The sequence below is a fragment of the Aeromicrobium ginsengisoli genome, from assembly GCF_004134905.2.
In the GTDB taxonomy this organism is placed as follows: Bacteria; Actinomycetota; Actinomycetes; order Propionibacteriales; family Nocardioidaceae; genus Aeromicrobium; species Aeromicrobium ginsengisoli.
The window spans coordinates 902058-957626 of the sequence record NZ_SDPQ02000003.1 but is presented as its reverse complement, the minus strand read 5'-3'; the positions used below and the strand labels follow the sequence as shown (position 1 = coordinate 957626).

Below are 55569 nucleotides of genomic sequence, written 5' to 3'. Positions count from 1 at the left end.
CTCGACGCGGGCATCACGACGTTCGACACCGCCAACATGTACTCCGACGGCAGCAGCGAGGAGATCGTCGGCCGTGCGCTCGCGGACTTCGCCCGGCGCGAGGACGTCGTCATCGCGACCAAGCTGTTCTACCCGATGGGCGGCGACCCCTCGACCGGCGGGCTGTCACGGACCGCAGTGCTGACCCAGATCGACGAGAGCCTGCGGCGGCTCGGCACCGACTACGTCGACCTCTACCAGATCCATCGCTGGGACCCCGAGGTCCCGATCGAGGAGACCATGGAGGCCCTCGACGAGGTCGTCACGGCCGGCAAGGCGCGCTTCATCGGAGCGTCCTCGATGTATGCCTGGCAGCTCGCCCAGGCCCAGCACGCCGCCGACCTCAACGGCTGGACCCCGTTCATCTCGATGCAGGACCAGTACAACCTCGTGCAGCGCGAGGAGGAGCGTGAGATGCACCCGTTCTGCCTCGACGAAGGCATCGGCGTGATCCCGTGGAGCCCGCTCGCGCGCGGCCGGCTCACCCGTGACTGGGACGACCTCAGCACGACTCGCAGCGCGGGTGACGCCGTCGCCAAGGGCTACTACCGGCAGGCCGACGACTCGGACCGGGCGATCGCGGCGGCAGTCGGCGAGATCGCGGCCGAGCGCGGCGTGTCCCGCGCCCAGGTCGCGCTGGCCTGGGTACGGCAGCACGAGGTCGTCACGGCGCCGATCGTCGGCGCCACCAAGCCGCTGCACCTGGCCGACGCGGTCGCCTCGCTCGAGCTCACACTCAGCGACGACGAGATCGGCAGGCTCGAGCAGCCGTACGTCCCGCGACAGCCCGAGTTCTGACGATCAGGCCTCAGATGTGATTCTCGTCAAGTCTTGGACAGACTGACTCCATATCGGCCCGGTATGCGCCAGAATCGACTCAACGGGTTGAGGGAGTCAGTCATGCTTGCGATCGTGACCACACATTTTGGGGCAGCAGCATGCGCTACTACGTCCTGAGCACACCCGCCGGAGACGAGGTCGTCCGGCTGAGTGGCGGCGCCGCAGCCTACTTCGAGACCGACTCCGGGCGCTGGATCCCCGATCCGCTGCTGGCCGCCGAGGTGCTGTTCGGCGGCGACTGGCGCCAGCTCGAGGACCACGAGCTCCCGCCAGGCGTCCCAGGATCGACGACGCAAAGCCCCCGGCCGCGGAAGTCGCGCTTCCTGCGCCGCGGCCGGCACACCCGCAAGTGATGCGCGCGTCGTAGCACTCAGGACGACCAGATGATCGAGGCGTCGAGCGCTTCGATCGTCGAACCACTGGCCCGCAACGGGTTGACCTCGATGGATTCGAGCGAGTCGCCGAGCCGTTCTGCGAGCTGGGCCAGCTGGAGGATCGCCTCGACCAGTGCGTCACGATCGACGGGCTTCGATCCCCGGACGCCGTCCAGCAGAACGCTGCCCCGGAGCTCGGCTAACATGTCGTGCACGTCGGCTTGAGTCACCGGAAGCACGCGCACCACGCTGTCCTCGATGACATGGACCAACACGCCACCGAAGCCGACGGCCAGTGCCAGTCCCCACAGGTCATCACGGACGACTCCGACGATCAGCTCCACGCCGCCGGCGCGCATCGGCGAGATCAAGGCACCCTCAGACGTCGCACCCTGGACACAGTCGACCGCCGCCTGCACGTCGGTGAACGCGCGCCGCACGTCGGCGGCGGACTCCCGCCCGAGAACGACCCCACCGACATCGCTCTTGTGCACGATGTCGCGCGAGACCACCTTCACGGCGACCGGGAACCCCAGGCGCGAGGCGGCATCGGCTGCCTCGTCCGCGGTGCTGACGTGAGCATGCGGCACCACCGGAACACCGTGCTCGGCGAGAAGGGCGAGCGACTCGGCCTCGTTCCAGATCCGGTCGGCGCCGGCCAGATCGAGCGCAGTCACGACGCGATCCGGCGGCAGTCGAGCCTCACCGAGCCACGCGGACCAGCGCATGGCATGACCCACTGCGTCGACCACGTGATCCAGACCGGTCATGGCGAGCGGTATGCCGAGCTCGTCCAGATGGCGCACCGTCGCCGGATCCATCGTGGCGATCGTCTGGTCCAGCAGGATCACCGGGACATCGGGATGCGTGAAGGCGGGCGCATGAATGCGCAGACGTTCCTTCATCACCGCACCGCGTTCCTCGGTTGGATGGACGTGGATCGCCGCCACGACGCCGATGGCCGGATCGTCGGCCAGAGCCGTCACGGCATCCCGGAACAGCTCCGGCCTCGCGGATGCCGCACCCGTGACGTCCGGGGGGTTGCGCGAGGTGCCGAATGCCGCCAGGAACCCGGCCAGCCGGTCCGTCGTGGCCTCGGCCAGGACCGGAAGGCTGACACCACAGGCCTCAGCACGATCGGCGACCAGGTCGCAGGCACCGCCGGACATCGACACGACGCCGAGGCCTCCGGCGTTCAGCCGACCAGTGCGCGACAGCAAGCCGGCCGTGATCACGAGCTGCTCCAGGGAGCTGACGCGGATGACGCCGAGCTGGCGGAACGCGGCGTCCGCGAGGTTGTCGTCGCCGACCATCGCTCCGGTGTGGCTCTGGGCGATCTCGGCGGCGAGCGCGCTCGAGCCGATCTTCAGCACCACGATCGGCTTCTCGAGCTCGGCCGCGCGATGCGCCAGCGCCCGGAAGGCTGCGGCATCGCGAATGGACTCCATGAACATCGCGATGGACCGAACCCGCTCGTCCTCGACCAGGATCGCGGCCATCGCCGTGGTGTCCACCATCGACTCATTGCCGGTGGACACCACGTGACTGACGCCGATGTCCTGTTGGCTCGCGAACGCCGCGATCGTGTGCGCCGTCGCGCCGCTCTGGGACACGACAGCCATGCCGCCGACGGTGAGCTCCGCCATCCGACCGGACCAGGCCGGAACCTTGTCGACGAGATTGAGGAAGCCCAGGCAGTTCGGTCCCACACACGTCACACCAAGCTCACGCGCCAGCTGGACGATCTCCTCCTGTCGCGCCTGTCCGGTCTCCCCGCTCTCGCCGAGGCCCGCGGCGAGCACCACGGCGGACCGGATGCCTGCTGCCGCGATGTCACGCAGCGCATCAGGCACCGCCTCCGCACCGACGAGCAGCAGGGCCAGGTCGACCGGCTCGCCAATGTCGGCGCACGATTGATGAGCCGCCTGTCCGTGGACGACGCCGCCGTTCCGGTTGACGAGGTGGACCTTGCCCTCGAACCCCAGGCGCTCGAAGTTGGCAAAGGACCCTGCGGACCAGGCCGAGCGCTCCGACGCTCCCACGATCACGACGTTGCGGGGCGCCAGAAGGGAGCGCTCCGGACCGTCGGCGGTGCTCAACGTCCCGTCCACTGCGGCGCCCTCTTCTCGACGAACGCGCGCGGGCCCTCGACGAAGTCGTGCGACGACAGGAGCCGGTCGCGCCGATCGTTGTCCTTGCGGAAGGCCTCGTCGATGCTGACGAACTGGGCGTCGAACACCGCCTCCTTCGTCAGCTGCACCGAGAGCGGTGAGCACCGGACGATCTTGTCGGCCCATGCCTCAGCGGTGGCCATCAGGTCGCCGCTCCCGACCACCTCGTTGACGAGCCCGATCCGGTACGCCTCGTCCATGCCGATCAGGTCACCCGTCAGGAGCATGCCCATCGCCAGCTTCAGGGGGATCTGCCGGGCGAGCCGGTGAGCACCGCCCGCACCTGCGAAGAGACCGACCTTCGGCTCCGGCAAACCCATGCGTGCGTGGTCCGCCGCGATGACGATGTCGCACGCGAGGATGAGCTCGAGGCCGCCGCCGGCAGCGACGCCGTTCACCGCCGCGATGATGGGCTTGGGGCAGTCGAAGTCGCGCGTGATCCGGCCGAACGGGGGTCGCGCCTCGCCCTGCACGTCACCGCCGGTTGCCGTGCGATCCGCGGTGACCTTCAAGTCGTTGCCGGCGCAGAACGCGCGATCGCCGGCGCCCGTGAGGATCGCCACCCACAGGTCGGGGTCGTCGCGAAAGTCCTCCCACGCCTCCTTCAGCTCGAGATGCGCCTCGAGGTGCAGGGCGTTCATGGCCTCGGGGCGGTTGAGGGTCACGACCGCGACCCGGTCGCGCTTCTCGTACGTGATGGACTCGAACGTCATGGGATCCTCCGGAATCTGGGCAGCGTGAAGGGTTGTTCGTCCGCATCGAACTCCGCCATCAGGGCCGATCCGATGGCCATGTTCTCGACGTCATCACCCACGAGGGTCGTGTTGAACCTGACCCCCTCGTCGGTCTCGACGGTCGCGATCACGTACGGATGAGGGAAGCCCGGGTACTGCTGATGGACGACCGAGAGGCTGTAGAGCGTGGCCCGCCCACTGGCCGGTCGCCACTCGACGTCAGCGGCGAAGCAGTGCACGCAGCGATACTTGACCGGCCACATCCACGTCTCGCACGCTCCGCAGCGCTGCAGCACGAGACGACCTTGGGCCGCCCCTTCGAAGAACGGCGCACTGGACGCGTCGTACGCCAGGTCGAGGCCGCTCGACTCAGTCGGCATGCTTGCTCCAGATCGTCGTCGAGTGGAAGTTGAGCACGCCGCCGTTCCCGCTGGACAGCACGATGTCGTTCTTGGCGACCTGGCGCTCCCCGGCCTGACCCCTGACCTGCATGACGGTCTCCGAGAGCGGCGTGAAGCCCCACATGTAGTAGCCGGACAGCTGGCCGCCGCCGGTGTTCGTCGGCAGCGACCCGCCCGGCCCGAGCTTGCCGTCCTCGACGAAGGCGCCGCCCTCACCCTTGGCGCAGAAGCCGTAGTCCTCGAGCGTGACCAGGACCGTGTACGTGTAGCAGTCGTACAGCTGGAGGATGTCGACGTCGTCGCGGGTGATCCCAGCGAGGGCGAAGGCCTGCTCACCGGCCTGCTTGGCGCCGGTGACGATGCCCGGTTCACGGCCGGCCCTCTGGTTGTCGCCCGGCGCAGCCTGGGTGGCGGCCTTGAGGTGGACCGGCGGCTGACGCAGGTCCTTGGCGCGTTCGGCCGTGGTCATGATCACCGCGACCGCACCGTTGGACACGAGGCAGCAGTCGAACAGGTGGAACGGCTCGGCGACCAGGCGAGACGCCTGATGGTCCGCCAAGGTCATCGGCTTGTTCATCTGTGCCAGGGGGTTCATCAGCGCCCACTCCCGCTGCGCGACGGCGATGGCGCCGAGCTGCTCGCTCGTCGTCCCGAAGAGGTCCATGTGCCGTCGGGCGGCCAGGGCGTACGGGACATTGCCACCGAACTCGCCGTACGCCGCCTTGAGGACGTTCATGCCGTCCCACACCCCGCGCGCGGCATACGCTGCGCCGGCGCCGACGGCCGGCTTCAGAGGGGTGTCGCCATAGACGAGCACGACATAGTTGGCCAGGCCCGCCTCGAGAGCGAGGCTCGCGTACTGCACCATCGTGCCGACGCTCGAGCCGTACGCGCGCATCGAGCTCATGAGCGACAGGTCCTCGAATCCCAGCGCCCACTGCAGGCGCGGGTCCATGTCGAGGTTGCCGTTGCCGTTGAGCAGCAGCCCGTCGATGTCGGACTTCTCCAGCCCGGCGTCCTCCAGGGCAAGCGCGATCGCCTCGGCCGCGAAGTCTGCGGTCGTACGCCCATAGATCTTGCCCATCGGCGTCATGCCCAGACCTACGATCGCGGTGTTCGTCGACCATGTGCGATGTCCCGTCACAACGCTGGACGGTACCGAGAATCAATGGTTAAGTAAAGTGAGTTCAGTTTGTTTCAATGACCCTCCGCCTGCTTTCCTGACCTCCGAAGGAGCCCTTGCGATGACCGCCGCCCCGGCCGCCTCCGCCACGATCGACGAGCTCCAGGCGGTCCTCGAGTCCCAGAGGGCGGCGTTCCGCAGCGAAGGCGCACCCGCCGCAGAGGTGAGACGGCATCGGCTCGACCGGCTGCTCGCCGCCGTGCTGAGCGTCTCCAAAGAGCTCGCGGCTGCCCACGACGAGGACTACGGGCACCGACCCGAGCTGTTCAACCTGACCAACATTGCGGGCGTCGTCGGCCCGATCACCCATGCTCGCGATCACCTCGAGCAGTGGATGCAACCCGTCGTCGCCGACGCCCAGCTGCCGACGGTCGTCGACAGCCAGCCGCTCGGCACGGTCGGCGTGATCGGACCGTGGAACTTCCCGCTGTCGCTGGTCGTGCAGCCGACTGCTGAAGCCCTGGCGGCCGGCAACCGGGTCATGATCAAGTACTCCGACTACGCGCCGCGCTCCGGCGCCGTGTTCACGCGCGCGATCGCCAGATACTTCTCGCCTGACGAAGTGGCCGTGGTCGAGGGTGGGCCCGACGTCGCCGCCGCCTTCGCGAGCCTGCCATTCGACCACCTGCTGTTCACGGGTTCACCCGCGGTCGGCCGGCTCGTCCAGGCCGCGGCGGCGGCGAACCTCACGCCGGTGACCCTCGAGCTCGGCGGCAAGAATCCGGTGGTCGTCGCACACGACGCCGACCTCACGGAAGCTGCGCACGCGGTGGCCGCGGCGCGACTCAGCAATGGCGGGCAGATCTGCCTCTGCCCGGACTACGTCTTCGTGCCGTCGGCCAAGCTCGAGGCCTTCGTGCAGCTGGCCCGGCAGTTCTGGCTCGACGCGCTGCCCGACTATCTCCATCACGAAGCCGTGACGACGATCATCAACGACGCGAACTTCGATCGCATCATCGGCCTGATCGACGATGCGGTCGACAAGGGCGCGAGAGCCGTGGTCGGCGTGACCGATGCCGAGGCCGTGCACTTGCCGGATCGCACGAGCCGGCGTATCGCGCCGCACCTCCTGACCGGCGTCACGGACGACATGCTCATCGCCTCCGAAGAGGTCTTCGGCCCCGTCCTCACCGTGCTCCCCTACGACGACATCAGCCAGGTCCTCAACCATGTCGCCCGGCGACCCGCGCCCTTGGCGGCCTATTGGCTCGGCGGCGAGACCGACGACTTCAGGGCGTTCCGGACCTACACCAACAGCGGCGGCATCACCCGCAACTCGGCCTCGCCGCTGCACTACTCCGCTTCGCGTGACCTGCCCTTCGGCGGAGTCGGCATGAGCGGGATGGGCGCTTATCACGGCAAGGCAGGCTTCGACACGTTCAGCCATCAGCGGGTCATCACCTCGTCGCTGTCCGCGCCGACTGCGACCAGCCGCATCGTCGCCTCGACACCGGAGGCCGTCGCGGCGACACGAGCCGACCTGGCCGCCGCTGCTCAAGACGTCGGGGCACGACTTGCCGCGCTGGGATTCGAGCCCCGCGAAGCATGAGGATCCGGGCGGCGCTGGTGCGCGACTCCGACGGTGACTTCACGGTCGAGGAGGTCGACCTCCGCGAGCCGCGCGCGGGTGAGGTGCTGGTCAAGCTGGCTGCCGTCGGGATCTGCCACACCGATCTCGCCATCAAGTCGTCGGCCGGCAACGGCGCGACGCCCGTCATCCTCGGCCACGAGGGCTCGGGAGTCGTCGAACGGATCGGCGCTGGTGTCACCGGGATGTCCGTCGGCGACCACGTCATCCTGACCTTCGCCTCGTGCGGAGCCTGCGACCTGTGCACGCGAAGCAAGCCGACGTACTGCGCGCATTTTGCTGCGCTCAACTCCGGCGGTCTCACGACGACCCACGACACCGCGCACACGCAGGAGGGGCGACCCGTGCGGGGCGGATTCTTCGGACAGTCCAGCTTCGCCACTCACGTGATCGCGTCACCCGCCAACGCGATCGTCGTTCCCCGTGACCTCGACCTGGCCACGATCGCGCCGCTGGGCTGCGCGATCCAGACGGGAGCGGGCTCGATGCTCAACCTCCTCCGTCCGGGTGCGGGGTCAAGCGTCCTGATCACGGGGTTGGGTGGCGTCGGCATGGCGGCGCTGATGGCGGCCGTGGCCTCCGGAGCCACCACCGTCGTCGCGGTGGACCCGCTGGCCGCGCGTCGAGACGTCGCCGAGTCACTCGGCGCGACGCTGACGCGTGCCCCTTCTGCCGATCTGGTGGCCGAGGTGCTGGACCACACGGGCGGCGGCGCCACGCATGCCCTCGACACGACCGGTCGCGCCGACGCCATCGGCCAGGCATTCGGATCCCTGGCCAGGACCGGCCATCTGGTCCTGGTCGGCCTCGGGATGCCCGACCTCGTGCTGCCCGGATCGGCGCTGATGTCCGGCGGCCGCTCGGTCACCGGTTCGATCGAGGGAGATGCGGTCCCGCACGACCTCATTCCCGTGCTGGCCAGGATGTATCGGGAGGGCTCCCTCCCGCTGGACCGGATCGTCAGGAACTACGCGTTCGACGACATCAACCAAGCTGTCGCGGACATGCGCGCGGGCGATGTCATCAAGCCCGTGCTCGTGTTCGACTGACATGTCCTGGGCGTCCCACCGCACCCTCCCGCCAGCGGGCAGACTGTCGTTCGTGAATCCCGAGATGCCCGCAGACCTGCTCGCCCACGCTGTCGCCGCCAAGGGCTTCATGCCGGAGGACGAGGGCGCGTTCCTGCACCGGGTTGCCCGTGAGCGACTTCCTCACGGCCCGGCGCTGGAGATCGGTACGTACTGCGGCAAGTCGGCGATCTATCTCGGTGCCGCGGCACGTGAGGTCGGCGGCGTCGTGCTCACGATCGACCACCACCGCGGCTCCGAGGAGAACCAGTCGGGGTGGGAGCACCACGACGCGTCGCTCGTCGATGACGAGTTCGGCCTCATGGACACCCTCCCGGTGTTCCGCCGGACCATCGCGCGCGCAGGTCTCGAGGACCAGGTCACTGCGGTCATCGGCCGCTCGACCAGCGTCGCGACCTGGTGGCGTACGCCCGTCAGCCTGCTGTTCATCGACGGCGGCCACGCCGAGGAGCACGCCCAGAACGACTACTCCGGCTTCGCCCACTGGCTCATGCCGGACGGCGCGCTGGTGATCCACGACGTCTTCGAGCGGCCCGAGGACGGCGGCCAGGCACCGTTCCATGTCTGGCAGCGCGCCGTCGCGTCGGGGTCGTTCGAGCCGCGCGAGGCGGTCGGCTCGATGCGGGTGCTAGCGCGTACCCGGGGAGACGCCGGCGAACCGGTCGGATGACGGGCAGTCGCACTCGAACGCGATGCCCTCGAAGTCGACCCCGATGTGGTGTCCGGTCATCACGCCGGCGCCCGGCGTCGTGCCGGTCAGCACGTCCCACGCGAGGATCATCGCGGCCGCGGTGTAGGTCGTCTGCTCGGCCGGCCAGTTGACGTTCTCGGGGAAGACGAAGCCGGTCCAGTAGTCGCCGTTGTCGGTGCGCAGGTGCTGCATGTCCGCGAACAGCTGCTCGGCCCGGGCGTCGCCGACGGCCTTGAGCGCCATCGCCAGCTCGCACGTCTCGGCGCCGGTGACCCAGGGATTGGTGCTGACGCAACGGATCCCGAGCCCGTCGACGACGAACGTGTCCCACTCCGAGGCCAGCATGGCGTCGGCAGCCGGGCCACGCACGGCGCCACCCAGCACCGGGTAGTACCAGTCCATCGAAAATGTCGACTTGTCGAGAAACCTGTCGCGATGCTCGCGGAGCGCATGTCCGAGGCGGCCGCCCGCGAGCTCCCACTCGGGCTGCGGCTCCCCCATCAGCTCCGCGAGAGCGACGCCGCAACGCAGCGACTGATAGATGCTCGAGCTGCCCGCGAGCAGGGCCTCGCGGTTGATCGTGGCAGGGCCTTCGGCGTCCCACTCCCGCGACCATGCGATGCCGCCGAACGGGAGCTGCATGTCGACCACCAGGTCCAGCGCCCGGCGCACGACCGGCCACATGCGCTCGACGAAGGCCCGATCCTGCTGGATCGTCCAGTGGTGCAGGACGCCGACGGCGATGTAGGCCGCCATGTTGGACTCGCTGCTGGCGTCCTCGACGCGGCCACCGACGATCTTCATCGGCCAGGAGCCGTCGGCGCGCTGCGTGCGGGCACACCAGTCGTACGCCGCCCCGGCAGCATCGAGCTGACCGCCGACGACGAGTGCCATGGCGCCTTCGACGTGGTTCCAGGCGTCGGTGTGCTCACCGGTCGTCCAGGGGATCGCCCCGTCCGGCTCCTGCATCGCAGCGATGCCGGCGGCCGTCTGGGCGATCTGGTCAGGGGTCAGCATCAGGCGTCCGGCTTGCGCAGGTAGAGCACCATGCTCTTGCCGATCAGCGGGTTGAGCGCCTTCTCGGCCAGGCGGGTCGCGGTGCTGTAGCCGCGCGTCTTCATGATGTCCCAGACCAGCACCTGGTGGTACGCCTTCACGAGCGGGTGGTTGTCGTTCTTGACGCCGACGGCGCACTTGAGCCACCAGTAGGGCGAGTGCAGGCCATGGGCGTAGTCGATGCCCTCGAAGACCATGCCGGCGTTCTGCAGCTTGCCGATCAGCTCCTTGTCGGAGTAGATCCTGATGTGGCCACCGGGCGTGTTGTGATAGTCGTCGGACAGCTTCCAGCACACCACCTCGGGCAGCCAGCGGGGCACCGTCACGGCCATCGTCCCGCCGGGCCGCAGGACGCGTACGAGCTCACCGATCGCCTGGATGTCGGCGGGGATGTGCTCCAGCACCTCGGAGGCCACGACCCGGTCGAACTCGCCGTCGGCGAACGGCAACGAGAGCGCGTCGCCCTCCTTGATGTCGGCGGAGGCACCGTCGGGGACCTCGCCGGCCTCCTTCATGGCGCCGAACAGCTCGAGCACCCCGGCCAGCTCGTCGGCGTCCTGGTCGAACGCGATGACGTCGGCGCCGCGGCGATACATCTCGAACGCGTGGCGACCGGCGCCACAGCCCATGTCGATCACCCGGTCGCCCGGGCGCAGCCCCAGACGGTCGAAATCAATCGTCAGCACGGTTGTCTCCCTTGTGTTCCGATGCCGCGCTCGCGGCGATGACCTCTTCGTACGCTGCTGCGGTCGCACTCGCGACAGCACGCCAGCTGAACAGCTCCAGCACGCGCTCGCGGCCGGCGCGACCCATCGCCTCACGGCGGGCCGGGTCGTCGAGGAGCTCCTCGATCGCGGCCTCGAGCTCGCCGACGTCACCCGGGGGCACGAGCGTCGCACAGGCGCCGTCCTCGCCGACGACCTCCGGGATCGCCCCGGCGCGACTGACCACGAGCGGCGTCGCGCAGGCCATGAGCTCAGCGGTCGGGAGCGAGAACCCCTCATAGAGCGACGGCACGCACGCGACCTCGGCCGAGCCCATGACGTCGACGAGCTCGGCGTCGGTGATCCCGTTGACGAACGAGACGTGCTCCGCGATGCCCAGCTCGTCGATGAGCCGCTCGGTGCGGCCGCCGGGCTTGAGCGTCGTGACGAGCAGCAGCTCGACGTCACGCTCCGTGCGCAGCTTGGCGAATGCCTCGAGCAACGTCGCGATGCCCTTCATCGGCGCGTCGGCGCTGGCCATCGCCACGATGCGGCCCGGCACGCGCGGGGCCGTCGGCGGGACGAACACGTCATCCACGCCGAGGGTGATGACCTCGAGTCGCGAGGGGTCGACACCGAAGTCCGTCACGATGTCGCGGCGGCTCGACTCCGACACCGTCAGGATCTTGGGCAGCTGCCGGGCGACCTTCTTCTGCATGCCGAGGAAGCCGTACCAGCGCCGGAGGCTGAGCTTCTTGCGCAGCGTCGGCGCGTTGGCGATGTCGATGCGCCGGTCGAACGTGATCGGGTGGTGGATCGTCGTGATGAGCGGGAAGCCCTGCTCGGCGATGTCGAGCATGCCGGAGCCGAGCGTCTGGTTGTCGTGGACGATGTCGAAGTCACCGCGGCGGCCCTTGAGCAGCCGGGCCACGCGCTTGCTGAACGTCCTGGGCTCGGGGAACCCGGCGGTCCACATCGTCAGGACCTCCTCGACGTCGATGAGGTCGCGGTACTCCTTGGGCCGGGGCGTGCGGAACGGGTCGGGCTCACGGTAGAGGTCGAGCGACGGGACCTTGGTCAGCGTGACGCCCTCGTCGAGCTCCGGATAGGGCTGGCCCGAGAACACCTCGACGGTGTGACCGAGCGCCACGAGCTCGCGACTGAGGTGTCGTACGTAGACGCCCTGACCGCCGCAGTGTGGCTTGCTGCGGTAGGACATGAGTGCGATGCGCAAGGGCCGCCTCCGATTGACTGTCTGGAACTGATTTGTATCACTCGTTGACACATCGTCAACGACTCGCCTCGGGGATGAGGCGGTCATCTCACGCCGCGCCGCCCTGTCCGCTGTTGCCGGGATAGAACGAATGCGTGGCCGTGACGCCGCCGTCGACCGCGAACTCGCCGCCGGTCGTGTAGCCGCTCTCGTCGCCGGCGAGGTACACGTACAACGGCGCGACGTCGTCGGGCGTTCCCACCCGTTCGAGTGGTACGCGGGTCGCGCCCCACTGCATCGCGGCCTCGCCACCGACCTCGCGGGTCATGCCCGTGTCGATCATGCCGGGGTGCACCGAGTTGACCCTGACGCCGTACGCGCCGAGCTCGACCGCGGCCGCCTTGGTCATGCCGCGGATCGCGAACTTGGTGCCCGTGTACGCCGTGAGGGAGGCCATGCCGGCGAGGCCCTCGACCGACGAGCAGTTGATGATCGAGCCCTGCCGTTGGCGTTTCATGGCCGGCGCCACAGCCCGCATGCCGAGGAAGCAGCCCCGCATGTTGACGCTGATCAGCAGGTCGAGGTCGTCCAGCGGCATCGTGTCGACCTCACCGAAGCGCAGCACACCGGCGTTGTTGACCAGCACGTTGGCCGGCGCGCCGAGGAGTCCCTCGGCGTCGGCGATGAGCTGGTCCCACGACGCCGGGTCGCTGACGTCGTGGCGACAGTATGCGGCCGCGTCGCCGAGCTCCTTGGCCAGGGCCTCGCCGTCGGCGACGTCGGCGATGATGACGCGCGCGCCCTCACCGACGAACGCGCGCGCGATGGCGGCGCCCTGTCCTTGAGCGGCGCCGGTGATGATCGCGTGCTTGTCCTTGAGACGGGACATCGTTCTCCTCGGTGAAGGTGGGGTGGGCTAGAGCGAGAGGACGGAATCGGCGGCGAACGAGATCTCGGGGTCACGCTCGGCGAAGAAGCCGCCGAGCGTACGGTCGAGCTCCTCGGCCGACCAGAGCTCGCCCTCGGTGTCGAACCGGCGCTCGACGACAGGGGCGGCCAGCAGTGCGACCATCCCTCCGTAGACGACGAACACCTGGCCGCTGATGCGGCTGGCCGCAGGCGAGGCGAGATAGGCCACGAGGGGCGCCACGTGGTCGGCGCTGTAGGGATCGACCGCACTGCCGGACTCGTCGGGCCCGAACACGTCGACCGTCATGGCCGTGCGCGCTCGCGGGCAGATGGCGTTGGCGCGTACGCCGATGCGGGACAGCCCGCGTGCGGTCGTCAGCGTGAGCGCGGCGATGCCCCCCTTGGCGGCGGCGTAGTTGGCCTGACCCGGCGAGCCCGTGAGGAACGCCTCGGAGGCCGTGTTGATCACGCTCGCATCGACCGTGCCGCCGGACTCCTTGGCGACCTGGCGCCAGTGAGCGGCGGCGTTGCGGGAGAGCAGGAAGTGACCGCGCAGGTGGATGCGGAGCACGAGGTCGAACTCCTCGTCGGACATGTTGAACAGCATCCGGTCACGGGTGACCCCGGCGTTGTTGACCACGACGTCGAGGGCACCGAACGTCTCGAGGGCGGTCTGCATGATCAGGTCCGCGGTCGACCGCTCGCCCACGTCGCCGGCGGCGATCGCCACCTCACCGCCGAGTGCCTTGATCTCGGATGCGGTGTCGTCGGCGGCACCGGGCAGGTCGTTGAGCACGAGGCGTGCGCCGGCGGTCGCGAGCGCGATCGCCTCGGCACGACCGAGGCCCGCACCTGCCCCGGTGACGACGGCGACCCTGCCGTCGAGCGAGGTGCCTGTCATGCCGTGTTCGCGATGCGCAGCGCCGACTTGGGGCAGGAGGCGACGGCGCGCTCGACACGCGACCGGTTCTCGTCGGTCACCGTGGGGTCCTCGACCTGCAGCATGTCGTCGTCATCGACGAAGAACATGTCAGGTGCCATGGCCTCGCACAGAGCGTTCGACTCACACGCGTCGAAATCGACCTCAACCCTTGCCATCAGCGATTCGCCTCCTCGCCTCACACAGAACTAGAACGTGTTCTAGTCTAGCCCAGCATCTTCAGTTTGGATATGGCCCAGTCGCCGCCACCACGGGTCAGGGTGATCACGAGGCTGTTCTGCAGGGCCTGCGGGTTGGCGTTCTTGCCGGTGCCGGCGGTCGTCGTCTGGTTGACGAACACCAGGACCCTGGCCTTGTGCTCGGTCGCGCTGATGATCGCCGAGGACACCGCGACGGTCTGGAGGACGATCTTGTTCTTGGTCGTGTTGGCGCGGACCTCGGCCATCGTGGCGTCGTACTGCTTGCGGAACGACGGGGTCATCCGCGCGCGGGCGACCTCCATGTCGTTGGCCAACGTCTTGTAGTCGTACGACAGGGTGCGCTGGGCCAGGTCGGCGCCGGCAACCAGCACCTCGGTGCGCGCGTCGTCGCCGACGAGTGTTCCGCCGGGCGCGACCGTGGCCGAGCCCCGCTCGGCCTGCCACCACAGCGTGCCGACACCCGCGGCGGCGAGCACGACCAGCACCGAGAGCACCAGGGTCAGCCGCTGGTGAAGCGTGAGCCCCTCGAACCGCGCACGAGGCGCAACCTTGACCTCGTCGACCTCCTCGTCGACGTCCTCGGGGGCGTCAGGCTCGGCGTCCGTCTCGTCGACGACGTCGGCGACCTCGGGGGTCTCCTCGGCACCAACGGCCCGGGGCCGGAACCTGGTGCGGGACTTCTCGGTCGTCACGGTCCCGGACTCGGGGTCGATCAGTGGGGTCACGTCCGAGTGACAGAACCGGCACCGGATCGCGGACGCCTTGATGGTCTCCGCGCAGAACGGGCAGACCCGTTGGTCACGCTTCAGCTTGGCCATCGCGCTATCCCACGAACTCGAGCTGGGAGACGAGCCAACGATCGTCCTTCTTGACCATCGAGAGCTTGATCCGCCAGGACCGGTCCTCGACCTTGCCGTTGGTGCCCTTGTTCTGCACCTTGCTGCCCGCCGCCACGAACACCGTCGCGGCATCGGGATCGACCTCGCTCAGCCCGATCTCGCCGACGCTGCCCTTGGAGATCGACTCCTGGGCGACCGCGGTCTCCTTGAGCGACTTCACGGATGACTGGTACTGCTTCTTGAACGTCCCGGTCGCACCGTCGAGCACGCGCTGGGTCAGCTCGTCCATCTTCTTGTGGTCGACCGAGAGGAACGCCATCGTCTCGGCCCGCGCAGCGCGGGTGATGTCGGAGTAGTCCGAGGCCAGCGCCTCCGACTTCGTGCTGCCCGGTGCCGCTGCGTCACCGCGTACGGCGAACAGCACGAGCCAGGCGCACAGGGCCACCAGCAGCACGCCGAGCACCCCGTTGATCACGGACGTACGGTTCACTCGTCGCCCCCGGCCAGTTCCTTCTTCCAGTCGATGGGGTCAGGCGCGTACTTCATGCCACGCATGTTCACCGGTGGGCCGGACTCGCACTCGGCGGGGAAGTACGGCACGAAGCTCTCCTTTGACGTTGGCTGCCATTGTCCGGGTGGGAGGTATCCCTTCGTGCACGCGGCCGGAGTCTGGTTGAGGTTGAGGTTGACCCGACCGTACTTCTGATCGCCCGGCGTGAGTGCCGACGGGCCGGCCGCGACGAGGCGCGGGAACGTGACCAGGAGCTGCTCGAGCGCCGGCAACCGGGCGTCGAGCACCTCGGTCACGCTCGTCAGGTGCTTGAGGGCCGGCGGCAGCTCGGTCCGCAGCGTCTTCATCAGGCTCCTCAGCTCGTCGGCCGCAGGACCGCCCTTGGCGAGGATGCGCCGGATGTCGTCGTCCGAGGCGGCCAGCGTGCCGGTGAGGGCCGAGAGGTCTCGCGCGAACGACCGGATCTCCTCGGCGTGGTCCTGCTGCGTCTGGAGGACCGTCTGGGCGTTGTCGAGCAGGTCGATCGTCGCCGTCTCGTTGTCAGCCGCCGACTCGATGAACTTCTGCGTGCTGTCGACCATCGACCTGATGGGGTTGGCGTTGTCACGGAACATCGTGCCCAGCTCACTGACGACGGTGTTGAGCTCGCTGCCGTTGAGGCTGGAGACGAAGTGACTGAGGTCCTGGAGCAGCACGTCCTCGCCCAGCGGCAGGCTGTCCTTGGTGCCGCGCACCGTGTCACCGTCCTTGAGGTCGGGCCCCTTCTTGGACGCCGGCTCGAACGAGACGTACTGCTCGCCCACGACGCTGAGATTGTGCACGAAGACCGGCGAGCTGGCCGGCACCTTGGTGTCGTGCTCGAGCGCGAGGTCGACCCGGAGGCCGTCGTTGTCGACCTCCATCTTGGCGACCTTGCCGATCCTGACGCCGCGATAGGTGACCTCGCTGCCCTCGTAGAGACCGCCGGAGTCCGGCAGCAGCACGTGCACGGTGTAGCCACGACCGAGCGCCTGGTCGACGAAGCCGAGGTAGGACGCGCCGATGTAGAGCGTGCCGAGCGCGCTGAGGAGCACGAACGCGATGAGCCTGACCTTGATGCCACGCCTCATGACGATCCGCCTCCCAGAAGTCCCTCGAGCAGCTCCGCCAGCGATCCGCCGGAACCACCGCCGGTCGCACCCGGGTCGGGAGTGGTGGTGCCGGGGCCGTCGGCCGAGCCGGAAGAGCCGGACGGCTTCGTGCTGCCGGCATCCTTCTCGACCCTGGCCAGGGCGGCAGCCACCTCGTCGGCGTCGGTGTCCTTGCAGAGCGGCAGTGTGGCCAGCACCGAGCAGAGCTGCTCGACGGCGTCGCCAGCTGGCGAGCAGAGCGGGGCCGCCGGGGTGGCGCGGCACAACGTGACGACGTCTTGGAGGGTCGTGGGCAGCAGCCCGCCCTCACTGATCGGGGTCAGCTTGATCTGCATCTTGAACACGACGTTGGCGAAGTCGCCCTTGATCGCAGCGGCAGCGTCGACGGGGAAGGGATAGCTCGCGGCTGCCACGAGGCCCGGCACGAGCGAGTCGCCCGTGTCGGAGAGCTTGCGCAGGACCGGTTCGAGGTGCGCGAGCTCGGCGATCAGGTCGTCCTTGGTCTCGTTGATGACGCGGGTGCCGACGTCGCCGAGGCGGTCGAGCTCGGAGAGCATGCGGACCAGCTGCGTGTGCTGGTCGCGGAGAACGTCGATCGCGGGCCCGGCGGCATCGAGTGCGTCGCCGATGGTCTGCTTCTCGGCGACGAGCGTGCTGCTGAGGCCGTTGATCGACTCCATTGCCTGGACGATGTCGCCCTTCTGCGAGTTCAAGGTCCGGACCAGCGTGCCGACCTGGCCCAGGACGTCGCGGATCTTGCCGGTGCGGCCGTCCATCATCTCGTTGAGCTCGTGCGTGATGCTCTGGATCTGGCCGACCCCGCCGCCGGTCAGCACGAGCGACAGCGCACCCAGGACTTCCTCGACCTCGGGGTTGCGGCCCGTACGACCGATGGGGATCACGTCGTTGGGACCGAGGCGGCCCGTGCTGGCCGGCTTGCCCTCCGGGTCGGCCGGCGGCGCCGACAGGGCGACGAACTTCTCGCCGAGCAGGCTGGTCTGGCGGATCTGCGCCTCGGCGTTGTCGGGCAGCACGACGTCCTTGCGGACCAGCATCGTGACGCGCGCGTGCCAGCCGACCCGCGTGACGGATTCGACCTGTCCCACGGGCACGTCGCCCACCATCACCGAGGAGCGCGGGACGAGGTTGAGGGCGTCGGCGAAGTCGGCCTTGATCGTGAAGCCGTTGTCATGGTTGACCTTGTTGCCGGGCAACGGCACGTCGTAGATGCCACTGAACCCGCAGCCGCTCAGCAGGAGGGCCAGGACAGTGCCCATGACGACGCGGAGACGAAGGCTCGTCATGAGCCACCTCCGAGCAGCTCGAGCAGTGCCGGCAGGCCGGACTTGGGTCCGGAAGACGGCTGCTGGGGAGTGACGGGCGCCGGCGCCGCAGCGTCCGGCTGCGCGGCCGGCTTCTGCGTCGTGGCGGACTGGCCCGACGTCGTCGGGAGGATCGGCTGGAGCAGGTTGGTGAGGGTCGAGCAGATCGACTCCGGCGTGCCGATGTTGACCAGCGTCTGGCACAGGAATTGGTCGGGGCGGAACTGCAGGCCCGGCGCGACCTGGACACGAGAACCGTACGTGCCCGTGCTGGGCTCGAACGCGAGGGCGAGGTTGCTCATCGCCAGCGAGCCCTTCTGGACGACCAGGCCGAGGGCGTCCTTCTGGCGGTCCACGCGCTCGAGCAGGCTACTGAGCAGGTTGATGTCCTTGCCGAGCGTCGCGCGGTTCTCGTGCACGAAGCCCTGCACCGTGCCGAGCACCTTCGCGAGGGAGGCCAGGACGTCCTTGAGCTCGTCGCGCTCACCCGCCAGCTGCCCCGAGACGGACGACAGGTCCTTGACGAACGTCTGCACGGTCGAGTCGTTCTCGGCCAGCGTCTCGGTGATCTGCGCCAAGGCCCTGACGTTGTCGAACAGCGGCCCCCGGTTGTCCGCGAACACCTCGGCGGCGTTCGAGAGGTTGCGGATCGTCTTGGACCCCAACGCACCGTTGCCGTCGAGCGCCTTGGCGCCGGCGGAGAGCAGGTTGTCGAGCGCACCCTTGGTCGAGCCGGACTTGGGCCCCAGCGTCACGGCCAGGTCGTCGAGCGACTTGAACATGCGGTCGAGCTCGATCGGCGTCTGGGTCCGCGAGAGCGGGATGTCGCCGTGGTCCGGCATCGCCGGGCCCTTGGAGTACGCCGGGAACACCTGGACGTAGCGGTCGGCCACGAGGGTCGGCGTCACGACCGCGGCCTTGGCGTCGGCCGGCAGCTTGTACTCCGAGTCGTACTTCAGGACCACCCGGACGCTGTTGCCGTCCGGGACGACCGAGGTGACCTCACCGACGCGTACGCCCATGATCCTGACGTGCGTCCCCTTGTAGACCCCGACCGCGCGATCGAAGTGCACCGTGACGGTCCGTGAGGGCTCGCCGGGCACGACGACCCACGCGACGAGCAGCAGCATCGCGGCGATGAGGGCCACGCCGAGGACCTGCATGCGCCTGCTCAAGCCCCTCACTTGGCACCTCCGGGCTTGGACGGCAGGAACTCGCCCGTGAACACGCCCGTGATGTTGGGGACGTACGCGTCGAACCACGGACCACTGCCGACGATGTTGCCGAGGATGTTGACGTACGGCCCGTAGTTGTGGATCAGCGTCTCGATCTGGTCCTCACGCGCGTGCAGGAACGACAGCACGTTCTCGAGCTTGTCGAGGGTCGGCTTGAGCTGCTTGCGGTTGTCCTTGACGAGGCCCTGGAGCTCGGCGGCCAGGTTGTTGGCGTTGACGAGCAGCTCGTGGATCGTCTGCTTGCGCGCCTGCAGCTCCTGGAAGACCAGGTTGGCCTCCTTCATCAGCGCGACCAGGTCGCCCTTGCGCTCGTCGAGCAGCTGGGTGACGTTGCTCGAGCGCCGCAGCAGCTTCTCTATCTCCTCGTCGCGCGAGGCGATCGTCTTGGAGAGGCGGGACAGCCCGCTGAAGCTCGTGTGCACCTCAGGCGCCGCCGAGTTGACGACCTCGGCGAGTGAGTCCAGGGCGGTCGTGAGGTTCTTCTTGTTGGTCTGCTCGGTCTGCGTCGTGAGCTCGCCGAGCGTGCTGACGATGTCGAACGTGACGTCGGTGCGCGACAGCGGGATCGTGGCACCGGCCGCCATCGTGCCGCTGCCCTCGGGCTTGATGTTGAGGAACTTCTCGCCCAACAGGCTCTTGACCTCGACGCTGGCCCGCGTCGAGCGGCCCAAGGTCGCACCCGAGACGTCGAAGTCGACGATGACCTTCTTGGTGCCGATGCTCAGCTTGTTGACCCGGCCCACGCGGATGCCGGCGACCTGGACCTCGCTGCCGGTACGCAGGCCGGACGCGTCGGTGAGCTCGGCGTGATACGTCGTGCCGCGCAGCCAGGGCAGCTTCTGCAGGTTGAACGACGCGACCATCACGAGCAGCAGCATCGCCAGGGAGATGATGCCGATCTGCAGGATGCGGGAGTCATTGCGGCGCGCCATCAACGACACCTCTTTGCCTGGCTGTAGAGCGTGAAGTCAGACATCTGCTTCTGCGCCGCGGCCGGCAGCGCGTCCATGATCGCGCTCGGCAGGACGACGCCGCCGTGGAACTCGCAGAGGTAGTAGTTGTACCAAGAGCCGTAGACACCGATCCGGGTCTGCTTGGCGAGCATCGACGGCAGCTCGTCCAGCGTCTCGTCGAGGTACTTCTTGTTCTCGGGCTTCGCGAGCACCGTGAACAGGCGACGGAGCTGGGCAACGTCCTGCTTGAGGAGCGGCCGGCCGTCGGTCAACAGGTCCGCGACCGACTTGCTGACGGCCGAGATGTTGGTCAGCGACGAGCCGATGACCTTGCGGTCCTTGGCCAGGTCGCCGAACCACGACCGCATGCTCGTGAGCAGCTCGTCGAGCTGCTGATGGTGGTCGTCGACCGTCGTCATCAAGGTACTCAGGTTGGTGATCACGTCGCCGATGAGCTGGTCGCGATCGGCCAGCGTGTTGGTCAGCGACGCGGTGTTGGCGAGCAGCTGCTGCACCGTGCCGCCCTCGCCCTGGAGCACCTGGATGAGGTTGAGCGACAGCTCGTTGACGTCCTCGGGGCGCAGGGCCGCGAAGAGCGGCTGGAAGCCCTGGAAGAGCTCCGTCAGGTTGAGCGCCGGCGTCGTGCGGTCGACCGGCAGGGTCGCTGACGGCCGCAGGCGGGTCGCGCCCTCCTTGCCCTCCGACAGCGACATGTAGCGGTCGCCGATCAGGTTGAGGAACCGGATGCTGGCCCGCGAGTCCTCCGTGATCGGGACGTCGTCCTGGACCTCGAACGTCACGAGCGCCTGGTCACGGTGATAGATCTTGACGTCCTTGACCTTGCCCACGACGACGCCGGCGATGCGTACGTCATCGCCCGACGTCAGCTCCGAGGCGCTCGTGAACACGGCCTTGTACTGCACCAACGAGCCCATGCCGAAGTTGCCCATGATGACGACGAGCCCTGCGGTCACCAGGACCGAGACCAGCGTGAAGATGCCGAGCTTGATCGCCGCGAGGGCGAATGTGGTGTCGCGGCTGCTCATCCGAGTCCCCCGTCCGGATCGTCCTTGTCCGAGCCGTCCTTGAGGGGCTCGAAGGGGGCCGGCACCTGGTAGTCGTCCGGCAGACCGAGGCACCACGGGCCGTGCCCGACCTCGCCGTACTCCGGCGCGTCGGCGGCCGTGTAGGCGGTCCGCTGGGGTGCGCCGAGCTCGAGCGTCTGGTGGATGATGCCGCCCTGGAAGACGTTGCTGGCGTTGGGCCGCTGCCGGTCGAGGCCGGTCAGCAGGCAGTTCAGCTCGGGTGAGTAGGTGTCGAGGAGTGCCAGCAGCGGACGGCCCGACCGGGTCTGGTCGATCAACGCCTGCTCGTTCTCGGACAGCGTCACGCGGGTCGTGCTGGCGAGCCCGGTGATGCTGCCGAGGGCCCGGTTGAGCTCACCCTGCTTGTCGGTCAGCGTCTTGGCGGTCACGGTCGCGTTGCGCAGCAGCCGGATCAGGTCCGGCGCCGCCAGGTCGTACGTGTGGGAGACCTGCGAGAGCAGCGACAGGTCCTTTCGCAGCGTGGGCAGCTTGACGTTGACCCGGTTGAGGTAGTCGTCCAGCACCTCGAACGTGTCGCCGAGCTGGTCGCCCTTGCCCTGCAGCCCGTGCGCGATGGCGTAGAGCGTCGCGTTGAGGTCGGCCGGCCGCACCGAGCGCAGGAGCGGGAACAGGTTGGCGAGGATGCTCTGCAACGCGACGTTGGTCGTGACCCGCTCGTGTGGGACGACGGAGCCGTCACGCAGGGTCTGGCCGGTCGCTGTGCCGGTCTTGGGCGGGACGAGCTCGATGTAGTTGCGCCCGAACAGCGTCGTCGGCAGGATCTGCACCTCGACGTTGGTGGGGATCGTGCGCGCCGAGTCCGGGTTGAGCGCGAGCGTGATCCGGGCCCGCTTGCCGTCGCTCGCGATGCTCTTGACGTGGCCCACCAGGGCGCCGTGCAGGCGTACGTCGCTGAACCTGGCGAGCTGCAGGCCGGCCCGGTCGGCGACCACCGTGACGTTCGTGCTGTTGGTGAACGCCTTGTTGTAGATCGCGATCGACAGGCCGATCAGCAGCACGATCGAGACGAGGTAGGCCACACCGGCGACCCAGAGCCGTCGATGCTCCCTGGGTGTGTCGTGGACGAGGTTGACGAGCATCGGCTACCCCGTGATCCGCACGGTCGTCGTCGATCCCCAGATCGCGAAGCTCAGGAAGAAGTTGGCGACGACGACCGTGACGATCGACGAGCGGATCGCCTTGCCGACGGCCACGCCGACGCCGGCCGGACCGCCCGACGCGGTGTAGCCGTAGTAGCAGTGGATCAGGATGATCGCGATGGCCAGGACGAGCATCTTGCCGAACGACCAGAGGATGTCCACGGGTGGCAGGAACTGCCGGAAGTAGTGGTCGTACGTGCCGGCCGACTCGCCATAGATCATGACCGTGATCAGCCGTGGTGAGAGGTAGGAAGCCAGCAGCGCGACGGTGTAGAGGGGGATGACCGCGATGAATCCGGCGATCATGCGGGTCGTCACGAGGAACGGCAGCGACGGCACGCCCATGACCTCGAGCGCGTCGATCTCCTCGGAGATCCGCATCGCACCGAGCCGGGCGGTGTAGCCGCAGCCGACCGTGGCGGCCAGGGCGATCGAGGAGACCAGCGGCGCGACCTCGCGGGTGTTGAAGTAGGCCGAGATGAACGCCGTGAACTTCGCGACGCCGATCTGGCTCAGCGAGGCATAGCCCTGCAGGCCGACCTCGGTGCCGGCGAAGAACGCAAGGAACGCGATGACGCCGACCGTGCCGGCGATGACCGAGAGCGCGCCGACGCCGAAGACGACCTCGGCCAGGGTCTTGGCGACCTCCTTGCGATAGCTGGTCAGCACCTTGGGGACCCAGCTCAGCGCCCGGACGTAGAACAGCAGCTGGTCGCCCATCGTCTCCAGGCGGGTGCGCCCGGACGTGACGGCGGAGGTACGGATCTCGGTGAGAACGCTCATCACAGTCCTGCCTGGGGGACGAACTGGAAGTAGAGCGCCGTGATGATCGAGTTCAGCAGGAACAGCAGCATGAACGAGAGGATCACCGACTCGTTGACGGCGCGACCCACACCGGCCGGACCACCGCCGGCGCTGAGGCCCTTGTAGGACCCGACGATCGCGGCGAGGAAGCCGAACATCGCGGCCTTGATCATCGAGACGTAGATGTCCGGCAGCGTGGCGAGCGCCGTGAACGAGGCGAGGAACGCGCCGGCCGAACCGCCCTGCACGATGACCGTGAAGTAGTAGCCGCCCGCGATGCCGGCGGTGATGACGATGCCGTTCATGAGCACCGCGACGGTCACGGTCGCGAGGGCACGCGGCACCACGAGGCGGGCGATCGGGTCGATGCCGAGGGTCTCCATCGCATCGATCTCCTCGCGCATCTTGCGCGCTCCGAGGTCGGAGCAGATCGCCGAACCGGCGGCGCCCGCGATGATCAGTGCGGCGGCGATCGGTGCGGCCTCACGGACGGTGGCGAGCACCGCGGTGGCGCCGGCGAACGACTGCGCGCCGAGCTGGCCCGTGAGGTTGCCGACCTGCAGGGCGATCACCGCGCCGAACGGGATCGAGACAAGGATCGTCGGCATCAGGGTGACGCTCGCGACGAACCACGCCTGCTCGACGAACTCGCGGAGCTGGAAGCGCGTCGTGAACGTCAGCTTGATGACGTCCCACGCCATCGCAGCGATGTGTCCGGGGCCGCGGACCACGGATGCGACGCTCAGGCCCATGACTCCTCCTGTGGTCCGTCGGCTCCGGGGTGACGGGACCCGCTGTGGAGAACGCCTGTCGATGGTGCCGTGGCGACGTCAGTAGAGTAACGACCCGGTGTGATCTGCGTTACGTTTTCGTGGGTTCTGCTCGCCGCATGACGCCCGGCACGACGCCCGAAGAACGACGCCTCGCCGAGCTGCGTCCCCGACGCGTAACCCTTGCCGTCGACCGCGATGTTGGAGGCGCAGGCGCCTGCGGCATAGAGGCCGTCGACGACGCTGCGGTCGTCGCGGAGCACCCGGCCGTCCGGGTCCACGCGGAGTCCGCCGCACGTGAAACCGCTGTAGAACGCCTGGCCCGGCGTCAGGTCGTACGCGCCATAGGGCGGCTGGTCGAGCGGTGCGACGTAGTCCGCCGCCTTGTGGAACGCGGGGTCGTGGCCGTCTCGCGCGGCCGCGTTGTAGTCGTCGAGCGTCCGGGCCAACGAGCCCTCCGGGACTCCCAGGCCGACCTCCATCTCGGCGACGGTCTCCCAGCCGTCGACGAGGGGCTGCAGCCCGTACGCCGGCTCGGCCATGTGCGCCGAGTCGAGGATCAGCCAAGCCTTCTGCTCGGGCTGGTCGAACACGAACGCCGAGGTCCTGGAGTGATAGGAGTCCTCGGCGACGAATCGCTCACCCTGGTTGTTGACGCAGATGCCCTTGACCAGGTCGCCGGGTGGATAGAACGGAGCGGTCAGGAACGCGCCGTCCATGTGCTCGGTGGCGCCGCCGACCGACTCGCCCAGCCGGATGCCGAGACCGTCGTCGTACGTGTTGCCGAGCGCCATGCCGCGTGCCAGGAGCGCTTCGAGGGGCGGCGCGAACGCATGCACCATGTCGGGGTTCATGACGAAGCCGCCGGCCGCGACGACGACCGTGTCCGCATGGATGGCGCCGGTCTCGGTGAACCGCTTCCAGGTCACCCCGACCACGCGGTCGCCCTCGGTCACCAACGCCGTCGCGCCGGTCTCGAAGCGGACCTCGACACCGAGCTCGTCGAGCCGCTTGAGCGCGAGGTCGAGCACCAGCGCGCCGCCACCGGAGTCGCCGACGACAGGTGGCTGGTGCCCGCGCGGCGCCGGCCTGGCGATGTCGTGGAACGGCCACACCTTCTCGTTGCCGGTGAACATGACGCCCTGGGTGCCGGGCGCCATGACGCTCTTGTCGGCGTAGAACGAGCGCTCGAACTCAAAGCCCAGGGACTCGAGCCAACCGAAGTGCTCGACGCTGCCCTCGCTGTAGAGCCGGATCTTCTCCGGGTCGCAGTCGGGCGAGACGGCCTGGAGGTACTTCGCCATCTCCTCGGGGGTGTCCTCGTAGCCGGAGACCTGCTGCACCGCGGTGCCGCCGCCGAGGTAGAAGTGGCCACCAGCCATCGCGCTGGTGCACGACAGTCGCCCGCCCCTGTCGATGACGAGGACGCGCGCTCCTGCGCTGGCCGCCTCGATCGCCGCAGCCGTACCGGCCATGCCGGCACCGATGACGAGCACGTCGACCTCGTCCGACCACGACGTGATGCCGTCGGCGGGCAGGGCAGCCGGGATCTCGGTGTTCTGCGGCTTGTCGCTCACGAGTAGGTCACCCGGACCTTCTCGGACGCCGGCTCGCTCTGGCAGCCGAGACGGATGCCGTCAGCCAGGTCCTCGTCCTCGAGGATGTCGTTGGCACGCATCGTGACCTCGCCCTCCAGCAGCCGGATCGCGCATGCGGAGCACTCGCCCTCACGGCACGAGTAGGGCGCCTTGATGCCCTTGCTCTCGAGGTGCTCCAGCAGAGTCGTGCCGGGCTGCCAGTCGTCGAACTCGTAGTCGACGCCGTCGAGGTCGACCTGCAGGTGCGTCTGCCCGACGGACGACGGGGCGGGAGCGGGCGTCTCGTCCTCGTCCGCGCCGGGCTCGCGCTCGGCGCTGGTCTCGAACGGGTTGCCGCCCAGCGAGACGAACTTCTCCTGGTGGCGGCGCTCGCGGGGGAACTCGAGCTCCTTGAGCGCGGACACGGTGGCCGCCATGAACGGTCCCGGACCGCAGACGAACGCGTCACGGTCGACGTACTGGGCGGCGAACGCGCGGAGCTGGTCCTGCGACGGGAGTCCCTGCACCGACTCGAGCCAGTGCACGATGAGCAGGCGTTCGGGGTGCTCCGCGGCGAGCTCCTTGAGGGCTGCCCCGAAGATCACGGAGCGCTCGTCCCGGTTGGCGTAGAACAGCACGATGCGACCCGTCCCGCGGGCCAGGCACGTACGGATGATCGACATGACCGGCGTGATGCCGCTGCCGCCGGCGAACAGCAGCAGGTCGGCGTCGAGGTTCTTGGGAGTGAAGATGCCGCTCGGCGGGAGCACCCGGAGCCGGTCGCCGGGGCGCAGCTCGGAGCAGATCCACCCCGAGGCGTACCCGTCGGGGGTGCGCTTGACCGTGATGGTCAGTGGCCCGTCCTCGGCCGGCGTCGAGGAGAGGGAGTAGCTGCGCGCGACGAGGCCCGTGCGGTCGCTCGGCACGGCGACAGTGAGGAACTGACCCGGCGTGTAGCCGAAGTGCTCGCGGTGCTCGCCAGGATCGAGGACGACCGAGCGCGCCTCGCCGGTCTCCTCGATGACGTCGAGCACTTCCAGCTCGAACGAGTCGTCAGTCATCGGCCCTGCGGTCCCGGTCGAGCCCGGCCGGGTCGACCCCGGCGCCGACCGTGACCATGCCCTCGCTCACGGCGTACTCGATCGATGCCACCAGCTGCGGGCAGGCCGAGTGGACGGGCCGGCCGTCCTCCCGCTGGTCGAGGTCGGAGAACACCGCACACGTCTCGACCGCCTCGCGGGTCCACTGGATCGAGGTGTGGTGCTCGCTGTTCTTGCGCACCATGACCCGCGCCTGGCACTGCCGGCACGTCACGTCGGACAGGCTGCTGCGGGTGTAGAGCTCCCGGTCCTCCAGGGTCTCCCGGAGGGACGGGACGATGTACGCCATCAGGCGTCAGCCGTCTCGACGGCGCTGCCGGCCTCCGCGGCGGCACGATCCTCGGCCTCCTTGCGCGCGAGGTTCTCGGCCACCTCGGCCCGCCAGTTCTCGTTGGCCTTGGTCGTGTCGACCTCGAACTCGAACCGCTCGACCATCTCGGGCTCGATGTCGGCCTGGTCGACGTAGAACTGCTCGTACCAGCGGCGCAGCTGGTAGACCGGGCCGTCCTCCTCGCAGAGCAGGGGGTTCTGGACGGGCGCCTTGTTCTGCCAGATCGCGACGTCCTGCAGGAAGCCCTGCTCGAACGTCTCGGCGTACTTGTCGCCGATGTACTTCGCCGTGGCCTCGTCGACACCTTCGGGCTTCTCGACGCACAGGCCGTACTGCAGGTTGAACGAGTTGGGCCCCGTCGGGATGTGGCAGTTGATCAAGATGACCTTGGTCAGGAAGCCCTTGTAGTCGGTGTCGAGCCAGTTGATCATGTACGACGGCCCGAAGTAGGTCGCCTCGGACTTGAGCACCAGGTCCTCGTCGCCGTAGCCCTCGGCCTTCATGTCGGGCCGGCCGGTCGACTCCATGAACTGCGTGGCCTTGTCGCCCTCGAACACGTTGCGGAAGTTCGTCGGGAACGCGAAGTGGATGTAGAAGAAGTGCGCCATGTCGACGACGTTGTCGATGATCTCGCGGCAGTGCGCGTTGTCGACCTCGATGACGTTCCAGGTCCACGCGGTGTACGCGTCGGTGCCGACGCCCTCGAGGACGGGTGGGAGGCTCTCGTGGTCGGCCGCGCTGCCCTCGGGGTCGTGCCAGATCATCAGCATGCCGTTGCGGACGACGCTCTCGTAGCGCTGCGTACGGGCGCGCAGGGGGACACGCTTGGCGTAGGGGATGGCCTTGCACTTGCCGTCGCCGCCCCAGCGCCAGTCGTGGAACGGGCAGGCGATCTCGTCGCCCTTGACGGTGCCCTGCGTCAGGTCGCCGCCCATGTGCCGGCAGTAGCCGTCGAGGACGTGCAGCTCTCCCTCGGAGTCGCTCCACACGACGAGCTTGCCACCGAAGGCCTGCACGGAGTGCGGCTTGCCGTCGGTGAAGTCGCGCTCGAGGCCGAGGCAGTGCCAGCCACGAGCGAAGCGCTCCGGCACGGAGCCGGCGTCGAGTACGCGGGTCTCAGTCACGATTTGCCTCCGAAATCACAGGCCGCAGTGGACCAAAACGAGAACACGTTATAGTTTTACCACATGTACGTCGCCCTGACAGCCGACCAGCTTCGCCTTCGTGACGAGCTGAAGGGCTACTTCTCCGAGCTGGTCACCCCTGAGCGAAGGGCGGCGCTCGCGGCGTCCTCCGGCGAGTTCGGGGACGTCACGGTCTACAAGGACGTCATCCGCCAGCTCGGCACCGACGGCTGGCTCGGCATGGGCTGGCCCGAGGAGTGGGGCGGGCAGAACCGCTCGATGGTCGACGAGCTGATCTTCACCAACGTCGCGGCCGTCGCCGGCGTGCCGATCCCCTACCTGACGCTCAACACGGTCGGCCCGACGATCATGCGCTACGGCACGCAGGAGCAGAAGGAGTACTTCCTGCCCCGGATCGTCCAGGGCGAGCTGCACTTCTCGATCGGCTACTCCGAGCCCGGCTCCGGCACCGACCTGGCGTCGCTCCGCACGCGCGCCGAGCTCGACGAGTCGACCGGCGAGTGGGTCATCAACGGCCAGAAGATGTGGACCTCGCTGATCCAGTACGCCGACTGGATCTGGATGGCCTGCCGCACCGACCCCGACCTGCCGCGCCACAAGGGCCTGTCGATGATCCTGGTCCCGGCAGACGCCAAGGGGTTCTCCTACACCCCGGTCCACACGATCGCCGGCGTCGGCACGAGCGCGACCTACTACGACGACGTACGCGTGCCGGCCGACAACCTCATCGGTGGTCGCGGCGGCGGCTGGGCACTCATCACCAACCAGCTCAACCGGGAGCGCGTCGCCCTCACCTCGTCGGCGCCGCTGGTGCACTCGATCGAGCTCGTCACCGACTGGGCGCAGCAGACCAAGGACGCCTACGGCGTACGCGTCATCGACCACGAGTGGGTGCAGATCCTGCTGGGCCGGGCGCAGGCGCGTACGGATGCCCTGACGCTGATGGGCTGGAAGCTCGCGACCGAGATCGACACCCTCTCGCCGGCGGACGCCTCGGCGATCAAGGTCTACGGCTCGGAGCTCGCGATCGAGGTCTATCGCGCCCTCAAGGAGGTCGTCGGCCCCGCCGCCGGCATCGCCGCCGACTCCCCCGGCGCCGTGCTCGCCGGACGGCTCGAGCGCTACTTCCGCTCATCGCTCGTGATGACGTTCGGTGGCGGTACCAACGAGATCCAGCGCGACATCATCGGCTACGTCGGACTCGGCCTCCCGGCCGCGCAGCGCTAGGACATCGCATGGACTTCACCTTCTCCCCCGAGGCCGACGACGCCGCCGCGCTGGCGGCGACGATCCTGGCCGACCACACCAAGCCCGAGCGGCTGGCCGAGGTCGAGGCCGCCGGCAACCGCTTCGACCCCGTGCTCTGGCGGGCGCTCGGCGACGCAGGGCTGCGCAGCCTCACGACCCCAGAGGCGTACGACGGGGCGGGACTCGGCTTCGTCGAGCTGTGCCGCGTGCTCGTCGAGGTTGGCCGGACGGTCGCCCCGGTGCCGCTGGCCACCGACGCCGCTGCACGTCTCTTCCTCAGCGAGCACGGCAGCGCCGAGCAGGAGCGGATCGGCTTCGACGCCGACGTGCTGAGCTGCGCGATCATCGAGGAGCACGACCATGCCCCGACGGCGCCGACGACCACGGCGATCGCCGACGGTGAGGCGTACGTGCTGACGGGCACCAAGTACCTCGTCCCCGCGGCCACCGTCGCGACCGCGTTCCTCGTCACCGCCTCGACGGCCGACGGCACTGCGGTGTTCCTCGTCAACGCCGGCACCAGAGGCCTCAGCGTGCAGGAACAGCACCTCAGCGACGGCGACGTCGCGGGACTCGTGGAGCTCGACGACGTTCGCGTGCCGGCCGACCGGCGCATCGACGGAGCGGCGCGCCTGGTCGACCTGCTCACCGTCGCATCCTGCGCCGTCCAGCTCGGCATCACCGAGGGTGCGGTCGCGCTGACGGCGGAGTACGCCAAGACCCGCCAGCAGTTCGACCGGCCCATCGCGACGTTCCAGGCGGTCTCGCAGCGTCTCGCCGACGGCTACATCGACACCAGGTTCCAGGCGCTCACGCTGTGGCAGGCGGCCTGGCGGCTCGCCGAGGGCCTGCCCGCCGAAGAGGCGATCGCCACGGCCAAGCTGTGGGCGGCGGACGCCGGTCACCGCATCGCGCACACGACCGTGCACGTCCACGGTGGCGTCGGCGTCGACCTCGACGGTGTGGCGCACCGCTACTTCACCGCGGCAACGCGCTACGAGCAGGAGTACGGCGGAGCGACGGAGCAGGCGCTGCGCCTCGGCCGGCTCCTCGCCGCCGGGCCCGCGTGACCATTCGGGACCTTCTCCTGGCCCGTGCCGACCAGGACACCCCGGCACTGCTGACCCGCGAACGTACGTGGACGTGGCGGGAGCTCGTCGCGGATGCGTCGGCGCGAGCTGCGGCGCTGGGTCGGCTGCTCGACCCGGAGCGCCCGCCGCACGTCGGTCTGCTGATGGACAACACCGCCGAGATGCTCCTCGGCCTCGCCGCTGCGGGTCTCGGCGGGCACGTCGCCGTCGGGATCAACAGCACCCGGCGCGGCGAGGCGATCGTCGCCGACCTCGCGCGGGCGGACGTGCAGGTCCTGCTGACGGATGCGACGCAGCGGCACCTCCTGGCAGGCCTCGACCTGCCCGGCATCCAGGTGATCGACACCGACAGTGCCGACTGGGCGGGTGCGGTAGGGGTCGTTGAGCGCGTCGAAGCGACGTCCGTCAGTTCGCTCCCCCAACGGCTACGCCCTTCTCGTTGGGGGGACCCCCAGAGCTCAATGACCGACAAGTCGCTCTTCATGCTGATCTTCACGTCAGGAACGAGTGGCCGACCCAAGGCGGTGCGCATCACGCACGAGAAGGTGACCCACCCCGGGGCGTACCTCAGCGAACGGTTCGGGCTGACTGCCGACGACGTGCACTACGTCGCGATGCCGCTGTTCCACTCCAACGCGGTGATGGCCGGGTGGGCGCCGGCGCTCGTCACCGGTGCCGCGGTCGCCCTGCGGGAGAAGTTTTCGTCGTCGGAGTTCCTGCCCGACGTACGCCGGTTCGGCGCCACCTACGCGTCGTACGTGGGGAAGCCCCTGACGTACGTGCTGGCCACTCCGGAGCGCCCCGACGACGCGGACAACCCCCTGCGGCTGGTGTTCGGCAACGAGGCCGGTGACCGCGACATCCGCGCGTTCGGCGAGCGGTTCGGCTGCGTGGTCGTCGACGGGTTCGGGTCGACCGAGAACGCCGTCATTGTCAGCCGGATCGAGGGCACGCCGGCCGGAGCGCTGGGCTGGCCGGGCGACGGCGTGGCGGTGCTCGACCCCGAGACCGGCGCCGAGTGCCCACGCGCCGAGCTCGCCCCCGACGGGCAGGTGCTCAACCTCGAGGAGTGCGTCGGCGAGCTCGTCAACACCACCGGCGCCGGCCAGTTCGCGGGCTACTACAACGACGACGAGGCGACCGCCGAGAGGATGCGCGGCGGCATGTACTGGTCGGGCGATCTCGCCTACCGCGACGCCGAGGGGTGGGTCTGGTTCGCCGGGCGTACGGCCGCCTGGCTCCGGGTCGACGGAGAGAACCTCGCGTGCGCCCCGATCGAGCGGATCCTGCTGCGGCACCCCGCGATCGACCAGGCGGCGGTCTACGCCGTGCCGGACGAGCGGTCAGGCGACCAGGTGGCGGCGGCACTGGTGCTGCGCGGTGAGCTGGGACCTTCGGGCTTCGAGGAGTTCCTCGACGAGCAGGCCGACCTGTCGCCGAAGGCGCGCCCTCGCTACGTACGCCTGGTCGACGACCTCCCGCGTACGGCGACGCACAAGGTGCTGCACCGCGACCTCACGGCTGCCGGCATCGCCGAAGCGACCTGGACCCGAGAAGAGCGCGGCACGACGTACGCCTAGGTGCTGGGCGGTGACCTGGTCGCCCATCCCTTCGACGGGCGGTGACCTGCTCGCCCATCGAACCCTCGGACAGGCGACCAACCCACCGCCCCAGCGGATGGCGGGCCTAGAGCGACGACAGGCGCTTGACGGTCTCTTCGTACTCGTTGATCAGATCGGCCATGACCTCAGCGACGGGACGGACCTCGTTCATCGAGCCGACGATCTGGCCCACCGGCATCGAGATGACGTCAGGATTGCCGGCGGAGTTCATGCGACTGTGCGCGTCGGCGACCAGCAAGTTCTGCAGCGGCATCGGCAGCGGCGACGGTGCCTTTTCCTCGTCCCATGCCTCCGTCCACTTGGTCTTGAGCAGACGGGCCGGCTTGCCGGTGTAGATGCGCGTACGCACGGTGTCGGCGCTCGATGCCCGCAGGAACGCCTCGGTCATGCCGGCGTTGGTGTTGAGGTTCTGGTACTCCTCGGTCGTGAGCCACACCGACCCGGTCCACACGCCCTGAGCGCCGAGTGCGAGCGACGCGGCGACCTGACGGCCGCGACCGATGCCGCCGGCACCGAGCACCGCGACGTCGGGTCCGACCGCGTCGACGATCTCCGGTGTCAGCACCATGCTGGCGATCTCACCGGTGTGCCCGCCGGCTTCGTAGCCCTGGGCGATGATGATGTCGACGCCGTTGGCCACGTGCGAGAGCGCGTGCTTCGCCGCTCCGGCCAGCGCTGCGACCTGCACGCCGGCCGCGTGCGCCTGGTCGATGACGTCCTTGGGCGGCGAGCCGAGCGCGTTGGCGATCAGCACGGGTCGGTGGTTGAGCGCCACGTCGACGTGCGACCGGGCCACGGAGTGCAGCCAACCCAGGACGCCGTCACGACCCTCGCCCTCGGGCAGCGGCGGCACGCCCAGCTGCTGCAGGGTGCGCTCGACGAAGCTGATGTGCTCGTCGGGGATCATCGCCTTGAGGTCGATGGCCTTGCCCTCGGTCGGCACCTTCATCGGCATCACGACGTCGACGCCGTACGGCTTGCCGTCCGTGTTGTCGTCGAGCCAGTCGAGGGTGCGGTCGAGCTCGTCAGCCTCGTTGAAACGCACGGCGCCGAGCACGCCCAGGCCACCGGCGCGCGAGACGGCCGCGGCGACGTGCTCGGACGGGGTGAAGGCGAAGATCGGGTACTGGATCCCAAAGCGGTCGCAGAGCTCAGTGCGCATCAGCGACAGCTCCCTGGTGCGCGGCCTCGGCGATGTCCTTGGCCGCCGGGTAGTTGGCCTTGCCCGTGGCGGTGCGCGGGATCTCCTCGACGTACGCGACGGAGCGGGGCAGCTTGTAGCCCGACAGCAGCGTGCGGAGGTGCGTCTGCAGGTCCTCCAGCGTGGGCGGCTCGTCGGAGCGCGACTGGATGACCGCCGAGACATGGTGGCCCCACTTCTCGTCGGGCAGGCCGACCACGAGCGCGTCATAGACGTCGGGGTGGCTCTTGAGCGCCATCTCGACCTCTTCGGGGTAGACCTTCTCGCCGCCGGTGTTGATGCAGTTGGAGCCACGGCCGAGCAGCGTCACCTTGTTGTCCTGCTCGATGCGGGCGTAGTCGCCCGGCACGGAGTAGCGGACGCCGTCGACCTCGAGGAACGTACGCGCCGACTTCTCCTCGTCGCGGTAGTAGCCGAGCGGCACGCTGCCGGAGCGAGCTAGCCGGCCGATCGCGCCGATGCTGGCCGGGTCGATCGGCTGGTTGTGGTCGTTGAGCACGACGGTCTCGGCGCCGAGCGCGACGACGGGGCCCTGGCCCTGGATGTTGTCGCTGTCCTGGAGGCCGGTGCCGGAGAATCCAGTCTCTGACGAGCCGATCGAGTCGGTGAAGAACGCGTTGGGGAACGCCTTCATCCAGACCTCCTTGACCGGCCGACTGAAGATCGCGGCGCTGCTGGCGATCGCGACGAGTGAGCTGCCGTCGTAGCTGCCGGCCCCGTACGCCTCGATGAGCGGTCGCGCCATGGCGTCACCGGTCATGAAGATCAGCTGCACCTTCTCCCGGTCGATGATGCGCCAGGTCTCGTCGGCGTTGAACGTCGGCTCGAGGATCGTGAGGTGGCCCGCGAACAGGTGCATCAACATCGCGGCCTGTGCGCCACCGTGCATCAGGGGGCTGAGCGGGAACGTCACCATCGGGTCGGTCGTCTTGGCGTTCTCGGACTGGGTGAGCTCCTCGATCCGCTCGCCGGTCATGAAGTCGATGCCGCCGCCCAACACGCGCCAGAAGTCTTCGTGGCGCCACATGACGCCCTTGGGGAAGCCCGTCGTGCCGCCGGTGTAGACGATGTAGAGGTCGTCGCCGCTGCGCGCCTCGAAGTCGCGATCGGCGCTCTGGCCGGCCAGCGCCTCGTCCCAGGTGATGCCGCCGAACGGCGTCAGGTCGGCATCGCTGTCGGGGTCCGTCGGGTCGGGCATCGCCACGATCGTCTTGACGGCGGGGTGCTGCGGCACCGTACGGGCGACCATGCCGGCGTACGGGCGCTCGTGCAGCAGGGCGACCATGTCGGAGTTCTCGATGAGGTAGCTGAGCTCGTTCTCGACGTAGCGGTAGTTCACGTTGATCGCGACCGCGCGGATCTTGAAGATCGCCAGCAGTGCCACGACGTGCTCGAGGCTGTTCTTGGCGTAGATCCCGACGTGGTCACCCTTGCCGATGCCCTGGGAGGAGAGGAAATGTGCGAGCTGGTTGGACTGCGCCTCCAGCTCGGCGTAGGTCAGCTTGCGAGGCCCGACCTGGAGGATCGGACGGTCGGGTACGGCGTCGACGGCGTGCTCGAACAAGTCGGCAATGTTCAGTGGCATGAGCCCAAGACTAGAACACGTTCTCGTTTTTGACTACGCTCTCCCTCATGTCCACCAACGCTGCCCACTGCCTCGTCGAGCTCGAAGGCAACACCCTCGTCGTCACGATGAACCGTCCGGAGGCGCGCAACGCCCTGTCCGGCGAGATGCTCCAGATCATGGGCGAGGCCTGGGACCGGACCAACTCCGATCCCGACGTCAAGGTCGTGATCCTGACCGGTGCTGGCGGCTACTTCTGCGCCGGCGCGGACCTCAAGTCGATGTCGTCCTCGTCGCCGTCGGACAAGTTCGAGTCCGGCGAGTTCGACCCCACGATCATCAAGCCGCTGCTCAAGGGCTTCCGGCTGACCAAGCCACTCATCGCCGCCGTCGAGGGCCCCGCGATCGCCGGCGGCACCGAGATCCTGCAGGCCACCGACATCCGCGTCGCCGGCGAGTCCGCGCGGTTCGGCGTGTCCGAGCCGAAGTGGGGGCTCTATCCCCTCGGCGGTTCAGCCGTACGCCTCCCGCGCCAGCTTCCGTACACCGTCGCGGCCGACCTGTTGTTGACCGGCCGGCACATCAAGGCGCCGGAGGCCAAGGAGATCGGGCTGATCGGGCACGTCGTCCCCGACGGCGAGGCGCTGGCCAAGGCGCACGAGATCGCCGACATGATCGCCGCGAACGGGCCACTCGCGGTGCAGGCCGTGCTCAAGACGATCCGCGACTCCGAGGGCAAGCACGAGGACGACTGCTGGAAGGCCGACGCCGAGGTCGGTGCCGCGGTGTTCGCGTCCGAGGACGCCAAGGAGGGCCCCCGCGCGTTCGCCGAGCGCCGAGCCCCCCAGTTCCAGGGTCGCTGAGCGCGCCGAGGTTTGGATCCTGATGCACCACGCCGAGCGTGGCCGTGGTGCACCAGGATCCACATCTCGGTCGGTCAGCCGACGGCCCTGTCGCCGGTCCAGAACTTGGCGCGCAGGGCCTTCTTGTCGGGCTTGCCGAGGGGGGTCAGCGGCAGCGAGTCCGCGACGATGACCTCTTTGGGCGCCTGCACGGCACCCTTGCGCTCCTTGACCAGCGCCTGGATCTCGGCCTTCAGGTCGGCAACCGACCGGCCATCACGCTTCGCGTCCTCGCGCAGCACGACAATCGCCGTGACGGCCTCGCCGAACTTCTCGTGCGGCGTGCCGATCACGCCGACCTGGGCGACTGCGGGGTGCTCGGCGACGACGTCCTCGACCTCGCGCGGGAAGACGTTGAAGCCACCGCTGACGATCATGTCCTTGATGCGGTCGACGATGTACCAGAACCCGTCCTCGTCCTCCCGCGCCACGTCGCCGGTGTGCAGCCAGCCGTCGTGGAACGCCTCGGCGGTCTCCTCGGGCTTGTTCCAGTAGCCGCCGGCCAGCACGGGTCCGGCGACGCAGATCTCGCCGGGCTGCCCCGGCTCGACGGGTTGGCCGTCCTCGCCGAGCAGCGCGGTGCGCAGGAACGCGCTGGGCCGCCCGCAGCTCGCGAGCCGCTCGGGCGTGTGGTCCGCCTTGGCGAGGTAGGAGATGACCATGGGGCACTCGGACTGGCCGAAGTACTGGGCGAAGATCTTGCCGAACCGGTCGATCGCCTCGGCCAGCCGCGTGGGGTTGATCGCCGCCGCGCCGTAGTAGACCGTCTCGAGGCTCGACAGGTCACGCGTGTGCGAGTCCGGGTGGTCCATCAGGGCGTACAACATGCTCGGCACGAGCATCGTCGCGGTGATCCGCTCCTCCTCGATCGTGCGCAGCACCGTCGCCGGGTCGAAGCCCGGCAGCACGACCAGCCGGCCACCCTTGGCGACCGTCGGGGCGAAGAACGCGGCACCGGCGTGCGACAGCGGCGTGCAGATGAGGAACGTCGGCGCCTCGGGCCACTCCCACTCGGCGAGCTGCACCTGGGTCATCGCGGCGATGCTCGAGGCCGTGCCGATGACGCCCTTGGGCTTGCCGGTCGTGCCGCCCGTGTAGGTGACGCCGACGACGTGGTCGGGCGGCAGGTCCTTGGCGACGAGCGGCTGGATGTCGTACGTCGCGGCCTTGGCAGCGAGGTCGTCGATCGTGATGACGGTCGTCAGCGACGGCACCTTTTCCTGCAGCGCCTCCGCCCGCTCGAGGAACGTCGGGATGTTGTCGACGATCAGCGCGGTCGCGCCGGCATCGTCGAGCACGTACGCGTGGTCGTCGAGCGAGCCGAGCGGGTGCAGCGCCGTACGCCGATAGCCCTGCGTCTGGCCGGCACCGATCAGGAACAGCACCTCCGGCCGGTTCGCGGCGAGCAGGCCCACCGCCGCACCCGTCCCGGCACCGAGGTCCTCGAGCGCGCGGACGTACCGGCTCATCTCGTCGGCCATCTCCTGGCCCGTGATGTTGCGGTCACCGAGCTGGAGGACCGAGGCCTCGCGGTGTCGTTTGAGCGAGTCGAGGAGCATCTGCCCCGAGTGCGGTCCGCGGTGGATGTCCCGATCGAGTGTCATCTAGCGTGCTCCCTTGCCCGGGCCCTTGACCCGCGGATCGTCCTTGAAGTTGATCGCGTCGCGCTCCGATGCGCCCACGGTGTTGATCGTGATGCCGCCGTCGACGTCGAGGATCGTGCCGGTGACGTACGACGAGGCGTCCGACGCGAGGAACAGCGCCGCGTCGGCGATGTCGGCGTGCGTGCCCCAGCGGCGCAGCGGGGTCGACGCCGTGATGGTCTCCTTGATGCCGGGCATCGTCGCGATCACGTTGTCCATGCCCCAGGTGTCCTCGATCGGGCCGGGGCTGATGCCGTTGACGCGTACGCCCGCGGGTCCCCACTCGATCGCGAGGCACTTGGTCAGCATGTTGACCGCGGCCTTGGACGCACAGACGTGGCTCTGGAACGCGAGCGGCTTGACCGCCTCCGGTGCCGTGATCGCGATCAGCGAGGCGCCAGGGGCGCGGAGGTGCTCGAAGCTCGCGCGGTAGAGGTTGAACGTGCCCATGAGGTCGATGTCGACGACGGACTGGAACGCCTTGGACGACATCCCGAGCGCCGGAGCATAGAAGTTGCCGGCCTGGCCGGCGACCACGATGTCGATGCCGCCGAACGTGTCGGCGGTCTCCTGCATCGTCTCGGCGATGCGGTCGTAGTCGCGAGCGTCGGCGGGAAGGCCGAGCGCCTCGCCACCGGCCTCGCGGATCTCCTTGGCCGCCGACGCGCAGCGCTCGACGTCGCGGCTCATCACCACGACCTTGGCGCCCTGCTCGGCGTAGCGCTTGGCGATCGCGAGGTTGAAGCCGCGCGTGCCACCGGCGACGTACGCGACCTTGCCCTCGAGGACGTTCTCTCCGAACACCGTCATGCCATCACCTTCCTGAGAAACCAACGATATGAAGGCGATGGCATGACAGCCCCTTTGTTCGCTCGCTGGCGCTCGCTCATGCCTGATCCCCCTTCGTGAACGACGCCATCGCACGTTCGGGCTCCCAATAGGCCTTCATCGAGGCCACTCGTCCGTCGTCGTTGACGGCGTAGACCATGATCAGGTCGGTCGTGCTGTAGCTGCCGTCCGCGAACGTCGTCCTGATCCGGCCGATGTTGGCGCAGGTGTTGCCCTCGGGGTTCGCGAACGAGTCGTTGATCTCGAAGTCGAACCGGTCGACAGGCGCGATCGCGGCATTCCAGAACGCGCGGATGCCGTCATGGCCGTGGTGGCCCTTGCCCTCGGCGTCGAACATCGACGGACCGACCGGGTCCTCGATCACCGCGTCCTCGGCATAGACCGTGAGCCACTCGTCGAGGTCACCCTTGGCGACGGCGGAGTAGGAGCGTTGCGAGGCGGCGCGGGCCGGATGCGGGTCGTTGGGCGCGTTCCAGGTGATGGCGTCGGACGAGATCATGTCGCGATTGTAGAACACGTTCTACTTTTGAGGTAGATCTCCCCTTGCCGCCAAAACTAGAACATGTTTCACTTTGTCGCATGACTGACGTCGGGACCCTGCACGCACCCATGAAGGTCGAGTTCGACTACACCCGGTCGCTCGGCCCCACCCTCTCGGAGTTCATGACCGGCCTCAAGCGGCGCCAGATCCTCGGCGGGAAGCTCGCCGACGGGACCGTCGCCGTGCCTCCGCCGGAGTTCGACCCCCAGACGTACGACCCGATCACCGAGCTGGTGCCGGTCGGCAGCGAGGGCGTCGTGCAGAGCTGGGTCTGGGTGCCGGAACCCGTGCCCGGGCAGCCGCTCGACAAGCCGTTCGCGTTCGCCCAGATCGTCCTCGACGGCACCGACCGGCCGCTGCTGCACGCGGTCGCGGTTGAGGCGCCGGATCAGATCGCGACCGGCCAACGTGTACGCGCGGTGTGGGCCGAGGAGACCGTCGGAGCGATCACGGACATCCGCTGGTTCGAGCCCGAGGGCGACGGCCCTGCGACAGTCCCCGGACCCGAGGGCGAGGCCGTCAACGGCATCATCGCCCCGGTCAATCTCTCGTACGACTACGCCGCCTCGCCGGAGGAGTCGAAGTTCTTCCGCGGCCTGGCCGACGGCAAGCTCATCGGCCAGCGCTGCCCCGTGTGCGAGAAGGTCTACGTCCCGCCGCGTGGTGCCTGCCCCGTCGACGGTGTGCCGACCACCGACGAGGTCGAGGTCGCCGACCGCGGCACTGTCACCACGTTCTGCATCGTCAACGTGCCGTTCACCGGCCAGCAGATCCCGATTCCGTACGTGTCGGCCTACGTCCTCCTCGACGGCGCCGACATCGCGTTCCTGCACCTGATCCTCGGCATCGACGCCGCGGACGTGCGCATGGGCCTGCGGGTCAAGGCGGTGTGGAAGCCACGCGACGAATGGGGCACGACGATCGCCAACATCAGCCACTTCGAGCCGACGGGTGAACCGGACGCCGACTTCGAGACATACAAGGTGCACCTGTGAGAGAGCGTCAGCGAACGAACCACGAGGCAGGGTTCCTGCCGACTCATCCGTACCGTGCCCTTTCCACGGAGGTGTCGGCAGGATGAGAGACGTAGCGATCGTTGGGTTCGCCCAGCGCCAGATGAAGGAGTTCGACGGCTCCCCCACGTGCGTGGAGCTGCTCGTCCCGATCTTCGCCGAACTGTTCGAGCAGACCGGTTGGACCAAGTCCGACATCGACTTCTGGTGCTCCGGGTCGAGCGACTACCTCGCCGGGCGGGCGTTCTCGTTCGTCTCGGCGGTCGACGCGATCGGTGCGCTGCCGCCGGTCATGGAGTCGCACGTAGAGATGGACGCTGCCTGGGCGCTGTATGAAGCCTGGGTCAAGATCCAGACCGGGCTCGTCGACACCGCGCTGGTCTACGGCTTCGGCAAGTCGAGCGCCGGCCAGCTCCGTCGCGTCATGTCGCTGCAGATGGATCCCTATACGGTCACCCCGCTGTGGGCTGATGCCGTGTCGGTGGCGGGGTTGCAAGCCCGCGCCGGCCTGGAGGGCGGCGCCTGGGACGAGGAGCAGATGGCGGCCGTCGTCGCCCGCTCGATGAGCGACGCCACGGGCAACGAGCACGCGATCCGGTCGAGGACGACCACTGTCGAGGACGTCCTGGCGCAGCCGATGTATGCCGATCCGCTGCGCCGGTGGGACTGTGCCCCGGTCTCTGACGGCGCCGCGGCGATCGTCATCTCGGCTGCCGACACCCCGGCATTCGACCGGTTCCCCGGACAGTCGGCGTGGATCACCGGGTTCGAGCACCGCATCGAGCCCGGCGCCCTCAACAGCCGCGACCTCACGGTCTCGACGAGCACCGCTGCCGCTGGCGCCGCCGCTGGTGTCGACGGGGTCGACCTGGCCGAATTGCACGCTCCGTTCTCCCACCAGGAGCTGATCCTCGGCTCGGCCCTCGGCCTGGGCGACGACGTACGGATCAACCCGTCGGGCGGGGCGCTCACCGCCAACCCGATGTTCACCGCAGGACTCAACCGGATCGGCGAAGCCGCCCGACAGGTGTGGTCAGGCGGCTCCCAGCGCGCTCTCGCCCACGCCACCTCAGGCCCCGCCCTGCAACAGAATCTCGTGATGACGATGGAGGCCCGTTCATGACGACTCTCGCTGCCGTGGTCGGCGTAGGCCAGACCCACCACCGGGCCAAGCGCGGAGACGTGTCGATGGCCGGTCTCCTGCGGGAGGCCGTCGACCGCGCGCTGGCCGATGCCGAGCTGACGTTCGACGACATCGACGCGATCGTCATCGGCAAGGCGCCTGACCTCTTCGAGGGCGTCATGATGCCCGAGCTCTATCTCGCCGAGGCGCTGGGGGCACCGGGCAAGCCGTTGCTGCGGGTGCACACCGCCGGTTCGGTCGGCGGCTCGACCGCGATCGTCGCGGCCTCCCTCGTCGAGGCGGGCATCCATGAGCGCGTGCTCACGGTCGCCTTCGAGAAGCAGTCGGAGTCCAACGCGATGTGGGCGCTGTCGATCCCGGTGCCGTTCATCATGCCGGTGCACGCGGGCGCCGGCGGCTACTTCGCGCCCCACGTCCGGTCGTACATCCGGCGTTCCGGTGCACCGACCCACATCGGCGCGATCGTCGCCGCGAAGGACCGGCAGAACGCACTCAAGAACCCGTTCGCCCACCTGCAGAACCCCGACACGACGTTCGAGTCGGTGATGGCGTCACAGATGCTGTGGGACCCGATCCGCTACGACGAGACGTGCCCGTCATCCGACGGTGCCTGCGCCCTCGTGATCGCGTCGGAGGACGCTGTCCAGCGCTCCGGCATCAAGAATCCGGCGTGGATCCACGGCACCCAGATGCGCAGCGAGCCCACGACAGCGGCCGAGCGCGACCAGGTCAACCCGCACGCCGGCCGCGAGGCAGCTGCCGCGCTCTGGAAGCAGGCCGGCATCACGTCGCCGATCGACGAGATCGACTGCGCCGAGATCTACGTGCCGTTCTCGTGGTTCGAGCCCATGTGGCTCGAGAACCTCGGGTTCGCCGAGCAGGGTGGCGGCTGGAAGCTCACCGAGGCCGGCGAGACCGCGATCGGCGGCCGCATCCCCGTCAACATGAGCGGCGGCGTCCTGTCGTCCAACCCGATCGGCGCCAGCGGCATGCTGCGCTTCGGCGAGGCGGCGCTGCAGGTCATGGGCGAGGCCGGCGAGCACCAGGTCGACGGCGCCCGCAAGGCCCTGGGCCACGCGTACGGCGGCGGCTCCCAGTTCTTCGCGATGTGGGTCGTCGGAGCCGACAAGCCGACTCACTGAGTCGGTGGTCGACCACCTCGCCGGTCGAGTGGTGAGGCCGCCTACTCGACCGGCGAGGCGCCGGGGTCGGTCAGACGTACTGGACCGGGAGCTCCTTGATGCCGTTGATCCAGCCGTGGCGGAGGCGCTTGGCCTCGCCGAGCTGCTTGATGTCGGGGAGCCGGTCGGCGAGCGTGTTGAACATGATCTCGACCTCCAGCCGGGCCAGGTTGGCGCCGATGCAGTAGTGCGCGCCGTGTCCGCCGAACGACAGGTGCGGGTTGGGGCTGCGGGTGATGTCGAACGTGTTGGGGTCGGTGAAGACCTCTTCGTCGTGGTTGGCGCTGGCGTAGTAGAGGCCCACACGCTCGCCCTTCTTGACCTCGACATCGCCGACCATGACGTCGTTGATCGCGGTGCGCTGGAACGTCGTCACCGGGGTCGCCCAGCGGATGACCTCGTCGACCATCGTGGAGGGGCGCTCGGATTTCCACAGCTCCCACTGGTCGGGGTGCTGGAAGAACGCGTTCATGCCGTGCGTGATCGCATTGCGGGTGGTCTCGTTGCCGGCGACCGCCAGCATGATGACGAAGTAGCCGAACTCGTCCTCGCCGAGCTGGCCGTGTCCGTCGACGTCGGCGGTGATGAGCTTGGTGATGATGTCGTCCTGAGGGTTCTTGCGGCGCTCCTCCGCGAGGCCCATGGCGTAGACCAGGATCTCGGCAGCAGCCTCGTCCGGGTTGCCCTCGAAGTCGGGATCGTCGAACGACATCATCGTGTTGGACCAGTCGAAGAGCTTGCCGCGATCCTCCTGCGGCACGCCCATGAGGTCGGCGATCGCCTGCAGCGGCAGCTCCGACGCGACCTCGTTGACGAAGTCACCCGAGCCCTTGGCGATGGCCTCGTCAACGATGTTGTTGGCGCGCTGGACGAGCACGTCGTGCTGCGCGTTGATCGAGCGGGGCGTGAAGCCACGACTGATGATCTGGCGGATCTTGGTGTGGTCCGGCGGATCCTGGTTGATCAGCATGATGCCCTGCAGCTCGACCTGCTCGCGGGTCATGTCGGGCGCGAACCGGATGATCGCGCCGTTCTCCTGGCTGGAGAAGTCCTTGCTGTTCTTGGAGACGGCGGCGACATCGGCGTGCTTGCTGATCGCCCAGAAACCTTCGCCGTTGAAGCCGGCGCGGGACTCGGGCGACTGCTCGACCCACCACACCGGGGCCGTGCGCCGCAGCTCCGCGAACTGGTCGAGCGGCACACCCGTCTGACAGAGGTCAGGGTCGGTGGGGTCGAAACCGGCGGGAATGGCGGGGGCAGCGGGCGACGCGGTCACATGGGCTCCTAGATTTCTATAACACGTTCTAGTTCATCCTGACACGAGTTGCGGCGATTCGGAAGGCTTGTGCAAGACGAGAACGTGTTCTAGTTTTACCCCATGGGTACCCCCGTGATCGTCGATGCTGTCCGCACGCCCTTGGGCAAGAAGAATGGCGTGCTCGCCGGCCTCCACCCCGCCGTGCTGCTGGGCATGACGCAGTCCGAGGTCATCTCGCGCGCCGGCATCGAGGCCGATCTCGTCGAGCAGGTCATCGGCGGCTGCGTGACGCAGGCCGGCGAGCAGTCCAACAACATGGTGCGCCGCGCGTGGATGCACGCCGGCCTCCCGAATGCCACGGCGTCGACCGCGATCGACGCCCAGTGCTCGTCGGCGCAGCAGGCCACGCACCTCGTGCACGCCATGATCGGCGCCGGGCTCATCAAGGCCGGCATCGCCTGCGGCGTCGAGTCGATGTCGCGCATACCCCTTGGTGCCAATGTCCCCGCCGGCACGGGCTCCCCCCGCCCCGACGGCTGGTCGATCGACCTGCCCAACCAGTTCGAGGGCGCCGACCGCATCGTCCGCGATCGTGGCTTCTCCCGCGCCGAGGTCGACGCATTCGGGCTCTGGTCGCAGGAGAAGGCCGCGGCCGCACGCGATGAGGGACGGTTCGCCCGCGAGATCTTCGCGATCAAGGCGCCGGTGCTCGGTGAGGACGGCCAGGACACCGGCGACACGCAGCTCGTCGACACCGACCAGGGCATCCGCGAGACCTCCCTCGAACGCCTCGCCGGGCTCAAGCCCGTGCTGCCCGACGGTACGCACACCGCCGGAACCTCGTCCCAGATCTCTGACGGCGCCTCGGCACTGCTGCTCATGGACTCCGACCTCGCCGCGTCCCTCGGGCTCGAGCCCCGCGCCCGCATCGTGGCTTCGTGCCTGGTGGGCGCCGATCCGTACTACCACCTCGACGGTCCCGTGCAGGCGACCGAGAAGCTCCTCGCCGACACCGGTATGTCGATCGGTGACATCGACCTCTGCGAGGTCAACGAGGCGTTCGCCGGCGTCGTGATGTCGTGGGCCAAGGTGCATGCCGTGCCCGAGGACAAGATCAACGTCAACGGCGGCGCCATCGCGCTCGGCCACCCCGTCGGCTCGACCGGCACCCGCCTGCTGACCACGGCCCTGCACGAGCTCGAGCGCCGTGACGCGACCACCGCCCTGATCTCGATGTGCGCCGGGGGCGCGCAGGCGTCAGGCACCATCATCGAACGCATCTGACCCAGAAGGACTGCCATGACCGACAAGAAGACACTGCGCGACGAAGCCGACTACGTCGTCGTCGGGGCCGGCAGTGCGGGGGCCGCCGCCGCCTCACGACTCGCCGAGTCCGGTGCGTCGGTGATCCTGCTCGAGGCGGGCAAGAAGGACACCTCGATGCTGGTCACCAAGCCCGGCATGATCGGGCCGATGCACGCCGACCCCAACATCAAGAAGCGCGTCGACTGGGGCTACTACACGACGCCGCAGAAGCACATGAACAACCGCGTCATCCCGCAGACCCGCGGCAAGGTCGTCGGCGGATCGAGCTCGATCAACGGGCTGTTGTGGGTACGCGGCAACCGCGCCAACTACGACTCCTGGGCGGCCGAGGGCAACACCGGCTGGGACGCCGACTCGGTCAACGAGGTCTACAAGCGGGTCGAGGACTTCGAGGACGGTGCCAACGACTACCGCGGCGCAGGCGGCCCGATCAAGGTCACCCGGCACACCCAGCGGACCGAGGCCTCTGAGCAGTTCGAGCAGGCCACCGCGGACACCCTCGGCGTCAAGATCCTCAAGGACTACAACGCCGCCGAGCAGGAGGGAATCAGCCACTTCCAGCAGAGTGCGCTCGGCGGCAAGCGCTACTCGTCGTCGCGCGGCTACATCACCAACGGCGACGTCCCGACGCTCCAGGTGCAGCCCGAGGTCCTCGTCCGCAAGGTCGTGATCGAGAACGGCCGGGCGACCGGCGTCGAGGTCACCGACAAGGGTGGCGAGCGGCGGACGATCCGCGCCGGCAAGGAGGTCATCCTCTCGGCCGGCGTGTTCGGCTCGGCGCAGATCCTGATGCTGTCAGGCGTCGGCCCGGCCGCGCATCTCGCCGAGCACGGCATCGAGGTCAAGGCCGACCTTCCCGTGGGCGACAACCTGCACGACCACCTCTTCGTACCGACCACGTGGATCATGCCCAACGCCGTGCACCGCGGCAAGGCGTCCTACTTCGCCCGCGGACTCGCCAAGGAGCTCACGGTCGGCCACTCGTTCCTCGAGAACTCGGTCTTCGAGACCGTCGGCTTCGTCCGTACGTCATTGGCCACCGACGTGCCCGACCTGCAGATCCACGTGCTGCCCTGGGCGTACCCGTCGCCCAACCAGGACGCACCCGTACGTCACAAGGTCGACAAGCGGCGCGCGCTGACCGTGATGTCGACGCTCATCTATCCCCGCAGCCGCGGCACGTTGCGGCTCGCGTCCAGCGACCCGTCGGCGGCACCGCTGATCGACATGAACTACCTCGCGGAGCCCGGCGACCAGCAGGTCCTTGCCGAGGGCGTCGAGATGATCAGGGAGATCATGAAGTCGGCCGCCTTCGGCAACAACGTCACCGCCGAGCTGCACCCCGGCCCGGAGTACGACGCAGCCAACATGAAGGCCGAGGTCCTCAACCGGGCCACGACGGTCTATCACGGTGTCGGCACGTGCCGGATGGGCGTCGACGAGCGAGCTGTCGTCGGGCCGGACCTCCGCGTGCGCGGCATCGACGGCCTTCGGGTCGCCGACGCGTCGATCATGCCCTCGATCATCGGCGGCAACACGAACGCCCCGTCGATCATGATCGGCGACAAGTGCGCGGAGCTGGTGCTCCGATGACGCAACGACCTGCGAGCCTGACGCCGGAGTTCCTCGACGGCCTCGTCCAGCGCGTACCCGGCACCACCGGCAACACGTGGAAGCTGACGGAGGTCTACACCGGCGACCTGCTCGTCGAGCTGCCGCAGTCGTCGCCGGCCGACATCGAGCGGGCCTTCGACACCGCTCGCACGGCACAGCAGATCTGGGGCTCGTGGCCGCTGCGCAAGCGGCTCAAGGTCCTCAAGAAGTTCCATGCGCTCGTGCTCGACAACCAGTACCTCATCACCGACCTCATCCAGGCCGAGAGCGGCAAGAACCGGCGCATGGCGTTCGAGGAGTCCTGCGACGTGCCGATGGGCACGAGCCACTACATCAAGCGTGCGCCGTCGGTGCTCAAGGACCGCAAGCACGCTGGTCCGATCCCCGTGCTGTCGCACTCGACCGAGGTGCGGCGCCCCAAGGGCGTCGTCGCGATCATCGCGCCGTGGAACTTCCCGTTCGCGACCGGCATCTCCGACACGATCCCGGCGCTGATCGCGGGCAACGGCGTCGTGGTCAAGCCCGACAACAAGACCGCACTGTCGCCTCTGTTCGGCGTACGCCTCCTGGAGCAGGCCGGCATGCCCAAGGGCCTCGTGCAGGTCATCTGCGGCGAGGGACCCGACGTCGGCGGACCGATGCTGGCGAACGCCGACTACGTCATGTTCACCGGCTCCACGGCCACCGGCCGGATCATCGGCGAGCTCGCCGGCAAGCACCTCATCGGCGCGTGCCTCGAGCTCGGCGGCAAGAACCCCATGCTGGTGCTTGAGGACGCCAACGTCGACGAGGCCGTGCACGCGGCGCTGTTCGGCGGGTTCGGCAACTCCGGGCAGATCTGCATGCACATCGAGCGCCTGTACGTCCACGACTCGATCTACGACGAGTTCCGCGACAAGTTCGTCGCCGCCACCGAGGCGATGCAGATCGGTGCCACGTACGACTTCGGCCCCGACATCGGTTCGCTCGTCTCGGTCGATCACCGCGACCGCGTCGCCTCGCACGTCGACGACGCTCGCGCCAAGGGCGCCACGGTGCTGACCGGCGGCAAGGCGCGCCCCGACCTCGGCCCGGCGTTCTACGAGCCGACGATCCTCGAGGGCGTCACCAAGGACATGCTCGCCGGCTCGACCGAGACGTTCGGTCCGGTCGTCGGGCTCTACCGCTTCTCGACCGAGGACGAGGCGATCGCCCTCGCCAACGACACCGACTACGGCCTCAACGCCAGCGTCTGGAGCAAGGACGTCAAGCGCGGCCTCGCCGTCGCCCGGCGCATCGACTCGGGCAACGTCAACGTGAACGACATCCTGGCCACGGCGTACGCCTCGAAAGGTTCACCGTCCGGTGGCCTGAAGCAGTCGGGCGTCGGCGCCCGTCACGGCGACCAGGGCCTGCTCAAGTACACCGACGCACAGAACATCGCGCTGCTCAAGAAACAGGTCATGGAGCCGAAGGCCGGTCAGTCGTACGAGGCCTATGCGAAGCAGACCCAGTCGGGTCTGAGGTGGATGCGCAAGACCCGCCTGCGCTAGGCGGTACGGATCAGGGGCGGTGAGGTGGCGTCCACTTCGCCGGCTGGAGTGGACGCTAGGTCACCGCTCCGGCGATCAGGGCCTCGGCTCGGGCTTTCAGGGCGTGCGCGACGGAGTCGAAGCCGGCCCGGACCCATTCGCCGTTGAGCTCCATGACCAGTCCCGCGTGCTCGCCGCTGAGGGTGTCGGTCGTGTAGTAGGAGCAGCGATCGGGGCCGAGCTCATTGATCCACTGGTCGCGGACCGCGAAGATGCCCTCCATCTCGTCGCCGGTGTCGTAGCGCAGGTGGTGCGGCGGGTCGACGATGCGGATGAACTCGCGGTTGACGAACGTGCCGGCCGAGCCGTCAGGGTTGTTGAGCGTCAGGTCGATCCGGTCGTCGAGCTCGAGGCTCGTCTCGACGGCTATCGTGTACGGGTTCCACTCCGAATAGCGCGGGTAGTCGACCAGCACGTCCCAGACGAACGCCGCCGGCGCCTCGATCTCCACCGTCACCGACGTGATCACGTGGCTCATGCCGGCATGTGCTCCCCGCCGTTGACGTCGAGCACCGCGCCGGTGACCTCCGAGGCCAGGTCGGACAGCAGGTAGAGGATCGCGCCGGCGCAGGCCTCGTCGGTCGGGATCCGGCCCAGAGGGTTGCGCGATGCGATGTCGTCGTAGACCTCCTGCTCCGTGATGCCCTTCTCCTCGGCGGTCATCGTCAAGTAGAACCGCACACCGGGGCCGTCGAGCCAGCCCATGATCGTCTGGTTGACGCGGATGCCCTTCTCACCGAGCTCGAGAGCCATGTATTGGGACGCGCACCCCATGGCGGCCTTCGCCATCGCGTACCCGCCCTCACCACGCATCGGGACACGCGTGGACATCGTGCCGACGTTGACGATCGAGCCGCCCTCGGTCATGTGCGGGACGACAGCGCGGCTCATTCCCAGCGATCCGTACAGAATGATGTCCATCGCCCGGCGCAGTGCCTTGTCGGGAGTGTCGAGGAGATCGGTGAAGCCAGGGTGCCCGTACGCGCTGTTGACCAGGCCGGTGACCTTGCCATAGCGCTCGACGGCGGTGGCCACGACGCGTTCGACGTCCTCCTCCTTGCGTACGTCGCACTGCACCGCGACGGCGTCGCCGCCGGCCGCGATGATCTCCTTGACCACCTGCCCGGTGACCCCGTCAGAGCGTGCGGCCAGCACGACCTTGGCACCCTCGGCCGCGGCGCGCGCGGACAGCTTGGCCCCCAGCCCGGCCCCGACGCCCGACACGATGACGACTTCGTCCTTGAGGATCATGACGCCAGCTCCTTCTCATAGAACGCGAAGTCCTGCTCGAGCCCGGCTTCGGTGAGTCCGAAGTCCTCGGCGGTGTACGTGTGAGAGCCGTGCCGCTGCTCCTGGTTGCGCTCCATGTACGCCTCCAGGGCCTCGCGGTCCGCCGGCAGCCCGAGCTCACCCATGACCTTCGTCGCGGTGCCGACCGGGTCGGAGACGGTGTCCTGGAACGTCACGTCGACGAACCGGTCAGGCCGGGCGGCGCGCACGACGGCGTACTCCTGCAGCGCCGTGACGAACCGGTCGCGCCAGTAGGGCCCGACCGCCTTGGGATCGACGTCGTTGCTGTACTGCGACGAGATCGCACCGACCATCGACGCGTACGACGGCACCGCCTTGGTCGGCGAGCGGTGCGTCATGACGATCTTGCAGCCCGGGAACGTGTCGAGCACCGTGTCGACCGCGGTGAGGTGGTGCGGCGACTTGAGGATCCACGGCTTGCCGTCGCGGTCGGGGCTCTGCCACTGCAGGACCTGCAGCCACTCCTTGAGGTCGCGATAGGCCGGCGCCTGGTCGAACTCGCGCAGCCACAGTCCGTACGTCGGGACCCAGTAGAACGAGTCGTAGCTCATCGAGGTGAACGTGCGGTCGAGCAGGATGACGTCTTCCTCGGGACCGTCCCACTCGATCGTGTGGATGTCGCCGAAGTCGGGCGCCATCTCGAGGAACATCTCGTAGCGGTCGCGCGCCTTCTGCTTGCGCAGCTCCGCGTCGGGGCTCTCGCCGGGGAACGGGAGCGGGTACGACGTCTCCCACGACAGCGTCGAGGTGACCTCCGGCGACGACGCGAGGAGGCGATGCAGGAGGGTGGAGCCCGTACGTGGCAGGCCGCAGATCTCGGCGGCGACCACGACCTCCTCGTCGAGGATCGCGGGGTGCTCGGCCTGCAGCTGCTTGAGCCGCAGCCGGTCGGCCAGCGACGCAACGAGGCGGCGACGGGTCAGGTCGAGGCCGAGGTCCGACAGGTTGGCCTCGTCGGCAAGCGCGTTCGTCAGCACCGAGAGCGGCTCGACGAACCAGTCGTCGCCGTAGTCGTGGAGCCCGGTCTTGTCGCGGGCTGCGGCGAGCAACCCGTCGACGTCGAGCGCGCGGGCGGTCTCGGCAGTGGTCATGGTGCCTCCAGGTCGATGACCTTGCACTCCGGCAAGGGGTGGTGGTCGGCGCCGAGCCAGCGCAGCAACGCCGTCCCGCTCGTGTGGCCACAGGTGTCGATCCAGTTGCCCCAGCCCGGATCCTTGTCGGCGACCACGATCGTCAGCCGGCCGTCGTCAAGCGTCGCGGTGTGCTTGTTGATCGTGATCGTGCGCTCGTGGTCGAGCGACTCCATCCACCAGTTGTCGAGCTGGAAGTTCCAGTAGGGGCAGTCCGGCACCTCGGTCTCGATGACCCAGGCCTGCCCGGGCTCGAGCGTCCAGTAGCCGTGCAGGTAGAAGATCTCGGGATCGCCGCCGGCCTTCTGGAACATCTCCTGGCCGAAGTCAGGCATCTCGTTGGGGCGGGTCATGAACATCTCGGTCCAGCTCGCGAACAGCGCCGCGGTGCCGTGCAGCGAGAAGGCCGCCGTGGCGAGCGCCTTGGCCAGGTGAGCCGGGTCGAGCTCCTTGCGCTCGATCGGGTCACCGATCCGTTCGATGCGCCACTGGCCGGGGACCTCGGTCGTACGGTCGAGGTACGTCTGGCGGACCACGAGACCGGTCGAGTCGGGGGCCAGGGGCAGCCAGTTCTTGTCGTGCGGCGTGGCGCTCGCGACGATCTCGACGGTGCCGTCGGGCTCCACCACGAGGTCGCGGTCGGAGATCTCGCCGGTCGACGCCATCGTCCCGTCGATCGCGTAGCGGTTGGCCTTGGACCCGATGCTGAAGTAGGCGATCGAGCCGCGGGTCCCGGTGATCCGGTACGTCCGGTCGCCACGGATGTTGGCCGACAGGTAGACGTTGTCGGGGTTGTCGGCGCCGAGCTTGACCCGGTCGAGCTCGTGCAGCCTCGGGAAGTCGGGGTCGGCGTTCTCGACCGTCGTGTAGAGCATCTCCCGCAACAGACGGGTCAGGTAGCGGTAGCCCTCGGCGCGATCAAGAGGTGTGTCGGGCGCGGTGTCGCGCAAGATGACCTCGCCCGCCTGCTCCAGCGCACGGCAGAAATCGGTCCATGCCTGCCCGGAGGACACCTCTGCGGCCCCGTCGCCGTTCTGCCCCACTGTTGGCACCTCCACGGTGAAATCTAGAACACGTTCTACCAGTTTCGCACACATCGGACAACCGGTCGGTAGAGTTCGGCACCTCATGAGCAACGACCTCTCGACCGACTTCGCCGGCCTCGCCGGCGCCGCGCTCGTGGTCGGGGGCAGCGGTGGGCTGGGCGCCGAGATCGCGCGACTGCTGGCTTCGCGCGGCAGCGATGTCGCCGTGACGTACCGCGGCAATGCCGACGCCGGAAGTGCGGTGGCGTCGGCCGCGGCCGACCTCGGAGCACGGTCGTCGGCGCACGCGCTCGACGTCACGTCAGCCGACGACTCGGCCGCGCTGCTGGCCGAGATCGCCGAGACGTACGGCGGGCTGCACACGCTCATCTACGCGGCCGGCCCGCACGTGCCGATGGTGCACCTGTCGCGGGTGTCGCCGGCCGACTTCGCCGAGCAGCTGCGCCAGGACACCGTCGGCTTCTTCAACCTGGCGCACCCCGCCCTGCCGCTGCTGCGCGAGACCAAGGGCTCGATCGTCGCCGTCACCACCGCCGCGACCGCACGGTTCCCCGTGCGGGACGGGCTCTCGTCAGCCCCCAAGGGCGCCGTCGAGCAGCTCGTCCGCGGGCTCGCCGCAGAGGAAGGCCGCTTCGGCGTGCGGGTCAACGCCGTGGGCCCCGGCATGCTGACCGACGGCATGGCGGCGCGGCTCATCGAGTCGGGCGAGCTCGACGACGAGGCGCTCGACATCACCCGCGGCAACATCCCGCTGCGGCGCTTCGGCGACGCCGCCGACATCGCCGAGGCGGTGTGCTTCCTGGCCTCGAGCCGAGCCGGATTCATCACCGGCCAGAAGCTCGACGTCGACGGCGGCTACACCGTCTGAGCGACCCTTCCCGGGCACGCTCGAACCTCGCGAGGTCTCGATACGCCGCTCGCTGAGCGAGCTTGCCACTCGACCGGCGGATTCCTCTCAGGCTTCTCAAAAACTGGAACACGTTCTAGATTGGCAGCCATGACCGTACCGATTCGCACCGCCGTGTGGGGCACCGGCAACGTCGGGCGCGCGGCGATCCGCGCCGTCGACGCGCACCCCGGGCTCGAGCTGACGGCCGTGATCGTCCACGATCCCGCCAAGGTGGGCCGCGACTCCGGCGAGCTCGCGGACCTCGACCGTACGCTCGGCGTCGCCGCGAGCGACGACATCGAGGGCACACTCGGCGCCATCGACGCCCTCGTCTACGCCGCCTCCGGCGAGATCCGGCCCGACGACGCACTGGCCGACATCAACCGGGCGATCGCCCTCGGCATCGTGGTGGTGACGCCGTCGCTCTATGGCATGTACGACCCCGACTCGGCGCCGCCGGAGCTCCGCGACCCGGTGCACGCCACGATCGCCGCCGGCGGTGGCTCGCTGTTCGTGTCGGGCATCGACCCGGGCTGGGGCAACGACATCCTCCCCGTGCTGATCAGCGGCCTCGCCTCGACGATCGACCAGATCCGGTGCCAGGAGATCTTCGACTACACGACGTACGACCAGCAGGACTCCGTGCGCTATCTCATCGGGATGGGCCAGCCGATGACGGAGGATCCGCCGATGGTGGCGCCGACGATCCCGACCATGGTGTGGGGCGGCCAGGTGCGGCTCATCGCGAAGGCGCTCGGCGTCGAGCTCGACGAGATCACCGAGCACGTCGAGCGTCGCGAGCTCGACGAGACCGTCGAGAACGCCGCAATGGGCACGTTCGAGAAGGGCACCCAGGGCGCGCTGCGCTTCGAGGTGCAGGGCATCGTTGACGGCGAGGCGCGCATCGTCGTCGAGCACGTGACCCGCATCCACCCGTCGTGCGCGCCCGACTGGCCGTCGCCGCCCGACGGAGGCGATGGCGTGCATCGCGTCATCATCGAGGGACGCCCGCGCATCGAGGTCAACATCGAGGCGACCGACGAGGGCGGCAATCGCGCCGCCGGCGGCAACGCCACCGCGGTGGGCCGCATCGTCAACGCGATCCCCTGGCTCGTCGAGGCCGAACCCGGCCTCTACGACGCCCTCCAGGTCCCCCTGACGCCCGGCGTCGGCAAGCTCTCGAGATTGGCCACCGCATGATCATCGACGTGCCCGAGGGCAAGGACCCCATCACCTACGTGTGGGGCGAGATGGTCCCGGAGATCGGCGGCGCCGCGGCGACGCTGGCGCTCAAGGTCTACTCCGACTCGACGCTCGGGCTCCGCGAGTTCGAGGCGGCGCGCCTGCGGATCGCGCAGATCAACGGCTGCCTGTTCTGCCAGGACTGGCGCACCGAGCGTGACGGCGAGAAGGTCGAGGACACGTTCGACGAGGCGGTGCAGAACTGGCGTACGACCGACGCGTTCGACGCACGGACGCGCCTGGCGGCGGAGTATGCCGAGCTCTACGCGGCCGACCACCACAGCATCGACGACGCGTTCTGGCAGCGGATGCTGACCGAGTACGACCAGCGCGAGATCGTCGAGCTCAGCATGTGCCTCGGCTCGTGGCTGTCGTTCGGCCGGCTCAACCGCGTGCTCGGGCTCGACACCGCCTGCGTCCTGCCGACGCACCGCACCTCATGACCGGCGCGTTCGACGGGCGGAGCATCCTCGTCACCGGTGCGTCCTCAGGACTCGGCGCCGCGGCCGTACGACGGTTCGCCGCCGGTGGCGGCCTTGTCCATGCCGCGTCGCGGGACCAGGCGAAGCTCGCCGAGGTCGCAGCGTCCTGCGCGGGCCTGCCCGGCGAGGTCCGGTTCGGCCACCTCGACGTGGCGTCTCGCGACTCGTGCCGAGACGCCGTCGCTGCGGCTGTCGAGGCGTACGGGCGGCTCGACGTGCTGGTCAACAATGCCGGCCGCCACGACTTCCGGCGGACCGCGGACGTCACCGAGGAGGAGTGGGACCACGACATCACCCTCAACCTGAGCGGTGCATTCCACCTCAGTCAGGCCGCGATCCCGCACCTGCTGGAGACCGGCGGCAACATCGTCAACGTCGCGTCGGTCGCCGGCGTCATGGGTGAGGCGTACTCGGCGGCATACACCGCAGCCAAGCACGGCATCGTCGGGCTCACGAAGGCTCTGGCGGTGGAGTACCTCGACTCGCCGCTGCGGGTGAACTGCGTCTGCCCCGGCGGCATGGACACCCCGCAGGCACAGACCATCAGCGTCCCTGACGGCGCGGACTGGGAGCTGATCATGCGCGTCGCGGCGAAGCGCGGGCTGATGAGCGCCGACAGCGTCGCGGCCGTCGTCGTGTTCCTGGCGTCAGACGACGCCGCGTCGGTGCACGGCAGCATCCAGATGGTCGACCACGGCCACCTCGCCGGCTGACCTCACCCGTGGGCGGTGACCTACTCGCCCATCAGGTCGCGGAGCGGTGACCTGCTCGCCCATCAGGCCCGGCGAAAGGCGACCCATCCACCGCCCCGGCGGCCGTCAGGTGCAGAGCGAGCCGCTGGCCGTGCGGGTCGTCGCCTTGATCGCGTCAGGGGTGACCGGCTCGAAACCGGCCGACACCCGGTCGCTCCCGACGATCAGCCAGACGCCGGTCATACCGCTGGGCTGCACGACGATCTGGGCCTTGAAGCCGAACTTCTTGTTGAGCGCCTTGGCGGTCTTGAGCGCCTCGGGCGTGCTGTCGACGAAGATGCGCGTCTTGGCCGAGGTCTTCTGCGCCGTCTCGACACCGGAGACCACGTAGCCCTCCTTGACCAGCGCGACCTGGGCCGAGGAGGCCAGGCCCTGGGTGCCGGCAGCGTTGAGCACCTTGACCGGCGTCTTGGGAGTCGTGGACTGGGCGTCCTCGCTCTCGACCGGGACCTCGTGATCCTTGGCGATCGCGGCGAAGAGCACGTCCGCGTCAGCCGTCTTGACGACCCGGTTGGGGTCGGTCGGCGCCGTGCCGTTGGGCATCGTGATGAACCGGATCTTGGAGTCCGGCACAGCCCGGGCGCGCTTGGCGAGGCCCGTGAGCTTGGAGATCGACGAGATCCCCTTGTCGACCGTGATCGACGAGGTCAGGGCGTTGAGGAACCTGAACAGCCGGTCGGGGCGGGTCAGCACCCCCGCGCTCCGGGCGCGGCTGATGATCGACGACATGACGACCTGCTGGTGGCCCAGCCGGCCGATGTCGCTGCCGTCGCCGACCGCGTGGCGCGTGCGGGCCAGGGCAAGTGCGTTCTTGCCATTGATGTGCTGCTCACCTGCCGGCAGGTTGAGCTTGGCA

General features: G+C 68.7%; 54 protein-coding genes (2 of these 54 running past the window's edge). 19 read left to right on the top strand and 35 right to left on the bottom strand.

What is annotated here, in order from left to right; genetic code table 11:
• A protein-coding gene (locus ESP70_RS17900; protein ID WP_149690646.1) for an aldo/keto reductase crosses the window boundary here: on the top strand, positions 1-837 show its 3' portion. 141 nt of this gene lie to the left of the window's left edge; 837 of the gene's 978 nt are visible here — the last part of the coding sequence; its start codon lies off the left edge, out of view; its stop codon occupies positions 835-837.
• Between the two features lie 140 nt (positions 838-977).
• Positions 978-1232, top strand: coding sequence for a hypothetical protein (locus ESP70_RS17895; protein ID WP_149690645.1), 255 nt, complete (start codon positions 978-980; stop codon positions 1230-1232).
• 17 nt (positions 1233-1249) lie between these two features.
• On the opposite strand, the gene ESP70_RS17890 is transcribed toward ESP70_RS17895, so the two are convergent.
• Genes ESP70_RS17890 through ESP70_RS17875 form a run of 4 tightly spaced genes read right to left on the bottom strand, consistent with a single transcriptional unit; the run spans position 1250 to position 5652 of the window.
• Complete coding sequence (locus tag ESP70_RS17890) at positions 1250-3364, bottom strand: acetate--CoA ligase family protein (protein WP_149690644.1); 2115 nt, start codon at positions 3362-3364, stop codon at positions 1250-1252.
• A complete protein-coding gene (locus tag ESP70_RS17885) occupies positions 3349-4137 on the bottom strand; it encodes an enoyl-CoA hydratase-related protein (protein WP_149690643.1) in 789 nt (262 codons plus the stop codon). The genes ESP70_RS17890 and ESP70_RS17885 overlap by 16 nt, the downstream gene beginning before the upstream one ends.
• Positions 4134-4538, bottom strand: a complete 405-nt coding sequence (locus ESP70_RS17880; RefSeq protein WP_149690642.1) for a Zn-ribbon domain-containing OB-fold protein — start codon at positions 4536-4538, stop codon at positions 4134-4136. Before ESP70_RS17880 ends, ESP70_RS17885 begins: the two co-directional genes overlap by 4 nt.
• Entirely contained in the window at positions 4528-5652 is a 1125-nt protein-coding gene (locus tag ESP70_RS17875) for a thiolase family protein (RefSeq protein WP_149690641.1), read from the bottom strand. The genes ESP70_RS17880 and ESP70_RS17875 overlap by 11 nt, the downstream gene beginning before the upstream one ends.
• Before the next feature lie 151 nt (positions 5653-5803).
• Between ESP70_RS17875 and ESP70_RS17870 the strand changes: the two genes are divergently transcribed.
• The 3 genes from ESP70_RS17870 to ESP70_RS17860 are packed head-to-tail and all read left to right on the top strand — an operon-like array spanning position 5804 to position 9088.
• Entirely contained in the window at positions 5804-7291 is a 1488-nt protein-coding gene (locus ESP70_RS17870; RefSeq protein ID WP_188110684.1) for an aldehyde dehydrogenase family protein, read from the top strand.
• Positions 7288-8379, top strand: coding sequence for an NAD(P)-dependent alcohol dehydrogenase (locus ESP70_RS17865; RefSeq protein WP_149690639.1), 1092 nt, complete (start codon positions 7288-7290; stop codon positions 8377-8379). Before ESP70_RS17870 ends, ESP70_RS17865 begins: the two co-directional genes overlap by 4 nt.
• Positions 8380-8431: 52 nt before the next feature.
• Positions 8432-9088, top strand: a complete 657-nt coding sequence (locus ESP70_RS17860) for a class I SAM-dependent methyltransferase (RefSeq protein ID WP_246162079.1) — start codon at positions 8432-8434, stop codon at positions 9086-9088.
• Here the strand turns inward: ESP70_RS17860 and ESP70_RS17855 are convergent.
• From ESP70_RS17855 to ESP70_RS17760, 20 genes are all read right to left on the bottom strand, one after another.
• Positions 9047-10126, bottom strand: a complete 1080-nt coding sequence (locus tag ESP70_RS17855; protein ID WP_149690638.1) for a prenyltransferase/squalene oxidase repeat-containing protein — start codon at positions 10124-10126, stop codon at positions 9047-9049. The two genes, ESP70_RS17860 and ESP70_RS17855, sit on opposite strands and share 42 nt — an antisense overlap.
• Positions 10126-10851 carry a class I SAM-dependent methyltransferase gene (locus ESP70_RS17850; protein ID WP_188110683.1) on the bottom strand — a complete coding sequence of 242 codons (726 nt, stop codon included), beginning with the start codon at positions 10849-10851 and terminating at the stop codon, positions 10126-10128. Before ESP70_RS17850 ends, ESP70_RS17855 begins: the two co-directional genes overlap by 1 nt.
• Positions 10838-12103 (bottom strand): glycosyltransferase family 4 protein, encoded by a 1266-nt coding sequence (locus ESP70_RS17845; protein WP_149690637.1) that lies wholly within the window; start codon positions 12101-12103, stop codon positions 10838-10840. Before ESP70_RS17845 ends, ESP70_RS17850 begins: the two co-directional genes overlap by 14 nt.
• Positions 12104-12191: 88 nt before the next feature.
• Entirely contained in the window at positions 12192-12971 is a 780-nt protein-coding gene (locus tag ESP70_RS17840; protein ID WP_149690636.1) for an SDR family oxidoreductase, read from the bottom strand.
• Positions 12972-12998: 27 nt separating this feature from the next.
• Complete coding sequence (locus tag ESP70_RS17835) at positions 12999-13892, bottom strand: 3-oxoacyl-ACP reductase (RefSeq protein ID WP_149690635.1); 894 nt, start codon at positions 13890-13892, stop codon at positions 12999-13001.
• On the bottom strand, positions 13889-14089 hold the full coding sequence (locus ESP70_RS17830) for a ferredoxin (protein ID WP_149690634.1): 201 nt from the start codon (positions 14087-14089) through the stop codon (positions 13889-13891). Before ESP70_RS17830 ends, ESP70_RS17835 begins: the two co-directional genes overlap by 4 nt.
• 47 nt (positions 14090-14136) lie before the next feature.
• The gene (locus tag ESP70_RS17825; RefSeq protein ID WP_149690633.1) at positions 14137-14949 is read right to left on the bottom strand and encodes a hypothetical protein; all 813 of its coding nucleotides are present in this window, start codon (positions 14947-14949) and stop codon (positions 14137-14139) included.
• A gap of 4 nt (positions 14950-14953) precedes the next feature.
• Positions 14954-15460 carry a hypothetical protein gene (locus tag ESP70_RS17820; protein ID WP_149690632.1) on the bottom strand — a complete coding sequence of 169 codons (507 nt, stop codon included), beginning with the start codon at positions 15458-15460 and terminating at the stop codon, positions 14954-14956.
• Complete coding sequence (locus tag ESP70_RS17815) at positions 15457-16590, bottom strand: MCE family protein (RefSeq protein WP_149690631.1); 1134 nt, start codon at positions 16588-16590, stop codon at positions 15457-15459. The genes ESP70_RS17820 and ESP70_RS17815 overlap by 4 nt, the downstream gene beginning before the upstream one ends.
• Positions 16587-17915 (bottom strand): MCE family protein, encoded by a 1329-nt coding sequence (locus ESP70_RS17810; RefSeq protein ID WP_149690630.1) that lies wholly within the window; start codon positions 17913-17915, stop codon positions 16587-16589. Before ESP70_RS17810 ends, ESP70_RS17815 begins: the two co-directional genes overlap by 4 nt.
• Positions 17912-19096 (bottom strand): MCE family protein, encoded by a 1185-nt coding sequence (locus ESP70_RS17805; RefSeq protein WP_149690629.1) that lies wholly within the window; start codon positions 19094-19096, stop codon positions 17912-17914. Before ESP70_RS17805 ends, ESP70_RS17810 begins: the two co-directional genes overlap by 4 nt.
• A gap of 17 nt (positions 19097-19113) precedes the next feature.
• Positions 19114-20100: an MCE family protein gene (locus ESP70_RS17800; RefSeq protein WP_149690628.1), complete on the bottom strand. Its 987-nt coding sequence runs from the start codon at positions 20098-20100 to the stop codon at positions 19114-19116.
• On the bottom strand, positions 20100-21167 hold the full coding sequence (locus ESP70_RS17795) for an MCE family protein (RefSeq protein ID WP_149690627.1): 1068 nt from the start codon (positions 21165-21167) through the stop codon (positions 20100-20102). Before ESP70_RS17795 ends, ESP70_RS17800 begins: the two co-directional genes overlap by 1 nt.
• Positions 21164-22306 carry an MCE family protein gene (locus ESP70_RS17790; RefSeq protein WP_149690626.1) on the bottom strand — a complete coding sequence of 381 codons (1143 nt, stop codon included), beginning with the start codon at positions 22304-22306 and terminating at the stop codon, positions 21164-21166. The genes ESP70_RS17795 and ESP70_RS17790 overlap by 4 nt, the downstream gene beginning before the upstream one ends.
• A gap of 3 nt (positions 22307-22309) precedes the next feature.
• On the bottom strand, positions 22310-23149 hold the full coding sequence (locus tag ESP70_RS17785; protein WP_149690625.1) for an MlaE family ABC transporter permease: 840 nt from the start codon (positions 23147-23149) through the stop codon (positions 22310-22312).
• Positions 23149-23922, bottom strand: coding sequence for an MlaE family ABC transporter permease (locus ESP70_RS17780; protein ID WP_056210289.1), 774 nt, complete (start codon positions 23920-23922; stop codon positions 23149-23151). Before ESP70_RS17780 ends, ESP70_RS17785 begins: the two co-directional genes overlap by 1 nt.
• A complete protein-coding gene (locus ESP70_RS17775; RefSeq protein WP_149690624.1) occupies positions 23913-25517 on the bottom strand; it encodes an FAD-binding protein in 1605 nt (534 codons plus the stop codon). The genes ESP70_RS17780 and ESP70_RS17775 overlap by 10 nt, the downstream gene beginning before the upstream one ends.
• Positions 25514-26578, bottom strand: coding sequence for a ferredoxin--NADP reductase (locus ESP70_RS17770; RefSeq protein ID WP_149690623.1), 1065 nt, complete (start codon positions 26576-26578; stop codon positions 25514-25516). Before ESP70_RS17770 ends, ESP70_RS17775 begins: the two co-directional genes overlap by 4 nt.
• Positions 26571-26906 carry a hypothetical protein gene (locus ESP70_RS17765; RefSeq protein WP_149690622.1) on the bottom strand — a complete coding sequence of 112 codons (336 nt, stop codon included), beginning with the start codon at positions 26904-26906 and terminating at the stop codon, positions 26571-26573. Before ESP70_RS17765 ends, ESP70_RS17770 begins: the two co-directional genes overlap by 8 nt.
• A complete protein-coding gene (locus ESP70_RS17760) occupies positions 26906-28072 on the bottom strand; it encodes a 3-ketosteroid-9-alpha-monooxygenase, oxygenase component (RefSeq protein WP_149690621.1) in 1167 nt (388 codons plus the stop codon). Before ESP70_RS17760 ends, ESP70_RS17765 begins: the two co-directional genes overlap by 1 nt.
• Before the next feature lie 63 nt (positions 28073-28135).
• On the opposite strand from ESP70_RS17760, the gene ESP70_RS17755 reads away from it, so the two are divergent.
• Genes ESP70_RS17755 through ESP70_RS17745 form a run of 3 tightly spaced genes read left to right on the top strand, consistent with a single transcriptional unit; the run spans position 28136 to position 32012 of the window.
• On the top strand, positions 28136-29320 hold the full coding sequence (locus ESP70_RS17755; protein ID WP_149690620.1) for an acyl-CoA dehydrogenase family protein: 1185 nt from the start codon (positions 28136-28138) through the stop codon (positions 29318-29320).
• 8 nt (positions 29321-29328) lie between these two features.
• Positions 29329-30411 carry an acyl-CoA dehydrogenase family protein gene (locus tag ESP70_RS17750; RefSeq protein WP_149690619.1) on the top strand — a complete coding sequence of 361 codons (1083 nt, stop codon included), beginning with the start codon at positions 29329-29331 and terminating at the stop codon, positions 30409-30411.
• Positions 30408-32012, top strand: coding sequence for an AMP-binding protein (locus ESP70_RS17745; RefSeq protein ID WP_149690618.1), 1605 nt, complete (start codon positions 30408-30410; stop codon positions 32010-32012). The genes ESP70_RS17750 and ESP70_RS17745 overlap by 4 nt, the downstream gene beginning before the upstream one ends.
• Before the next feature lie 106 nt (positions 32013-32118).
• Here ESP70_RS17745 and ESP70_RS17740 read toward each other — a convergent pair whose 3' ends face one another.
• Positions 32119-33216 (bottom strand): NAD(P)H-dependent flavin oxidoreductase, encoded by a 1098-nt coding sequence (locus ESP70_RS17740; RefSeq protein WP_149690617.1) that lies wholly within the window; start codon positions 33214-33216, stop codon positions 32119-32121.
• Positions 33206-34840, bottom strand: coding sequence for an acyl-CoA synthetase (locus ESP70_RS17735; RefSeq protein WP_149690616.1), 1635 nt, complete (start codon positions 34838-34840; stop codon positions 33206-33208). Before ESP70_RS17735 ends, ESP70_RS17740 begins: the two co-directional genes overlap by 11 nt.
• Positions 34841-34887: 47 nt before the next feature.
• Between ESP70_RS17735 and ESP70_RS17730 the strand changes: the two genes are divergently transcribed.
• The gene (locus ESP70_RS17730; RefSeq protein WP_149690615.1) at positions 34888-35682 is read left to right on the top strand and encodes a crotonase/enoyl-CoA hydratase family protein; all 795 of its coding nucleotides are present in this window, start codon (positions 34888-34890) and stop codon (positions 35680-35682) included.
• 74 nt (positions 35683-35756) lie between these two features.
• Here the strand turns inward: ESP70_RS17730 and fadD8 are convergent, their stop codons facing one another.
• From fadD8 to ESP70_RS17715, 3 genes are all read right to left on the bottom strand, one after another.
• Positions 35757-37325: a fatty-acid--CoA ligase FadD8 gene (gene fadD8, locus ESP70_RS17725; protein WP_149690614.1), complete on the bottom strand. Its 1569-nt coding sequence runs from the start codon at positions 37323-37325 to the stop codon at positions 35757-35759.
• Complete coding sequence (locus ESP70_RS17720) at positions 37326-38174, bottom strand: SDR family oxidoreductase (protein WP_149690613.1); 849 nt, start codon at positions 38172-38174, stop codon at positions 37326-37328.
• Between the two features lie 76 nt (positions 38175-38250).
• The gene (locus ESP70_RS17715) at positions 38251-38712 is read right to left on the bottom strand and encodes a nuclear transport factor 2 family protein (protein ID WP_149690612.1); all 462 of its coding nucleotides are present in this window, start codon (positions 38710-38712) and stop codon (positions 38251-38253) included.
• Positions 38713-38792: 80 nt separating this feature from the next.
• Between ESP70_RS17715 and ESP70_RS17710 the strand changes: the two genes are divergently transcribed.
• From ESP70_RS17710 to ESP70_RS17700, 3 genes are all read left to right on the top strand, one after another.
• Positions 38793-39749, top strand: coding sequence for a Zn-ribbon domain-containing OB-fold protein (locus ESP70_RS17710; RefSeq protein WP_149690611.1), 957 nt, complete (start codon positions 38793-38795; stop codon positions 39747-39749).
• An 82-nt stretch (positions 39750-39831) separates the two neighbouring features.
• Positions 39832-40890, top strand: a complete 1059-nt coding sequence (locus ESP70_RS17705; RefSeq protein ID WP_149690610.1) for a thiolase domain-containing protein — start codon at positions 39832-39834, stop codon at positions 40888-40890.
• Entirely contained in the window at positions 40887-42053 is a 1167-nt protein-coding gene (locus tag ESP70_RS17700) for a thiolase domain-containing protein (RefSeq protein ID WP_149690609.1), read from the top strand. Before ESP70_RS17705 ends, ESP70_RS17700 begins: the two co-directional genes overlap by 4 nt.
• 70 nt (positions 42054-42123) lie before the next feature.
• Here the strand turns inward: ESP70_RS17700 and ESP70_RS17695 are convergent, their stop codons facing one another.
• Positions 42124-43368, bottom strand: coding sequence for a cytochrome P450 (locus ESP70_RS17695; protein ID WP_149690608.1), 1245 nt, complete (start codon positions 43366-43368; stop codon positions 42124-42126).
• Positions 43369-43470: 102 nt separating this feature from the next.
• Here ESP70_RS17695 and ESP70_RS17690 point away from each other — a divergent pair, with 102 nt between their 5' ends.
• The 3 genes from ESP70_RS17690 to ESP70_RS17680 are packed head-to-tail and all read left to right on the top strand — an operon-like array spanning position 43471 to position 47822.
• Entirely contained in the window at positions 43471-44634 is a 1164-nt protein-coding gene (locus tag ESP70_RS17690) for a steroid 3-ketoacyl-CoA thiolase (RefSeq protein ID WP_149690607.1), read from the top strand.
• A gap of 15 nt (positions 44635-44649) precedes the next feature.
• Positions 44650-46269: a GMC family oxidoreductase gene (locus ESP70_RS17685; RefSeq protein WP_149690606.1), complete on the top strand. Its 1620-nt coding sequence runs from the start codon at positions 44650-44652 to the stop codon at positions 46267-46269.
• The gene (locus ESP70_RS17680) at positions 46266-47822 is read left to right on the top strand and encodes a succinic semialdehyde dehydrogenase (protein ID WP_149690605.1); all 1557 of its coding nucleotides are present in this window, start codon (positions 46266-46268) and stop codon (positions 47820-47822) included. The genes ESP70_RS17685 and ESP70_RS17680 overlap by 4 nt, the downstream gene beginning before the upstream one ends.
• A 55-nt stretch (positions 47823-47877) precedes the next feature.
• Here ESP70_RS17680 and ESP70_RS17675 read toward each other — a convergent pair whose 3' ends face one another.
• Genes ESP70_RS17675 through ESP70_RS17660 form a run of 4 tightly spaced genes read right to left on the bottom strand, consistent with a single transcriptional unit; the run spans position 47878 to position 51360 of the window.
• Complete coding sequence (locus ESP70_RS17675; protein ID WP_149690604.1) at positions 47878-48339, bottom strand: SRPBCC domain-containing protein; 462 nt, start codon at positions 48337-48339, stop codon at positions 47878-47880.
• The gene (locus ESP70_RS17670; protein ID WP_149690603.1) at positions 48336-49112 is read right to left on the bottom strand and encodes an SDR family oxidoreductase; all 777 of its coding nucleotides are present in this window, start codon (positions 49110-49112) and stop codon (positions 48336-48338) included. The genes ESP70_RS17675 and ESP70_RS17670 overlap by 4 nt, the downstream gene beginning before the upstream one ends.
• Complete coding sequence (locus ESP70_RS17665) at positions 49109-50263, bottom strand: sulfotransferase family protein (RefSeq protein ID WP_149690602.1); 1155 nt, start codon at positions 50261-50263, stop codon at positions 49109-49111. The genes ESP70_RS17670 and ESP70_RS17665 overlap by 4 nt, the downstream gene beginning before the upstream one ends.
• A complete protein-coding gene (locus ESP70_RS17660) occupies positions 50260-51360 on the bottom strand; it encodes a DUF1214 domain-containing protein (RefSeq protein WP_246162078.1) in 1101 nt (366 codons plus the stop codon). Before ESP70_RS17660 ends, ESP70_RS17665 begins: the two co-directional genes overlap by 4 nt.
• A gap of 70 nt (positions 51361-51430) precedes the next feature.
• Between ESP70_RS17660 and ESP70_RS17655 the strand changes: the two genes are divergently transcribed.
• From ESP70_RS17655 to ESP70_RS17640, 4 genes are all read left to right on the top strand, one after another.
• Positions 51431-52216: an SDR family NAD(P)-dependent oxidoreductase gene (locus ESP70_RS17655; RefSeq protein WP_188110682.1), complete on the top strand. Its 786-nt coding sequence runs from the start codon at positions 51431-51433 to the stop codon at positions 52214-52216.
• 129 nt (positions 52217-52345) lie between these two features.
• Complete coding sequence (locus ESP70_RS17650; protein ID WP_149690600.1) at positions 52346-53437, top strand: NAD(P)H-dependent amine dehydrogenase family protein; 1092 nt, start codon at positions 52346-52348, stop codon at positions 53435-53437.
• A complete protein-coding gene (locus tag ESP70_RS17645; protein WP_149690599.1) occupies positions 53434-53922 on the top strand; it encodes a carboxymuconolactone decarboxylase family protein in 489 nt (162 codons plus the stop codon). Before ESP70_RS17650 ends, ESP70_RS17645 begins: the two co-directional genes overlap by 4 nt.
• Positions 53919-54674 (top strand): SDR family NAD(P)-dependent oxidoreductase, encoded by a 756-nt coding sequence (locus ESP70_RS17640; RefSeq protein ID WP_149690598.1) that lies wholly within the window; start codon positions 53919-53921, stop codon positions 54672-54674. The genes ESP70_RS17645 and ESP70_RS17640 overlap by 4 nt, the downstream gene beginning before the upstream one ends.
• Before the next feature lie 105 nt (positions 54675-54779).
• Here ESP70_RS17640 and ESP70_RS17635 read toward each other — a convergent pair whose 3' ends face one another.
• Positions 54780-55569, bottom strand: the 3' portion of a protein-coding gene (locus ESP70_RS17635) for an LCP family protein (protein WP_188110681.1). The gene runs 596 nt beyond the window's last position; the window shows 790 of its 1386 coding nt (coding positions 597-1386); the start codon falls outside the window, past its right edge — the gene reads right to left on this strand; the stop codon is at positions 54780-54782.

Excerpts from the sequence above, each read along its gene's own strand:
- ESP70_RS17895 (WP_149690645.1), top strand. The coding sequence starts at position 978 with ATGCGCTACTACGTCCTGAGCACACCCGCCGGAGACGAGGTCGTCCGG.
- ESP70_RS17885 (WP_149690643.1), bottom strand. The coding sequence starts at position 4,137 with ATGACGTTCGAGTCCATCACGTACGAGAAGCGCGACCGGGTCGCGGTC.
- ESP70_RS17880 (WP_149690642.1), bottom strand. The coding sequence starts at position 4,538 with ATGCCGACTGAGTCGAGCGGCCTCGACCTGGCGTACGACGCGTCCAGT.
- ESP70_RS17875 (WP_149690641.1), bottom strand. The coding sequence starts at position 5,652 with ATGACGCCGATGGGCAAGATCTATGGGCGTACGACCGCAGACTTCGCG.
- ESP70_RS17870 (WP_188110684.1), top strand. The coding sequence starts at position 5,804 with ATGACCGCCGCCCCGGCCGCCTCCGCCACGATCGACGAGCTCCAGGCG.
- ESP70_RS17865 (WP_149690639.1), top strand. The coding sequence starts at position 7,288 with ATGAGGATCCGGGCGGCGCTGGTGCGCGACTCCGACGGTGACTTCACG.
- ESP70_RS17855 (WP_149690638.1), bottom strand. The coding sequence starts at position 10,126 with ATGCTGACCCCTGACCAGATCGCCCAGACGGCCGCCGGCATCGCTGCG.
- ESP70_RS17840 (WP_149690636.1), bottom strand. The coding sequence starts at position 12,971 with ATGTCCCGTCTCAAGGACAAGCACGCGATCATCACCGGCGCCGCTCAA.
- ESP70_RS17835 (WP_149690635.1), bottom strand. The coding sequence starts at position 13,892 with ATGACAGGCACCTCGCTCGACGGCAGGGTCGCCGTCGTCACCGGGGCA.
- ESP70_RS17830 (WP_149690634.1), bottom strand. The coding sequence starts at position 14,089 with ATGGCAAGGGTTGAGGTCGATTTCGACGCGTGTGAGTCGAACGCTCTG.
- ESP70_RS17825 (WP_149690633.1), bottom strand. The coding sequence starts at position 14,949 with ATGGCCAAGCTGAAGCGTGACCAACGGGTCTGCCCGTTCTGCGCGGAG.
- ESP70_RS17815 (WP_149690631.1), bottom strand. The coding sequence starts at position 16,590 with ATGAGGCGTGGCATCAAGGTCAGGCTCATCGCGTTCGTGCTCCTCAGC.
- ESP70_RS17810 (WP_149690630.1), bottom strand. The coding sequence starts at position 17,915 with ATGACGAGCCTTCGTCTCCGCGTCGTCATGGGCACTGTCCTGGCCCTC.
- ESP70_RS17805 (WP_149690629.1), bottom strand. The coding sequence starts at position 19,096 with ATGCAGGTCCTCGGCGTGGCCCTCATCGCCGCGATGCTGCTGCTCGTC.
- ESP70_RS17800 (WP_149690628.1), bottom strand. The coding sequence starts at position 20,100 with ATGGCGCGCCGCAATGACTCCCGCATCCTGCAGATCGGCATCATCTCC.
- ESP70_RS17795 (WP_149690627.1), bottom strand. The coding sequence starts at position 21,167 with ATGAGCAGCCGCGACACCACATTCGCCCTCGCGGCGATCAAGCTCGGC.
- ESP70_RS17790 (WP_149690626.1), bottom strand. The coding sequence starts at position 22,306 with ATGCTCGTCAACCTCGTCCACGACACACCCAGGGAGCATCGACGGCTC.
- ESP70_RS17785 (WP_149690625.1), bottom strand. The coding sequence starts at position 23,149 with ATGAGCGTTCTCACCGAGATCCGTACCTCCGCCGTCACGTCCGGGCGC.
- ESP70_RS17780 (WP_056210289.1), bottom strand. The coding sequence starts at position 23,922 with ATGGGCCTGAGCGTCGCATCCGTGGTCCGCGGCCCCGGACACATCGCT.
- ESP70_RS17770 (WP_149690623.1), bottom strand. The coding sequence starts at position 26,578 with ATGACTGACGACTCGTTCGAGCTGGAAGTGCTCGACGTCATCGAGGAG.
- ESP70_RS17765 (WP_149690622.1), bottom strand. The coding sequence starts at position 26,906 with ATGGCGTACATCGTCCCGTCCCTCCGGGAGACCCTGGAGGACCGGGAG.
- ESP70_RS17755 (WP_149690620.1), top strand. The coding sequence starts at position 28,136 with ATGTACGTCGCCCTGACAGCCGACCAGCTTCGCCTTCGTGACGAGCTG.
- ESP70_RS17750 (WP_149690619.1), top strand. The coding sequence starts at position 29,329 with ATGGACTTCACCTTCTCCCCCGAGGCCGACGACGCCGCCGCGCTGGCG.
- ESP70_RS17740 (WP_149690617.1), bottom strand. The coding sequence starts at position 33,216 with ATGCGCACTGAGCTCTGCGACCGCTTTGGGATCCAGTACCCGATCTTC.
- ESP70_RS17735 (WP_149690616.1), bottom strand. The coding sequence starts at position 34,840 with ATGCCACTGAACATTGCCGACTTGTTCGAGCACGCCGTCGACGCCGTA.
- ESP70_RS17730 (WP_149690615.1), top strand. The coding sequence starts at position 34,888 with ATGTCCACCAACGCTGCCCACTGCCTCGTCGAGCTCGAAGGCAACACC.
- fadD8 (WP_149690614.1), bottom strand. The coding sequence starts at position 37,325 with ATGACACTCGATCGGGACATCCACCGCGGACCGCACTCGGGGCAGATG.
- ESP70_RS17720 (WP_149690613.1), bottom strand. The coding sequence starts at position 38,174 with ATGACGGTGTTCGGAGAGAACGTCCTCGAGGGCAAGGTCGCGTACGTC.
- ESP70_RS17715 (WP_149690612.1), bottom strand. The coding sequence starts at position 38,712 with ATGATCTCGTCCGACGCCATCACCTGGAACGCGCCCAACGACCCGCAT.
- ESP70_RS17710 (WP_149690611.1), top strand. The coding sequence starts at position 38,793 with ATGACTGACGTCGGGACCCTGCACGCACCCATGAAGGTCGAGTTCGAC.
- ESP70_RS17705 (WP_149690610.1), top strand. The coding sequence starts at position 39,832 with ATGAGAGACGTAGCGATCGTTGGGTTCGCCCAGCGCCAGATGAAGGAG.
- ESP70_RS17700 (WP_149690609.1), top strand. The coding sequence starts at position 40,887 with ATGACGACTCTCGCTGCCGTGGTCGGCGTAGGCCAGACCCACCACCGG.
- ESP70_RS17690 (WP_149690607.1), top strand. The coding sequence starts at position 43,471 with ATGGGTACCCCCGTGATCGTCGATGCTGTCCGCACGCCCTTGGGCAAG.
- ESP70_RS17685 (WP_149690606.1), top strand. The coding sequence starts at position 44,650 with ATGACCGACAAGAAGACACTGCGCGACGAAGCCGACTACGTCGTCGTC.
- ESP70_RS17680 (WP_149690605.1), top strand. The coding sequence starts at position 46,266 with ATGACGCAACGACCTGCGAGCCTGACGCCGGAGTTCCTCGACGGCCTC.
- ESP70_RS17675 (WP_149690604.1), bottom strand. The coding sequence starts at position 48,339 with ATGAGCCACGTGATCACGTCGGTGACGGTGGAGATCGAGGCGCCGGCG.
- ESP70_RS17670 (WP_149690603.1), bottom strand. The coding sequence starts at position 49,112 with ATGATCCTCAAGGACGAAGTCGTCATCGTGTCGGGCGTCGGGGCCGGG.
- ESP70_RS17665 (WP_149690602.1), bottom strand. The coding sequence starts at position 50,263 with ATGACCACTGCCGAGACCGCCCGCGCGCTCGACGTCGACGGGTTGCTC.
- ESP70_RS17655 (WP_188110682.1), top strand. The coding sequence starts at position 51,431 with ATGAGCAACGACCTCTCGACCGACTTCGCCGGCCTCGCCGGCGCCGCG.
- ESP70_RS17650 (WP_149690600.1), top strand. The coding sequence starts at position 52,346 with ATGACCGTACCGATTCGCACCGCCGTGTGGGGCACCGGCAACGTCGGG.
- ESP70_RS17645 (WP_149690599.1), top strand. The coding sequence starts at position 53,434 with ATGATCATCGACGTGCCCGAGGGCAAGGACCCCATCACCTACGTGTGG.
- ESP70_RS17640 (WP_149690598.1), top strand. The coding sequence starts at position 53,919 with ATGACCGGCGCGTTCGACGGGCGGAGCATCCTCGTCACCGGTGCGTCC.